Annotated in this window: 40 protein-coding genes and 1 riboswitch; of the genes, 18 read left to right on the top strand and 22 right to left on the bottom strand. The window is 72.8% G+C overall.

All coding sequences use genetic code 11. The annotated features are described in order from the left end of the window. Positions 1-6 precede the first annotated feature (6 nt). On the bottom strand, positions 7-9,579 hold the full coding sequence (locus tag ACZ4FV_RS06700; RefSeq protein ID WP_465322045.1) for a type I polyketide synthase: 9,573 nt from the start codon (positions 9,577-9,579) through the stop codon (positions 7-9). Between the two features lie 213 nt (positions 9,580-9,792). Further along, positions 9,793-12,762 (bottom strand): helix-turn-helix transcriptional regulator, encoded by a 2,970-nt coding sequence (locus ACZ4FV_RS06695; protein WP_465322043.1) that lies wholly within the window; start codon positions 12,760-12,762, stop codon positions 9,793-9,795. A 786-nt stretch (positions 12,763-13,548) separates the two neighbouring features. Between ACZ4FV_RS06695 and ACZ4FV_RS06690 the strand changes: the two genes are divergently transcribed. Genes ACZ4FV_RS06690 through ACZ4FV_RS06675 form a run of 4 tightly spaced genes read left to right on the top strand, consistent with a single transcriptional unit; the run spans position 13,549 to position 18,776 of the window. After that, on the top strand, positions 13,549-15,213 hold the full coding sequence (locus ACZ4FV_RS06690; RefSeq protein WP_395859423.1) for an ABC transporter substrate-binding protein: 1,665 nt from the start codon (positions 13,549-13,551) through the stop codon (positions 15,211-15,213). Continuing rightward, entirely contained in the window at positions 15,210-16,181 is a 972-nt protein-coding gene (locus tag ACZ4FV_RS06685; protein WP_465322041.1) for an ABC transporter permease, read from the top strand. Before ACZ4FV_RS06690 ends, ACZ4FV_RS06685 begins: the two co-directional genes overlap by 4 nt. 4 nt (positions 16,182-16,185) lie before the next feature. Beyond that, positions 16,186-17,046, top strand: coding sequence for an ABC transporter permease (locus tag ACZ4FV_RS06680; protein ID WP_395859425.1), 861 nt, complete (start codon positions 16,186-16,188; stop codon positions 17,044-17,046). Then, entirely contained in the window at positions 17,043-18,776 is a 1,734-nt protein-coding gene (locus tag ACZ4FV_RS06675; protein WP_402237640.1) for a dipeptide ABC transporter ATP-binding protein, read from the top strand. Before ACZ4FV_RS06680 ends, ACZ4FV_RS06675 begins: the two co-directional genes overlap by 4 nt. Here ACZ4FV_RS06675 and ACZ4FV_RS06670 read toward each other — a convergent pair. Continuing rightward, the gene (locus tag ACZ4FV_RS06670; protein WP_402237642.1) at positions 18,754-19,539 is read right to left on the bottom strand and encodes a TetR/AcrR family transcriptional regulator; all 786 of its coding nucleotides are present in this window, start codon (positions 19,537-19,539) and stop codon (positions 18,754-18,756) included. The two genes, ACZ4FV_RS06675 and ACZ4FV_RS06670, sit on opposite strands and share 23 nt — an antisense overlap. Positions 19,540-19,619: 80 nt before the next feature. On the opposite strand from ACZ4FV_RS06670, the gene ACZ4FV_RS06665 reads away from it, so the two are divergent. The 4 genes from ACZ4FV_RS06665 to ACZ4FV_RS06650 all read left to right on the top strand — a co-directional run bounded on the left by ACZ4FV_RS06665 (position 19,620) and on the right by ACZ4FV_RS06650 (position 25,235). Next, entirely contained in the window at positions 19,620-21,155 is a 1,536-nt protein-coding gene (locus tag ACZ4FV_RS06665) for an MDR family MFS transporter (protein ID WP_465322039.1), read from the top strand. Between the two features lie 186 nt (positions 21,156-21,341). Then, positions 21,342-22,997, top strand: a complete 1,656-nt coding sequence (locus ACZ4FV_RS06660; RefSeq protein WP_465322037.1) for a hypothetical protein — start codon at positions 21,342-21,344, stop codon at positions 22,995-22,997. 158 nt (positions 22,998-23,155) lie between these two features. Next, positions 23,156-23,554, top strand: a complete 399-nt coding sequence (locus ACZ4FV_RS06655) for a GNAT family N-acetyltransferase (RefSeq protein WP_465322035.1) — start codon at positions 23,156-23,158, stop codon at positions 23,552-23,554. Between the two features lie 163 nt (positions 23,555-23,717). Next, on the top strand, positions 23,718-25,235 hold the full coding sequence (locus tag ACZ4FV_RS06650) for a CYTH and CHAD domain-containing protein (RefSeq protein ID WP_395859431.1): 1,518 nt from the start codon (positions 23,718-23,720) through the stop codon (positions 25,233-25,235). 342 nt (positions 25,236-25,577) lie between these two features. On the opposite strand, the gene ACZ4FV_RS06645 is transcribed toward ACZ4FV_RS06650, so the two are convergent. Continuing rightward, positions 25,578-25,808 carry a hypothetical protein gene (locus ACZ4FV_RS06645; protein ID WP_395859435.1) on the bottom strand — a complete coding sequence of 77 codons (231 nt, stop codon included), beginning with the start codon at positions 25,806-25,808 and terminating at the stop codon, positions 25,578-25,580. A 305-nt stretch (positions 25,809-26,113) separates the two neighbouring features. Between ACZ4FV_RS06645 and ACZ4FV_RS06640 the strand changes: the two genes are divergently transcribed. After that, positions 26,114-26,509: a DUF427 domain-containing protein gene (locus ACZ4FV_RS06640; RefSeq protein ID WP_402237651.1), complete on the top strand. Its 396-nt coding sequence runs from the start codon at positions 26,114-26,116 to the stop codon at positions 26,507-26,509. Positions 26,510-26,566: 57 nt separating this feature from the next. Here ACZ4FV_RS06640 and ACZ4FV_RS06635 read toward each other — a convergent pair whose 3' ends face one another. The 9 genes from ACZ4FV_RS06635 to ACZ4FV_RS06595 form a co-directional block, all read right to left on the bottom strand. Further along, positions 26,567-27,700 carry a glycoside hydrolase family 19 protein gene (locus ACZ4FV_RS06635; RefSeq protein WP_395859437.1) on the bottom strand — a complete coding sequence of 378 codons (1,134 nt, stop codon included), beginning with the start codon at positions 27,698-27,700 and terminating at the stop codon, positions 26,567-26,569. Between the two features lie 270 nt (positions 27,701-27,970). Then, positions 27,971-28,984, bottom strand: a complete 1,014-nt coding sequence (gene dmpG / locus ACZ4FV_RS06630) for a 4-hydroxy-2-oxovalerate aldolase (protein ID WP_395859438.1) — start codon at positions 28,982-28,984, stop codon at positions 27,971-27,973. Next, positions 28,981-29,898, bottom strand: a complete 918-nt coding sequence (locus tag ACZ4FV_RS06625; RefSeq protein ID WP_402237655.1) for an acetaldehyde dehydrogenase (acetylating) — start codon at positions 29,896-29,898, stop codon at positions 28,981-28,983. The genes dmpG and ACZ4FV_RS06625 overlap by 4 nt, the downstream gene beginning before the upstream one ends. Further along, on the bottom strand, positions 29,895-30,959 hold the full coding sequence (locus tag ACZ4FV_RS06620) for an amidohydrolase family protein (protein WP_395859440.1): 1,065 nt from the start codon (positions 30,957-30,959) through the stop codon (positions 29,895-29,897). Before ACZ4FV_RS06620 ends, ACZ4FV_RS06625 begins: the two co-directional genes overlap by 4 nt. A gap of 56 nt (positions 30,960-31,015) precedes the next feature. After that, positions 31,016-31,630 carry a 3-hydroxyanthranilate 3,4-dioxygenase gene (locus ACZ4FV_RS06615; RefSeq protein WP_395859441.1) on the bottom strand — a complete coding sequence of 205 codons (615 nt, stop codon included), beginning with the start codon at positions 31,628-31,630 and terminating at the stop codon, positions 31,016-31,018. 145 nt (positions 31,631-31,775) lie between these two features. Continuing rightward, positions 31,776-32,297 (bottom strand): RidA family protein, encoded by a 522-nt coding sequence (locus ACZ4FV_RS06610; protein WP_465322032.1) that lies wholly within the window; start codon positions 32,295-32,297, stop codon positions 31,776-31,778. Continuing rightward, positions 32,294-33,136, bottom strand: a complete 843-nt coding sequence (locus tag ACZ4FV_RS06605) for a 2-keto-4-pentenoate hydratase (RefSeq protein WP_465322030.1) — start codon at positions 33,134-33,136, stop codon at positions 32,294-32,296. Before ACZ4FV_RS06605 ends, ACZ4FV_RS06610 begins: the two co-directional genes overlap by 4 nt. Next, the gene (locus tag ACZ4FV_RS06600; RefSeq protein WP_395859444.1) at positions 33,136-33,948 is read right to left on the bottom strand and encodes a 2-keto-4-pentenoate hydratase; all 813 of its coding nucleotides are present in this window, start codon (positions 33,946-33,948) and stop codon (positions 33,136-33,138) included. The genes ACZ4FV_RS06605 and ACZ4FV_RS06600 overlap by 1 nt, the downstream gene beginning before the upstream one ends. Before the next feature lie 34 nt (positions 33,949-33,982). Continuing rightward, the gene (locus ACZ4FV_RS06595) at positions 33,983-35,446 is read right to left on the bottom strand and encodes a 2-hydroxymuconic semialdehyde dehydrogenase (protein WP_402237660.1); all 1,464 of its coding nucleotides are present in this window, start codon (positions 35,444-35,446) and stop codon (positions 33,983-33,985) included. A gap of 249 nt (positions 35,447-35,695) precedes the next feature. Here ACZ4FV_RS06595 and ACZ4FV_RS06590 point away from each other — a divergent pair, with 249 nt between their 5' ends. Continuing rightward, positions 35,696-36,616, top strand: a complete 921-nt coding sequence (locus ACZ4FV_RS06590; RefSeq protein WP_465322028.1) for an alpha/beta fold hydrolase — start codon at positions 35,696-35,698, stop codon at positions 36,614-36,616. On the opposite strand, the gene ACZ4FV_RS06585 is transcribed toward ACZ4FV_RS06590, so the two are convergent. Next, the gene (locus tag ACZ4FV_RS06585; protein ID WP_402237664.1) at positions 36,617-36,766 is read right to left on the bottom strand and encodes a hypothetical protein; all 150 of its coding nucleotides are present in this window, start codon (positions 36,764-36,766) and stop codon (positions 36,617-36,619) included. Positions 36,767-36,883: 117 nt separating this feature from the next. Here ACZ4FV_RS06585 and ACZ4FV_RS06580 point away from each other — a divergent pair, with 117 nt between their 5' ends. Both ACZ4FV_RS06580 and ACZ4FV_RS06575 read left to right on the top strand, forming a co-directional pair. Next, positions 36,884-38,035, top strand: a complete 1,152-nt coding sequence (locus ACZ4FV_RS06580) for a cytochrome P450 family protein (protein ID WP_465322026.1) — start codon at positions 36,884-36,886, stop codon at positions 38,033-38,035. Between the two features lie 306 nt (positions 38,036-38,341). Next, on the top strand, positions 38,342-38,626 hold the full coding sequence (locus ACZ4FV_RS06575) for a hypothetical protein (protein WP_402237670.1): 285 nt from the start codon (positions 38,342-38,344) through the stop codon (positions 38,624-38,626). A 131-nt stretch (positions 38,627-38,757) separates the two neighbouring features. On the opposite strand, the gene ACZ4FV_RS06570 is transcribed toward ACZ4FV_RS06575, so the two are convergent. After that, the gene (locus ACZ4FV_RS06570; protein ID WP_402237672.1) at positions 38,758-39,453 is read right to left on the bottom strand and encodes a TetR/AcrR family transcriptional regulator; all 696 of its coding nucleotides are present in this window, start codon (positions 39,451-39,453) and stop codon (positions 38,758-38,760) included. Between the two features lie 82 nt (positions 39,454-39,535). On the opposite strand from ACZ4FV_RS06570, the gene ACZ4FV_RS06565 reads away from it, so the two are divergent. Further along, positions 39,536-41,110 carry an MFS transporter gene (locus ACZ4FV_RS06565; protein ID WP_402237675.1) on the top strand — a complete coding sequence of 525 codons (1,575 nt, stop codon included), beginning with the start codon at positions 39,536-39,538 and terminating at the stop codon, positions 41,108-41,110. Positions 41,111-41,132: 22 nt separating this feature from the next. On the opposite strand, the gene ACZ4FV_RS06560 is transcribed toward ACZ4FV_RS06565, so the two are convergent. Next, positions 41,133-41,714 (bottom strand): hypothetical protein, encoded by a 582-nt coding sequence (locus tag ACZ4FV_RS06560; protein WP_402237678.1) that lies wholly within the window; start codon positions 41,712-41,714, stop codon positions 41,133-41,135. Positions 41,715-41,988: 274 nt separating this feature from the next. Here ACZ4FV_RS06560 and ACZ4FV_RS06555 point away from each other — a divergent pair, with 274 nt between their 5' ends. Continuing rightward, entirely contained in the window at positions 41,989-42,759 is a 771-nt protein-coding gene (locus ACZ4FV_RS06555) for a polysaccharide deacetylase family protein (protein ID WP_402237679.1), read from the top strand. A 690-nt stretch (positions 42,760-43,449) separates the two neighbouring features. Here the strand turns inward: ACZ4FV_RS06555 and ACZ4FV_RS06550 are convergent. After that, the gene (locus ACZ4FV_RS06550; protein ID WP_395859453.1) at positions 43,450-43,959 is read right to left on the bottom strand and encodes a Fur family transcriptional regulator; all 510 of its coding nucleotides are present in this window, start codon (positions 43,957-43,959) and stop codon (positions 43,450-43,452) included. Positions 43,960-44,053: 94 nt separating this feature from the next. Here ACZ4FV_RS06550 and cobG point away from each other — a divergent pair, with 94 nt between their 5' ends. The 3 genes from cobG to ACZ4FV_RS06535 all read left to right on the top strand — a co-directional run bounded on the left by cobG (position 44,054) and on the right by ACZ4FV_RS06535 (position 47,742). Beyond that, positions 44,054-45,385 (top strand): precorrin-3B synthase, encoded by a 1,332-nt coding sequence (cobG, locus tag ACZ4FV_RS06545; protein WP_465322023.1) that lies wholly within the window; start codon positions 44,054-44,056, stop codon positions 45,383-45,385. A 112-nt stretch (positions 45,386-45,497) separates the two neighbouring features. After that, positions 45,498-46,127, top strand: a complete 630-nt coding sequence (locus ACZ4FV_RS06540; RefSeq protein ID WP_402237684.1) for a precorrin-8X methylmutase — start codon at positions 45,498-45,500, stop codon at positions 46,125-46,127. Positions 46,128-46,197: 70 nt separating this feature from the next. Continuing rightward, a complete protein-coding gene (locus ACZ4FV_RS06535; protein ID WP_402237686.1) occupies positions 46,198-47,742 on the top strand; it encodes a precorrin-2 C(20)-methyltransferase in 1,545 nt (514 codons plus the stop codon). Between the two features lie 128 nt (positions 47,743-47,870). Here ACZ4FV_RS06535 and ACZ4FV_RS06530 read toward each other — a convergent pair whose 3' ends face one another. Beyond that, on the bottom strand, positions 47,871-48,758 hold the full coding sequence (locus tag ACZ4FV_RS06530) for a cobalt-precorrin-6A reductase (RefSeq protein ID WP_465322071.1): 888 nt from the start codon (positions 48,756-48,758) through the stop codon (positions 47,871-47,873). Between the two features lie 44 nt (positions 48,759-48,802). Here ACZ4FV_RS06530 and ACZ4FV_RS06525 point away from each other — a divergent pair, with 44 nt between their 5' ends. Next, entirely contained in the window at positions 48,803-50,014 is a 1,212-nt protein-coding gene (locus ACZ4FV_RS06525) for a cobalt-precorrin-5B (C(1))-methyltransferase (protein WP_402237687.1), read from the top strand. 44 nt (positions 50,015-50,058) lie between these two features. Here the strand turns inward: ACZ4FV_RS06525 and cobM are convergent, their stop codons facing one another. The 4 genes from cobM to ACZ4FV_RS06505 form a co-directional block, all read right to left on the bottom strand. After that, the gene (gene cobM / locus ACZ4FV_RS06520; RefSeq protein ID WP_395859459.1) at positions 50,059-50,820 is read right to left on the bottom strand and encodes a precorrin-4 C(11)-methyltransferase; all 762 of its coding nucleotides are present in this window, start codon (positions 50,818-50,820) and stop codon (positions 50,059-50,061) included. A gap of 4 nt (positions 50,821-50,824) precedes the next feature. Beyond that, a complete protein-coding gene (gene cbiE / locus ACZ4FV_RS06515) occupies positions 50,825-52,318 on the bottom strand; it encodes a precorrin-6y C5,15-methyltransferase (decarboxylating) subunit CbiE (protein WP_395859460.1) in 1,494 nt (497 codons plus the stop codon). Further along, positions 52,311-55,958 carry a cobaltochelatase subunit CobN gene (cobN, locus tag ACZ4FV_RS06510; RefSeq protein ID WP_395859461.1) on the bottom strand — a complete coding sequence of 1,216 codons (3,648 nt, stop codon included), beginning with the start codon at positions 55,956-55,958 and terminating at the stop codon, positions 52,311-52,313. The genes cbiE and cobN overlap by 8 nt, the downstream gene beginning before the upstream one ends. 212 nt (positions 55,959-56,170) lie before the next feature. Further along, a riboswitch (cobalamin riboswitch) is annotated at positions 56,171-56,269 on the bottom strand. Between the two features lie 137 nt (positions 56,270-56,406). Further along, positions 56,407-57,534 (bottom strand): threonine aldolase family protein, encoded by a 1,128-nt coding sequence (locus ACZ4FV_RS06505; protein WP_402237690.1) that lies wholly within the window; start codon positions 57,532-57,534, stop codon positions 56,407-56,409. Between the last annotated feature and the right edge of the window lie 137 nt (positions 57,535-57,671).

Below are 57,671 nucleotides of genomic sequence, written 5' to 3'. Positions count from 1 at the left end.
GCCGGGTCAGGAGATGCCGAGTTCGTTGTCGATGAAGTCGAAGAGCTCGTCGTCGCCGGCCGCGCCGAGTTGTTCGATCAGCGCCGCCGTCGGATCCCCGGGTACCTCGGCGCCCAGCCGGCCCAGCAGTGCGTACAGGCGCGCCACCGCGCCGGTCCGGAAGTCCTCGTCCGGGGCCTCGCCGTCGGCCAGCAGCCCGGTCAACGAGACCTGCCAGCGATCGAGTTCGGCGAGCAGCGAGCCGGTGCCCTGGTGCGGGGTGGCGGCGAACAGCCGCTCCCGCAGGTGTTCGGCCAGCGCGATCGGGGTCGGGTGGTCGAAGATCAGCGTGGACGGCAGTTCCAGGCCGGTGCCCGCATTGATCCGGTTGCGCAGCTCGATCGCGCCGAGCGAGTCGAACTCGGCCTCCAAAAAGCCGCGTTCGGGCTTGATCGCGGCCGGTCCGTCGTGCCCGAGAATGGCCGCGGCGGTGAGCCGGACGAACGTCAGCAACTCGCGGCGCTGTTCGTCGGCCGGGCGGCCCGCGAGCCGCTCCCGGATCCCCGTGCCGGCCCGACGGCCCGTGCCGGTGCGGGACGAGGCGCCGCGTTGCGCGGGCACTCGGCCGGGGCCGGCCGCGCGGATCAGGCCGGCCAGGAGCGCGGTCGCCGCGTCGGGACGCAGCGCGCCGGTGTCGATCCGGGCCGCGACCGGTGCCGGCAGGGGTGTGTCCAGCGCACGGTCGAGCAGGTCCAGGCCGGTTTCGCTGCTCATCGGGGCCAGGCCACTGCCCGCCATCCGGCGGCGGTCCACCTCGGTCAGGTGCGCGGCCAGACCGCCCGCCTCGGCCCAGTGCCCCCACCCGATCGAGGTCGCGGGCAGGCCGTGACCGTGTCGGTGGTGGGCGAGCGCGTCCAGGAAGGTGTTGGCGGCGGCATAGGCGGACTGGCCGGGGTTGCCCAGGACGCCCACGGCCGAGGAGTACAGCACGAACGCGGACAGGTCCAGGTCGGCGGTGAGCGTGTGCAGGTGCCACGCGGCGTCCACCTTGGGCCGCAGCACGGCGTGCAGTCGCCCGGGGTCGGTGCCGGTGAGCGCGCCGTCGGCGACCACGCCGGCGGTGTGCACGACGGCGGTGAGCGGGTGTGCGGTCGGAATGGCGGCGAGCAGTTCGGCGAGCGCGCTCGGGTCGGCCACGTCGCACGCCGCGATCTCGACCTCGGCGCCCAGCGCGCGCAGTTCGGCGCGCAGTGCGTCGGCTCCGGGCGCGGCCGGGCCGGTGCGGCCGACCAGCAGCACGTGTCGGGCGCCGTGTCGGGTGATCAGCCGGCGGGCGGCCAGGGCGCCCAGCGCGCCGGTGCCGCCGGTGATCAGCACCGTGCCGGTCGGGTCGAGGCCGGCGGGTGCGGGCGCGATGGTCAGGACCAGTTTGCCGGTGTGTCGGGCCTGGCTCAGGTGCCGCAGCGCGCGTACGCCGTGCCGGATGTCCCACGCGGTGACCGGCAGCGGGGTGAGCGTGCCGGCCGCGAACAGCGGGGCCAGCACGCGCAGCATCCGGCCGATCCGCTCGGGCTCCAGGGTCAGCAGGTCGAACGCGCGGTAGTCGACCCCCGGGTGGGCGGCGGCCACCGCGTCGGGTTCGCGCGGGTCGGTCTTGCCCATCTCGACGAACCGGCCGCCGGGCGCGAGCAGCCGCAGTGAGGCGTCGGTGAACTCGCGGGCGAGCGAGTTGAGTACGACGTCGACGCCGCGCCCGCCGGTGACGGCGCGGAACCGGCCCTCGAAGTCGAGGGTGCGCGAGGACGCGATGCTCTCGTCGGTCAGGCCCTGGGCGCGCAGCGTGGGCCACTTGGCCGGGCTCGCGGTGCCCAGGACGTCGGCGCCCAGGTGTCGGGCGAGCTGCACGGCGGCGGTGCCGACCCCGCCGGTGGCGGCGTGCACCAGGACGGATTCGCCCGGGCGCAGGCCGGCCAGTTCGACCAGGCCGTGGTACGCGGTCAGGAACGCCACCGGGACGGTCGCCGCCCGTGCGTAGGTCCAGCCCGCCGGGATCGGGGTGAGCAGTCGGTGGTCGACCACGGCGTGCGAGCCCAGGATGCCGGGCAGCAGGCCCATCACCCGGTCGCCGACCGCGAGTTCGCTCACTCCCGGGCCGACCTCCAGGACCCGGCCGGCGCCCTCCGCGCCGATCCGGGCGGCGCCGGGGTATCCGCCCAGTGCGATCAGCACGTCGCGGAAGTTCAGTCCGGCCGCGCGCACCGCGATCCGCACCTGGCCGACCGCCAACGGCAGGGCGGCCTCGGGCGCGGGCAGCAGCGCGATGTTGTCGATGCTGCCGGGTTCGGTGACGTCCAGTCGCCACGGTGCGTCGAGGGCGGGCGGTTCCAGTGCGTCGTCGGGGCGTACCGGGGCCAGTCGCGGGGCCAGGATCGCGCCGCCGCGCAGCGCGAGTTGCGGCTCGCCGCCGGCCAGTGCCGAGGCCACCGCGGCGGCCGAGTCGGGGTGCGCGTCCAGGTCCAGGATCCGCAGCCGGCCCGGGTGTTCGCCGGCCGCGGCCCGGATCAGGCCCCACAGGCCGGAAGCGCTCAGGTCGCGGACGTCCTCGCCGGCGTGCGTGGCCACCGCCTCGCGGGTGACCAGGACGAGTTCGATGTCCGCGAAGCACGGGTCGCCCAGCCATTCGCGGAGCAGGGTGACCGCCCGTTCGGTGACCGCGTGGGTGGCGACGGCGGTGCCCAGTGCGGGGCTCGGCGGGTCGAAGGCCACCAGCACCCGCGTGGGCGGGCTCGCTCCGGCGGCGAGCGCGGCGCGCAGTCCGGCGAGGTCGCGGTGCACCTCGGGCGACGCGGGGCGCATGCCCGATCCGAGTGGGTCCGCGTCGCCGTCCGCGAGCACCACCCAGGTGCCCTGGTCGGCGGCGACCGTGTCGCCCGGCACCGGCACCCAGTGCACGTGGTACCAGGAATCCGGCGTGGTGGTCGGGCGGGCGGCGAAGCGGTCGGCCGGGATCGCGCGCAGGGTCAGCCGGTCGATCGAGACCACGGGCGTGCCGTCGGCGTCGGTGGCGGTCAGCGCGACGGCGTCGGGGCCCAGCGGCGCGATCCGCACCCGCAGTTCGCGGGCGCCGGCGGCGTACGCCCTGATCCCGGCCCACGCGAACGGCAGCCGGGTGGGCGCGTTCGGGTCGGATCCGGGCAACAGCGCGACGACGGCGTGCAGCGCGGCGTCCAGCAGTGCGGGGTGCACCGGGTGGCCGAACTCCTCGGCCGGGTCCGGCAGCACGACCTCGGCGAGCAGCTCCTCGCCGTGGCGCCACGCGGCGGTCAGGCCCCGGAAGACCGGGCCGTAGTGGTAGCCCAGGTCGGCGAGCCGCTCGTACAGGTCCTCGACGTCCACGGCGACCGCGCCCGGCGGCGGCCACGCGCCCTCGTCCCGGCCGGGCGCGGCGGTCTCGGCCGGGGTCAAGCGTCCGGCGGCGTGCCGGGTCCAGTCCTGGGCGTCGGCGGCGCGCGAGTGCACGGTGACCGCTCGGGTGCCGTCCGTCTCCTGGGCGCCCACCGCGAGTTCGATCCGTACGGTGCCGTCCTCGGGCAGGACCAGGGGTGCGGCCAGCACGAGTTCGCCGATTCCGCCGGCGCCGGCACGTTCGGCGGCGTGCAGCGCGAGGTCGACGAACGCGGTGCCGGGCAGCAGGACCGTGTCGTGCACGGCGTGGTCCGCGAGCCACGGCCGGCTCCGGGTGGAGAGTACGCCGGTCCAGACCAGGCCCGAACCGTCCGCGCGCTCGAAGCCCGCGCCGAGGAGGGGGTGTTCGCTGGGGTCGAGCCCGGCCGAGGTCGGGTCGGCGGCGGGTGGCGCGTCCAGCCAGTGCCGGCGGCGCTGGAAGGCGTACGTGGGCAGGTCGACGCGGCGCACGGCGCGGCCGGCCCAGACCGGGGCCCAGTCGACACCGACGCCTGCCACGTGCAGTCGGGCCAAGGCCCGGGTGTAGGTGAGCGCTTCGGGGCGGTCGGCGCGCAGTGCGGCGAGCACGAGCGGCGCGGGGTCGTCCAGGCTCGCGAGGGTGAGCGCGGTGAGCACGGCGTCGGGGCCCAGTTCCAGGTAGGTGGTGGTGCCCAGTTCGGCGAGTCTGCGCACGCCGTCGCGGAAGCGGACCGCCTCGCGGATGTGCCGGACCCAGTAGTTCGGGTCGGCCAGTTCGGCGGCGTCCGCCACATCGCCGGTCAGGTTGGAGACGATCGGGATGCGCGGCGGGGAGAAGCTCAGGCTTGCCGCGACCGCGCGGAACTCGTCGAGTACGGCGTCCATGTGCGGCGAGTGGAAGGCGTGGCTGACCTGGAGCCGCTTGGTCTTGCGGCCGCCCGCGCGCCACCGCGCGGCCAAAGCGTCGACGATGTCCGCCGTACCCGAGATCACCACGGAGTCGGGGCTGTTGACGGCCGCGACGCCCACGTGCGCCTCGTGGCCGGCGACCAGTTCGGCGACCTCCTCCTCGGTGCCCTGGAGCGCGATCATCGCGCCGGTCGCGGGCAGTTCGCCCATCAGCCGGCCGCGGGCCACCACCAGCGTCGCGGCGTCGGCCAGCGTGAGCACGCCGGCGATGTGCGCGGCGGTCAGTTCGCCGATCGAGTGGCCGATCAGGTGATCGGCGCGGATCCCGCGCGATTCGGCGAGTCGATACAGCGCGGTCTCCACCGCGAACAGCGCGGGCTGGGTGTACTCGGTCGCGTGCAGCAGCGCGGCCTCGGGGCTGTCCGGCGCGGCGAACAGCAGGGCGCGCAGGGGGCGTTCCAGGGAGGCGTCCAGGTGCTCCAGCGCCTCGTCCAGGGCTCGCGCGAACACCGGTTCCACCGCGTACAGTTCGCGGCCCATGCCGACGCGCTGGCTGCCCTGTCCGCTGAACAGGACGGCGAGCGAACCGGTCGGTCCGGCCTCGCCGCGGATCAGGTCGGCCGCGTCGACGCCGTCGATGAGCGCGTCCAGGCCGCGCAGCAGGTGCTCCCGGCCGGTCCCGGTGATCACCGCGCGGTGCGCGAAGGTGCCTCGGCCGTCGGCCAGCGCGAAGCCGAGGTCGCCGGGCGCGACGTCGGGGTGGTCGGCGACGTGCTCGCGCAGTCGGGCCGCCTGGGCGCGCAGCGCGTCCTCGCTCGCGGCGGACAACAACCACGGGCCGGCCTGGTCGGTGCCGGGCGGGACCGAGGTCTCCGCGGCCTGTTCCAGGATGACGTGCGCGTTGGTGCCGCTGATCCCGAACGAGGACACCGCCGCGCGGCGCGGGCGGTCGGTCCGGGGCCAGGCGGTCCGCGCCGCGAGCACCTCGACGCCGCCTCGGGACCAGTCCACGTGCGGGGACGGCGCGTCCAGGTGCAGGGTGCGCGGGAGTTCGCCGTGCCGCATCGCCTCGATCAGCGCGATCACGCCGGTCACCCCGGCGGCGGCCTGGGTGTGTCCCAGGTTGGACTTGACCGAACCGAGCAGGAGCGGGCGATCGGCGGGCCGGTCGGCACCGTAGGTGGCCAGCAGCGCCTCGGCCTCGATCGGGTCGCCGAGCGTGGTGCCGGTCCCGTGCGCCTCGACCGCGTCGATCTCGGTCGGGTTCAGACGCGCGTCGGCCAGCGCCTGGCGGATCACCCGCTGCTGGGCGGGTCCGTTGGGCGCGGTCAGGCCGTTGGAGGCGCCGTCCTGGTTGACCGCGCTGCCGCGCACCACGGCGAGCACGGGGTGGCCCAGTCGGCGGGCGTCGGACAGCCGCTCCAGCAGCACCAGGGCGACGCCCTCGGCCCACGCGGTGCCGTCGGCGGCGGCGGAGAACGGCTTGCAGCGGCCGTCGGGGGCGAGCCCGTGTTGCCGGCTGAACTCGGTGAACATGCCGGGCGTGGACATCACGGTGACGCCGCCGGCCAGCGCGAGCGTGCATTCGCCGGCGCGCAGCGCGCGGGTCGCCAGGTGCAGCGCGACCAGGGAGGAGGAGCACGCGGTGTCGATGGTCAGGGCGGGGCCCTCCAGGCCCAGGGTGTAGGCCAGCCGGCCGGAGGCGACGCTGCTCAGGCTGCCGGTGAGCAGGTGGCCGCCGTAGCCTTCGGGCGCCTCGTGCAGCCGCGGGCCGTAGTCCTGCGGCATGGCGCCGACGAAGACGCCCGCCCGGGTGCCGCGCAGCGCGGTCGGCGCGATGCCGGCCCGCTCGACCACCTCCCACGCGGTCTCCAGGAGCAGCCGCTGCTGCGGGTCCATCGCGGCCGCCTCGCGCGGGCTGATCCCGAAGAAGCCGGGGTCGAACGCGTCGGCGTCGTAGAGGAATCCGCCCGCGCGCACCGAGGAGGTGCCGGGACGGGCGAGTTCGGGGTCGTAGAGCGCGTCCAGGTCCCAGCCGCGGTTGCTCGGGAACGGGCCGATCGCGTCGGTCTCGGCCGCGAGCAGGTCCCACAGCGCCTCGGGGGTGTCCGCACCGCCGGGCCAGCGGCCGCCGGTCGCGACGACGACGATCGGGTCGTCCTCGTGCGCGACCGGCGCCGGGCCGGCCCCGGACCGCGCGGCACCGGCGGGCACGGTGCCGGCCGTGCGATCCGCGAGGTGACGGGCGACGGCCCGGGGGGTCGGGTGGTCGAAGGTCAGCGACGCGGACAGCCGGGTCCCGCTCGCGGCGGCCAGCCGATCGCGGAACTCCAGTGCGCCGACCGAGTCGAAACCGAGGTCCTTGAAGGTGCGGTCCGGGTCGACCGCGCCGGGTCCGGCGTGTCCGAGCACGACGGCGGCGGTGGCGCGGACCAGGATCAGCGGGTCGGGTCCGGCGGGAAGGGCCGGCTCCGGGTGTGCCGCCGGCTCCGGGTGTACGGCGGGCTGCGCGGGCTCGGCCGGGCGCGCGGGCTCGGCCGGGCGCGACGCGGCGTCGGGAGCGGGCGACGTGTTGTCGGGAGCGGGCGATTCGGGTTCGGGGATCCAGTGCGAGGTGCGCCGGAACGCGTATGTGGGCAGTTCGGCGCGGCGGGCCGCGGCCGGCAGCGCGGCGGTCCAGTCCACCGGGGTGCCGTGTACGTACGCCTGGGCCAGCGAGGTCAGCAGTCGGCGCGGCCCGCCGTCGCCGCGGCGCAGCGTGCCCACCGTCAGCGCCTCCGGTCCGGCCGCCTGGTCCGCGTCCAGGATCTGGCGAAGTCCCATGGTCAGCACGGGATGCGGACTGGCCTCGACGAAGGTGCGCCGGCCGTCGGCGAGCGCGGCGCGGGCCGCGTCCTGGAAGCGCACCGTGCCGCGCAGGTTGCGGTACCAGTAGTCGGCGTCCAGTTCGGCGGTGTCCAGCGGACCGCCGGTGACCGTGGAGTAGAACACGATCGGGCTCGACACCGGCCTGATTCCGTCGAGTTCGCGGGCCAGGTCGGCGCGCAACGGCTCGACGTGCGGCGAATGCGACGCGTAGTCGACCGGGATCGCCCGTACGTCCACGCCCGCCTGGGTGTACTCGGCCAGCAGCGCGTCGAGCGCGGCCCGGTCGCCGGAGACCACGGTGGACGCGGGCCCGTTGATCGCCGCGATGCCGAGCCGGTCGGCCCGGTCGCCGAGCGCGGCCCGCACCTCGTCGGCCGGACGCGGGATGGAAGCCATGCCGCCGCCGGGCGCCAGACCGGTCAACAGTCGGCTGCGCCGCGCCACCAGGCGGGCCGCGTCCGCCAGGGTGAGCGCGCCGGCGATGTGCGCGGCGGCGATCTCCCCCTGCGAGTGGCCGATCACCGCGTCGGGTCGAACCCCGAACGCCTCCCACAGCCGGGCCAGCGAGACCATCACGGCGAACAGCACGGGCTGTACGACGTCCACCCGATCGAGCGAGGCGGCGCCCGGCACGTCCCGCAACACGTCGTGCGGCGACCAGTCCACGTGTGGCGCGAGCGCGTCCGCGCAGGCGTCCAGGTGAGCGGCGAACACCGGTGAGGCGTGCAGCAGTTCGGTGGCCATGCCGACCCACTGCGAACCCTGGCCGGGGAAGACGAACACGGTCGAGGTGTGCGGGCGGGCGGTGCCGGTCACGGCTCCCGCGGTCGGCAGCGACTGGGCCAACGCCGCCGTGGCGTCGGTGAGTTCGGCCAGGTCCGCGCCCAGCAGCACGGCCCGCTGCTCGAACGCGGTGCGGCCCGCCGTGAGGGTCAGCGCGACGTCCTGCGGCACGGTGTGCTCGGTCAGCGCCGCGCGCAGCCGGCCGGCCTGCTCGCGCAGCGCCTCGGGGTCGCGGGCGGACAGCGGCCACGGCAGCACCGCGGGTGGGTCGAACACCCGGGTTCCGGGCAGCTCCCGGGCGTGCGTGGCGGGCGGCTCGCCCAGCACCACGTGGCAGTTCGTCCCGCCCATCCCGAACGAGCTGACCCCGGCGAACAGCGGCCGGTCCGGGTGCGGCCAGGGGCCGGGCGCGGTCTGCACCCGCAGGCCGGTCTCGTCCAGGTCGATCGCCGGGTTGGCGGTGGCGTGGTTCAGGCTCGCGGGCAGGGTGCGGTGCCGGATGCCCAGCACGGTCTTGACCAGTCCGACGATCCCGGACGCGCCTTCGAGGTGGCCGATGTTGGTCTTCACCGAGCCGACCGCGACCCGGTCGGCGCCGGTGCGGCCCGCGCCGTAGGCCGAGCCCAGCGCGGCGGCCTCGATCGGGTCGCCGACCCGGGTGCCGGTGCCGTGCAGTTCGACGTACTGGATCCGCTCGGGGGCCACGCCCGCGGCGTCGGCCGCCCGAAGCAACACGTCCGCCTGCGCCCCGGCGTCGGGCACGGTGAGTCCGTCGGTGTCGCCGTCGCTGCCGACCGCACTGCCGTGGATCACCGCGTGGATCGGGTCGCCGTCGGCCAGCGCCCGCTCCAGCGGCTTGAGCAGCACCACCGCGCCGCCCTCGCCGCGCACGAAACCGTTGGCCCGCGCGTCGAAGGTGAACGAGCGGTGGTCGGGCGAGAGTCCGCCGAACCGTTCCGCGCCCACGGTGCTCTCGGGCGCGAGGTTCAGGTGCACGCCGCCGGCGAACGCGACGCTCGACTCGCCGCGGCGCAGGCTCTCGCAGGCCAGGTGGATCGCGACCAGGGACGAGGACTGCGCGGTGTCGACGGTCAGGCTCGGGCCGTTCAGGTCCAGGGCCCAGGACAGCCGGTTGGCGATCAGGCCGCGGGCGACGCCGGTGAAGGTGTGCCTGGTGATCGCGTCGGTGCCGTACCGGTGCACCACGGTGGACCAGTCGGCCGCGATCGCGCCGACGAACACGCCGGCTCGGGTACCGGCCAGGGATCCGGGCGGGAGGCCGGCGTCCTCGGCGGCCTCCCACCCGAGTTCGAGGACCAGTCGCTGGTGCGGGTCCATCGCGTCGGCCTCGCGCGGCGAGATCCCGAAGAACGCCGCGTCGAAGGTGTCGACCCGGTCCAGGTAGCCGCCCGGACGCAGTTCGGCGCCGCGGCGGCGCTCGGCGCCGGCTTCCCCGACGGCGTCGACGCCCTCGCGCAGGAGTCGCCAGAACGCGGCGGGGTCGGCGGCGCCCGGCAGCCGGCACGCCATCCCGATGACGGCGATCGCGTTGCCGTGCCGGTCACGCTTGCTGGTGGTGTTCTCGCGGCTCATCATCGCGGAGTGGTCGCCCCTCATCCCGAACGGTCCGGTCCCGAACGGCGACGACTGCGCCGAACGGTCTCAAGATTCGTCCGGTGGACCCCACCCGAATAACCCCTGTCGATCCCCTACCGACCCCATAGGGGAGCAGTCGTGCACAGGACTCGCGAAACGGCCCCCGACCGGGTCTTCCGGGGGCGCCGCCCGACCCGCGCGGCGTCCCCGGTCCCACCCCCGGTCAGGGGCCGTTCAGCCCGCGATCTCCTCTTCCAACCACGGCGGCAGATCCAGTCGGCGGGCCACCCCGAGCTTGCGATAGACCCTGGTCAGGTGCTGTTCGACGGTGCTGACCGTGATGAACAATCGGCGTGAGATCTCCCGGTTGGTCTGCCCCTGCGCGGCCAGTGCGGCCACCCGGCGCTCGGCGTCGCTCAGGCCCGCACCGGGCTGTTCGTCCACACCGGCGGACGCGCCGACCATCGGGGTGGGCTCCGAGGCGCGGGCCCGGCCCGCCTCGACGACGCGCCCCGACTCGGCGACCCGACCGGCCTCGCCTACCCGCCCGGCCTCGCCGATCCGGCCCGCCTCACCGATCCGGGCCGGTTCCCGGATCGGCGCCGGCTGCGGCACGTGCGGTATCGCGCCGTCCCGATCGGGCACCGCGGCCAGCCGCTCGGTGCGCGGCAGCGGGCGCGGCGGCTCGCCCTGGCACGCCTCGGACAACTGCTGCGCCCGTCGCGCGGCGCGCCGGGCCCGTCCGAAGTCGCCCAGCTCGCGGTAGGCGTTACCGAGTCGGGCGAACGCCAGCGACAACTCGAAGCGGTCGCCGCAGGCCTGGAGTTCGCGGATCGACTCCCACAGCAGGGCGGGTCTGCGGCGCAGTTCGACCACCTCCGCCTGCACGCCCAGGGCCAACCCCCGGGTGCGCGAGGGCTCGTCCGACAGCCGGTCGAACTGCTCCGCGAGCAACTCGCGGGCCGCCTCGTGATCGCCCAGTCGCACATGCGCGCGGGCCGCCTCGACCCGCCACGGCACCAGCCCGGGCAGGTCGATCCGCCACGCCATCATCAACTCGCCGCACGACATGAAGTCGTGCAGGGCCGCGTCCGGGCGGCCGGTGGCCAGGTTGTACCGCCCACACGCGTGCAGGTAGTGCAGCCCCGCCGGGGTGTGGAACATCGCTCCCGGCACCGGGAGTTCCAGATGCCGGGCGGCCTGCTCGTGGTCACCGCGGGCGACCGCGGCGGTGATCCGCGCGGCGAGTGGGACGCCCACCGCGACGCCCCAGCCCTCGGGCACGATCCGGGTCAGCGCCGTCTTCGCGCTCTCCTCGGCCCCGAGCAGGTCGCCCTGGCGGACCGCGATCTCGCCGAACACGGCGGCCATCAGCGCGTGCGCGATCGGGCTGCGCCGCGCCGCCGCCTGGTCGATCAGCGCGGCGCACCACTCCTGTGCCTCGGCGGCACGATCGGCGTACACCAGCGCGGTCAGCGTGGAGGTGAGCGATTCCATCGTGCCGTCGTCCAGCCGTGAGCCGCGCAGGATGCGCTCGGCGCGATCGCACACCTGGTCGCCGCTCAGCCGCCCGGCCAGCACGGCGGTGAGCAGGTCCAGTCCCTCGATCCGGCCGATGGTCGCGGGCAGCGGGGACACCTCGGGCTCGGATACTCCCGCGTCCACGGCGGGATACCAGTACTTGAGCCAGACCCGGGCGGCGCGGACCTCGGCGGCGGTGGCCCACTCGGCCTCCTCGCCGGGCGCGCACGAGTGCCGGCCGGCCTCGACCACGGCCTTGGCCTCGTCGAGTCGGCCGTACCAGGCCAGATAGCGCACGCACACCAGCGCGTCCCGGCCGGTGAGTCGGCCGTCGCGGACCGCGGTGGCCAGCCACGGCACGTGTCGTGCCGCGGCGGCCGGGTTGACCAGCCACTCCAGACCGATCAGGAACGCCTTGATGGACACCCGGGTGCACTCGTCCGGCGCGATCCGCTCGGCCAGCTTGAGGTAGTCGACGGCCAGCCGCAGATCACCCTCGGCGACCACCGCCTCGGCCGCCTCGCGCAGCGTGCGCACCGCCCACGGCGCCCGGAACTCCCCGGCGCCGGCGAGGTGTTTGGCGACCGACTCGGAGGGGGCGCCGTCGATGTGCAGCAGCGTGGCCGCCCGGCCGTGCCCGCGCTCGCGCTCCGGACGGGTCATGGTGTCCAGCACCGCAAGGCGGGCCCGGTCTTCGCGGAATCGACCGCACGCCACCAGTCCCGCGTCGTTGAGCGTGCGGGCCGCGCGGGTGGCCGTGGCGGGTTCGAGTTCGAGCAGTTCGGCCAGACCCTCGGTGGTCTCCGATTCGCCGAGCAGGGCAAGTCCGCGCGCGACGTCCACGGTGGCCGGGTCGAGCCGGTACAGGCAGCCGACCACGGCCCGGCAGTACGCGTCCGCGACGGTGGGCCGCAGTGGGCGTCGGGAGGGGTCCGAGCGGGCGCCGGGGCCCGTGTCCTCCAGTAAGGCACGGATCAACAGCGGGTTGCCGCCGCTGAGTTCAAGCACGTCGGCGGACAGCCGGGCGGCCGCGGCCGGGCCCAGCGAGTGGGCCAGCAGCTCGGTGACCGAGGCGCGGCCTAGCAGGCCCAGGCGGATCCGCTGATGGTGCGGCTGGCGTTCGACCTCCGCCGAGAACGCGGCGAACGCGGCCGAGGGCGCGGCGGCGTGATCGCGCTCGCCGAGCAGCACCAGGACCGACGCGCCGCGGATCCGCCGGATCAGGTGGGCCAGGAACTGGAGCGACACCGGGTCGGCGTGCTGGATGTCGTCGACCACGATCACGACGGGCCGGGTCTGCGCCAACGTCAGGAGCACGGCGCTGAGTTCGTGCACGGCACGCACCGTGGTCGGGGTCGGCGCGTCGGTGCCGCCGAACGCGGCGGTGTACGCGCCGTCGTCCAGGAGTCGGTCGATCCGGCTCGCGTCCACGTCGGCCGGCGGCGCCGCCAGGACCAGTTGGCGGACCACACCGAGCGGGAAGTCCTGTTCCATCGGGGTGCCGACGGCGCGCAGGAAGAGCGCGTCGTCGGACGCGGGCCGATCACCGAACGCGTGCAGGAGCGCGGTCTTGCCGACCGCCACGGGCCCGCAGACGGTGATCACACCGCCGACGCCGGTCGCGCAGCGGGCCCGGGCGGTATCCAGTCGGCTGAGTTCCTCGGTTCGACCCACGAAAAACACGTGCCACTCCCCCGGCGGAAATCTCTGCGTTTCCGCATGTTGAATTCGCTATTGACGCTGAATTAATATTTCCGCACGCCCGGGCCGAAACGAGGCAGGATATCCATGCCTCGAACGACTGCGGCACGCGTGATTTCGGAGTCCGGGGTGCCGGAGCCGTCGGGCACGTCGATGGGCCCGAGGGGACCAGGGAAACGGAGAGGGATCGACCCGGTCCTGGTCGGATGTACGGGTACTCGGATGTACGGGTACGACATCCGCCCGCCACCTGCCGGGCGGCGCGGGCATCAACCCGACGAACGATCCCTGCGACGAAGGACTCGACGACACAGCCCGCTGGACATGCGCGCGAGGTCGACGTCGAGGCGGGACACCAGGGCGAGTCGCGAAGCGCTCGCACCACGGGTCCCCTGCACGGCCATCTCCGAAGAAGAAGTAGTAAAGCTCCGAGTCGGTGATCCGGACTTTCGCTTCATAGCTGAACGGCAGTCTAGAAATCCGCCCGCGTCGCGTCAACACGAAGGCATCGCGAAAGAAAGCCGACACACGGACACGCCGTTCGCCCCCTTATGACCCGGGCGAGACGCACAAATGGAGCACCGCCGGACAAGTCACGCCGGGCTCTCGATCGCACCCGTTTCCGTCCCCGCACCCGCAAGGGTCGGTAGGGGTCCGTTAGGGGTGCTGGGGGTCGCGGCGGCGCCACTAGCGTCCTGGTGTGCCGGCGGCGGTCGCTCCGCCCTGCGCCTCTTCGCACGATCCCCCGACTCTCGACAGGACTCGACCATGCGCGTATTCCGACCACGTCTACCCGGAATCGTCGGTGCGGCACTCGCCGCCGCGTTGGTCCTGTCCGCCTGTACCGCGAACACCAGGACCGACAAGGCGGCGGCGGAGCCGGCCGCGGGTCCGCCGGTCAAGGGCGGATCCGCGACGGTGGCGATCAACACCGAGCCGACCTGCTTCGACATCCACGTCAGCCCCCAGGACATCACCGCCTCGATCCAGCGCAATGTCTTCGACTCGCTGGTCTCCGAAGACGAGCAGGGCAACTTCCAGCCCTGGTTGGCCACTTCCTGGGAGGTCGCGCCGGACCTGACCAGCTACACGTTCAAGCTGCGCACCGACGTGAAGTTCACCGACGGCACCGCGTTCGACGCGAACGCGGTCAAGGTCAACTTCGACCGCATCGCGGCCAAGACCACCAAGTCGCAGTACGCGGCAAGCCTGCTCGGCCCCTACACCGGCGCCGAGGTGCTCGACCCGGCGACCGTCAAGGTCACCTTCAACAAGCCGTTCGCACCCTTCCTCCAGGCCGCGAGCACCGCCTACCTCGGCTTCTACTCGCCACAGGCGTTGACCGCGGCGGGCGACAAACTGTGCGCGGGCGGAGCCCAGTTGGTGGGCACCGGCCCGTTCAAGTTCGCCGCGCACACCAAGGCCCAGAGCCTGACGCTGGAGAACAACCCGGCGTACAACTGGGCGCCGGCCGGATCCAAGCACCAGGGCCCCGCCTACCTGGACAAGCTCACCTTCCGCTTCCTGCCCGAGGACTCGGTCCGGGTGGGCGCCTTCGCCGGCGGTCAGGTGGACATCGCCGGTTCGATCCCGCCGATCAACGTCAAGAGCCTGGAGGCGCGTGCGGACGTGCGCGTACTGCGGCACGACTTCGCGGGCGCGGTGTACAGCCTGTTCCTGAACACCACGCGGGCACCGTTCGACGACGAGCGGGTGCGCAAGGCGGTGCAGCGCGGGATCAACATCGGACCGAACATCCAATCGATCTACTTCGACCAGTACCGGCGCGCGTGGGGCCCGCTGGGACCGGCCACGCCGGCCTACGACAAGTCGTTGGAGAACACCTGGCCCTACGACCCGGCGCTCGCGGGCCGACTGCTGGACGAGGCCGGGTGGAGCGCGCGCGACGGGGACGGCTATCGCACCCGGGACGGCAAGCGGTTGACCGTGCAGTGGCCGACCGCGCCCGCCGCCGTGCGTGAGCAGCGCGACATCCTGGCCCAGGCCGTGCAGTCGGACCTGAAGAAGATCGGTGTGGAGGTCCAGCGCCCGGCCCTGGACCTGGGCGCGTTCACCACGAACGCGTACGCGGGCAAGTACGACCTGCTCGACATGAGTTGGGCCCGGTTCGAACCGGACGTGCTGCGGCTGTACTTCAACTCGGCGAACCTGCCCAGCACCGGCGGACAGAACGCGGCCTGGCTGAGCAACCCGCAGATCGACGAATGGACCAACGCCGCGGCGGCCACCCTGGATCGGCCCACCCGCGACCAGCTCTACGCCAAGACCCAGGGCTGGGTGATCGAACACGCCGCGGTGGTCCCGCTCTACTCGGCCACCACCCTGTTCGCGACCGGCAAGCAGATCAACGGGCTGCGGTTGGACCCGAACGCGTGGCCGCTGTTCCACGACGTGTGGACCTCACGGCGATGACCTCCGCCGCGGCCTCGGCCGCCCCCACCGCCCGCCTGCCGCGCGTGTTGCGCGCGGTCGGCGGGCGCCTGGTGGCGATCGCGACGGTCCTGCTCGGCGCCGCGACGCTGGCTTTCGCCGGGCTCAAGCTGCTGCCGGGCGATCCGGTGGCCACGCTGCTGGGACCGCAGACCACCGCGTCCCTGGCCGTACGCGCGCAGATCCGCGCCGACTACGGCTTCGACGACCCGCTGGCCAGCCAATACCTGCACTATCTGCGGGAGTTGCTGCACGGCCGACTGGGCGAGTCCTATCAGCTCCAGCAGCCGGTGTCCGCGCTGATCGGCGAGCAGTTCGGCTCGACCTTCGAACTGGCGCTGTCCGCGCTCGTGTTGGCCGTGGTGATCGCCGTGGTGTCGGCGCTGGCCACCGCCGGGCGGCGGTCCGCGCTGCGGTCGGCCTTGGGCGCGTGGGAGTTGGTCGCGGTGTCCACACCCTCGTTCTGGCTGGGCATCGTGCTGCTGACGGTGTTCTCGTTCCGGTTGCAGTGGTTTCCGGTGGCCGGCACCGAGGGCGTGCAGACGCTGGTGCTGCCCGCCGTGACGCTCGCCCTGCCGATCGCGGGGGTGCTCGCGCAGGTGCTCCGGGAGAGCCTGGACAAGGCACTGGGCGAGCCGTTTGTGGTCACCGCGCGGGCGCGCGGGCTGAGCGCGACCGCGGTCCGGGTCCGGCACGCCTTCCGGCACGCGGCGATTCCGCTGCTGACCCTGTCCGGCTGGCTGATCGGAACCCTGCTCGGCGGCACGGTGCTGGTCGAGAAGGTCTTCGCCCGACCCGGGATCGGCGCGCTGACCCTGCAATCGGTGAACACCAAGGACATGCCGGTGGTGATGGGCGTCGTGCTGCTCGCCGCCCTGGTGTTCGTGCTGATCTCGCAACTCACCGACGTGCTCTACGCCGTCATCGACCCACGGCTGCGGAAGGGCTGAGCGGATGAGCCAGACACTGGCGGCCGGCAAACGGCGGGTGCGGATCCGGCGCGGCGACACACCGCGGCCGAGCGTCGTGGTCGCGCTCGCCGTTCTGCTCCTGTTCGCGCTGATCGGCCTCGCGCCCGGGCTGTTCACCGGCACCTCGCCGATCGAAACCGATCCGCTCGCCGCCCTCGAGGGACCGAGCGCGGAGCACTGGTTCGGCACCGACCAACTCGGTCGCGACGTGTTCGCCCGGGTCCTGCACGGCGCCCGCCCCTCCCTCCTGCTGGGCCTGGGGGCCACCGTGTTCGCACTGGTCGGCGGGACCGTCTGGGGGCTGCTCTCGGCGCTGGGCGGGCGGGCCGCCGACCAGGTGGGCATGCGCCTGGCCGACATCATGTTGTCGCTACCCGAACTGCTGCTCGCGCTGTTCGTGGTCACCCTGCTCGGCCGGGGCACCGTGGACGTGATGGTCGCGGTGGCGATCGCGGCGATGCCCGGTTACGCGCGTCTGGTGCGCGCCGAGGCCCTGGTGGTGCGCCGCTCGGGCTACGTCGAGGCGGCGGCGGGCCTGGGCCTGCGTCGACCGGTGCTGATCGTGCGGCACGTGTTGCCCAACGCGATCGGGCCGCTCCTGGTGCTGGGCACGGTCGGCTTCGGCACGTCGCTGATCTACGCCTCCGGGCTCAGCTTCCTGGGCCTGGGCGCTCAGCCGCCCTCGCCCGAGTGGGGCGCGATGCTGTCCGAGGGGCGCGGCTTCCTGGAGACCGCGTGGTGGATCGGGGTGTTCCCCGGCGCGGCGGTCACCTGCGCGGTGATCGCGGTGAACGTGGCCGGCCGGCATGCCCGTACCCGATTCGCCGGAGGGATTCCCCGATGACCACCACCCCCGCGACCGATCCGCTGCTCGTCGTGGACGGACTCGACGTCGCCTTCCCCGGCCGTGAACCCGTGGTGCGCGACGTGTCGTTCACCCTGGCACGGGGAGAATGCCTGGCCGTGGTCGGCGAATCCGGGTCCGGCAAGAGCGTCACCGCGCGCACTCTGGTCGGGCTCACCGGCGGCGGCGCCCGGGTGAGCGCCCGTCGCCTCGACTTCGCCGGCACCGACCTGAGCCGACTGTCCGAGTCGCGCTGGCGAACGATCCGGGGCCGCCGGATCGGCCTGGTCCTCCAGGACGCGCTGGTCTCGCTCGACCCGCTTCGCACGGTCGGCGCGGAGGTCGCCGAGACGCTGCGTACCCACGCCGTGGTGCCCCGCGATCGGATCGGCGCCCGGACGCTCGAACTCCTGGGCGACGTCGGCATCCCGGACCCCGCCCGCCGAGCCCGGCAGTACCCGCACCAGCTCTCCGGCGGGCTGCGCCAGCGCGGCCTGATCGCCTCCGCGCTGGCCGGCGGCCCCGAACTGCTCCTCGCGGACGAGCCGACCACCGCGCTCGACGTCACGGTGCAGGCCCAGGTGCTCGGCCTGCTGGGCCGGCTCAAGGAACAGGGCACGGCCGTACTGCTGATCAGCCACGACCTGGCCGCGGTGGCCCGGATGGCCGACCGCATCGCGGTGATGTACGCGGGCGAGATCGTCGAACAGGGGCCGGCCGAACGGGTCTTGTCCGAGCCCGAGCACTCCTACACCCGGGCGCTGCTCGCGGCGGTGCCGTCGGTGCACGCGAAGGGAACCCGCCTGTCCGCGCCGGTGGGTTCGGCCCGGGTGGCGGTACCGGCCGCGCCGCCCGTGGGCGAGGTGTTGTTGGAGGTGGCCGGGATCGGCAAACGCTTCCGCGGGCCGGACGGGACCCGGCACGACGCGGTCCGGGACGTGTCGTTCGAGCTGCGGGCGGGCGAAACGCTCGGCGTGGTGGGCGAGTCCGGATCCGGCAAGACCACGGCCGCGCGGATCGTGCTGGGCTGGGAACGGCCCGACACGGGATCCGTGCGCTTTCGCGACGCGCCGTGGAGCGAGCTTCCCGAGTCCGCGCGGCGTGCCTCGCGCGGTCGGATCCAGGCGGTACAGCAGGACCCCCTCGGCTCGTTCGACCCCCGCTACCCGGTCGCCCGGATCCTCGGCGAGGCGGTCGCCGCCGCGGGGCTCCCGGGCGGCCGGCTGCGGCCCACCCGCGCCGCGCATCGCGCCCGGGTGGCCGAACTCCTCGAACTGGTCGGCCTGTCCACGGACCTGTTGGATCGCAGGCCACGCGACATGTCCGGCGGTCAACGCCAACGTGTGGCCATAGCACGGGCGTTGGCGCCCTCACCGGACCTGATCGTGTGCGATGAGCCGGTGTCCGCGCTGGACGTGTCCATCCAGGCCCAGATTCTCGACCTGCTCGCCGATCTACGCGCCGAGTTGGGCCTGGCGCTGCTGTTCATCTCGCACGACCTGGGGGTGATCCGGCACGTCAGCGATCGCATCCTGGTGATGAAGGACGGACGGGTGGTGGAAAGCGGCGACGCCGAGCGGGTGTTCACCCGGCCGCAGGCGCCCTACACGCGCGAGTTGCTCGCGGCCGTACCGCGCCCGGTGGCGGCGGCCGACGACAACCCGCTCCCCGCACCGAGGCATCCGGCGGAGCGCGACGGTCGGGTGCTCAGCGCCGGGGGCGCGTCGTGACCGGGGCGGCGCCCGCGCGCGGCCCGAACGCGCGCAGGAACGTGGTCACCCCGGCGGTGACCGCGCGGTCCAGGGCCGCGTCGTCCACCGGCCGGGTGCCCAACGCGGTGAGTGTGGGCAGGTCCCCGGAGATCAGCGCCAGGAACTGGTTCGCGGCGGTGACCGGGTCGTCGATGTCCAGGTGTCCGCCGTGCGCGAGCCGGGCGAGTCGGCCCGCCAACGCGTCGATGATCCGTACCGTGCCGCCCTCGCGGATGGTGTCGTACAGGTCCGGGAAGCGCGCGGCCTCGGCGTACACCAGCCGCTGCAGCGCCCAGCCCTTCTCGCCGGCCTGACACTGCACGACGCGATGGGCGATGGCGGTCAGCCGCGGATGCAGGTCCTCGGCGTCGGTGGGAAACGCCTCCAGGGCGGCCAGGATCCGGCCGCTGGACTCGATCGCGGCCTCCACCACGACGGTGCGGAAGAGGTTCTCCTTGCCGCCGAGGTGGTTGTAGATGGTCGGCTTGGACACGCCCGCCTCGGCCGCGATCGCGTCGATCCCGGCCAGCGTGTAGCCCTCACGGGTGAACACCGCCTCGGCGGCGGCCAGGATCGCCCGGCGCTTGTCGATCCGCCCGCGCGTGGTGGCGTGCGCGGCCGGCGGCACCGGTTCGGCCGCCTCGGTCGGCGCCGTTTCCGCGCTCGCGCGGGCCGCCCCGCCGGCCCGCGTCGCCGTACCGCCGGTCGTTCGCGTCGTCGACCTCTTCGTTCCCTCGACCATGTTGCGACGTTACCAGACGTGCTGTTAATTTTTACTCGCGAGTTTAGTTAACTGATCTCATCGGTAACTTGGAGGCGTTCATGGCCACCGCACCCCCCGACCCCGAGACCAAGATCGACGGGCCACTCCTGCGCCTGATGCTGGTGATGCTGCTCGGCGGCGTGATGGGCATCCTGGACACCACGATCGTCAACGTCGGCATCGAGACCCTCGGCGACCGCTTCGACGCACCACTCAAGACCATCGAATGGGTGGCCACCGGCTACCTGTTGGCCCTCGCCGCGACCGTGCCACTGGCCGGCTGGGCGGCCGCCCGCTACGGCGGCAAGACCGTATGGCTGACCGGGCTGACCGTCTTCCTCGCCGGTTCGGCGCTGTCCGCGATCGCCTGGAACGCGGAGAGCCTGATCGCCTTCCGGGTGCTCCAGGGCATCGGCGTCGGCGCACTGGAGCCGACCCTGCTGACCATGCTCGCCCTGGCCGCCGGCCCCAAGCGGGCCGGAAAGATGATCGGCATCGTCGGCGCCGTGGTCACCCTGGGCCCGATCCTGGGACCGGTTCTCGGCGGCGTACTGCTCGAACACGCCAACTGGCGCTGGATGTTCATCATCAACCTGCCGATCGGTGTGCTCGCGCTGGCGCTGGCCTATCGGCAGATCCCGGCCGATCCGCCGCGCGAGGGCGAGCCGCCGCCGTTGGACGCGCGCGGCATCGCGCTGCTGTGCCCGGGGTTCGCGGCGGTCGTGTACGGCCTCTCCCAGGCCGCCGGCGACAGCGGCTTCGGCGCGCCGCAGGTGATCGCGGCACTGATCGCGGGCGCGGCCCTGATCGTCGGCTACGTACTGCACGCGCTGCGCGCGGAGCACCCGCTGATCGACGTCCGGCTGTTCCGAATCCGCGGCTTCGCGGGCGGCATCGGCGCGGTGTTCCTGACCGGGATCCTGTTGTTCTCCCTGCTGTTCCTGATCCCGCTGTACTACCAGGTCGCGCGCGACCGGGGCGTGATGGCGGCGGGCCTGCTGCTGGTACCGCAGGGAGTCGGCGTGTGGATCGGCATGCCGATCGCGGGGCAACTCTTCGACAAGATCGGTGCCCGCGCGCTGATCCCGTTCGGCGGCGTACTGGCCGCGCTGGGCATCCTGGGCTTCAGTACCGCCGACGCCGGCACCAACACCGTGATCCTGGTCGGATATTCGCTGGTGACCGGTGCGGGCCTGGGCTTCGTCGGCGCGCCCGCGATGTCCTCCGTGTTCGGCTCGGTGGCCCCGGAATCGGTGCCCAGCGCGACGGCGGCCGTCTACCTCAGCAACCAGATCGGCGGCACGCTCGGCATCGCGATCGCCGCGCTGGTCCTGCAGAACCGCACCGAGAGCCACGCCGTGGTGCCCGCGTTCCAGGGCACCTTCGGCTATTTGATCGCGATCGCGCTGGTCGTCGGGGCGGTCGGGCTGGTGCTGCGGTGCGCGGCGGCCGGAGCTTCGGGCGGGGACGTGGACGGGGCTTCGGACGAGACTTCGGACGAGACTTCGACCGGGGACGCGAAGGCGGTGGCCGAGACGGAGGCGGGTTCCAAGGACGGCGTGGCTGCGGCCGGACCGGCGCGGCTGGAGGTCTGACGCCCGGCGTGGTCCCGGTCCGTGCCCCGTCTCGGCGGCGCGCGGACCGGGGCCGCCGGGTCTCGGCGGCTCGACGTCTCCTCCCGCGTTCGAAAATTCCGCGCACGAGGCGTGAGGATGCGCCGGTCGCGGTGTCCCAAGGAGGCAGGATCCGGCGGGGAGCCGGGCCACCTCGGGGGGATACACATGGGGGACACCGATCGCGACGGCGAACGACCGGACGGTTCGGTTCCGGTTGATCTACGCAAGGACCTTCCGCTCGCGCGACAAGCACCCGAAGCTGCGTCCGCGGCTGCGTCGGCGACCGCGACCAAGACCGCGCCCGCGCCCGCGCCGAAGCCGACCGGTTCCCCCGCGGAGCCGACCGGCCTGATCTACGACCTGATCCGCTGGCCGATCCGGATCGTCGCGGTGCTCGTGCTGTTGCCGACCCGGCTGGCGTGGGAACTGCTCAAGGTCGTCGGCCGAGGCGCCCGGAACCGGGTCCTGCACCCGGCCGGCCGGTTTCTGGCGGCGCTCGGGCGCGCCGCCAAGGCGGGAGTTCGGAACTGGTTCCTGATCCCGATGGTGCGGGCGATCGTGGCCATCGGGCGCGGGCTCCATACCTGGGTGTGGGGCCTGATCGTGGTCCCGCTCGCGAAAGGCGTGCGGGCCGGTGTGTTCGCGGTGGGTCGCGGGCTGCGGTGGCTGGCCGTCGACCTGCTGTGGCGCGGGCTGCGGCTGTTCGTTCGGTACGCGATGGTGGTGCCGCTGCGCTGGGCCCGGACCGCACTGCTGCGTCCGCTGGGTTCCGGGCTGGTCGCGCTGATCCGGTTGCTGATCCGCGCCCTCCGCCTGCTCGGCGTCGCGATCGGCCGCGCCGGGTACGTGCTTCTCGTGTTGCCCGCCCGGTGGGGTTGGCGCGCCGGCCGGGTGGCCGGTCGCGGCCTCGGGCGGTGGTTGCACTACCTCCTGATCGTGCCGCTGAAGTGGCTGTCGCGCGGCGTGTTGGCCGGCGCGCGATTCGGCCGACGTGGTCTGGTCGTGCTCGGGCGGGGTGTCGGCTTCCTGCTCCGGCACGTCGTGCTGACGCCGGCCGGGTGGGTGTGGCGCGGACTGCTCGCCGGAGCCGACCTGGTCGGGCGTGGCCTGGTCCTGAGCGCCCGGTTCGTCGGACGCGTGTCGTACCTCGGCCTCGTCCCGATCCGCTGGGCCGGCCGAGGCACGCTGCGCGGGCTGCGGCTCGTCGGGCGCGGGATCGCGGCCGTCGGGCGCGGCATCGGGATCGTCTTCGAAGTGGTCGTCGCACGATCGGTGGTCTGGGCCTGGCGCCGGGTCGTCCGCCTCGTCCGCGCCCTCGGCCGGGTGTTGTACGTCCTGGTCGTGCCGCCGGCGCGCTGGGCCGGCCGCGGGACCCTGGTGCTCGCCCGGATGATCGGCCGCGCGCTGCGCTTCCTGATCGTGCTGCCCGTGCGCTGGGCCGGCCGGGAGACGGTGCTGCTTGCCCGGGCGGCCGGCCGAGGACTGCGCTTCGCGGCGGTGCGACCGGCGTTGTGGATCGGACGGCGGACGGCGCTCCTGGTCGGCGCGAGCGCTCGGGCGGTGCGCGTCCTGATCGGGCGACCACTGGTGTGGGCGAGGACGGCGGTGGTGGCCCCCACCACTCGCGCGATCGCCGACGGTTGGCGCGCGACGCTCGGCCCGATCGGCGCGATCTCGCGCACCGTCTGGGCCCAATCCCGGCAGGCCGGCCGCGACGTACGCCGCGCGCTGTCGTTCGCCGGGAAGTCGTCCGCCGAATCACCGGGCAAGTCGCCGTCGCCGGGGAAGTCGCCGTCGCCGGGGAAGTCGTCCGGCGAGTAGGCGGGCAGAGCCGACCCGCGTCAAACCGTGCCATTCCTCCCGAAGCCACCCTCTCTCCGCCCCAACCATGGGATGTCCATTGCCCGCCACGGCTTCTGGAACGGGTCCGAATCTCGTTGAATGTCGTCGTGGATACGAATGTGGCGACTATTCGGCGTGTGACGACGGTGGCGGACGTGATCGCGGCCGGGGACCTCTTCGACGACCCGGTACGCCCGGACTGGGCGGCCCGCTTCCTGGGCGAGGCGGGGCATCACATCCTGCTGGCCTACGTGGGCGCCACCCCGGTCGGGATGGTCACCGGTGTCGAGACGACGCACCCGGACAAGGGCACCGAGATGTTCCTGTACGAACTGGCCGTCGCCGACGACCACCAGCGCCACGGCATCGGCCGCGCGCTCACCGAGGCCCTGGCCGAGTTGGCCCGCAAACGCGGCTGCTACGGCATGTGGGTGCTCACCGACCGCGACAACGAGGCCGCCGTCGCGACCTACCGCTCCGCCGCCGCCGACACCGAGTCCGACCACGTCATGTTCGCCTGGACGTTCGAGGACTGAACCCGCGCGGATCACCCGTGTCGGGCCGGCGGAATCGGGCACAGGTATCCGCGAGCCCGGTCGGCGAACTCCGGTCCGGGACCTGTCGACCATCCGCCCCCGAGGATCCCTCGCCCACCCGGATCGAGGCCCTCGCGACGCCCCGAGGAAGCAGGTGCGTGCCATGGCAGAAGTCGTGCGTGAGGTCGAGCGCAAGTATGTCGCGCCGGACGGGGTGGGCGTGCCGGACTTCGCCGGGATGCCGGACGGGGTGCGGGTCGAGGTCGGCGAGACCGTCGAGCTGGACGCGATGTACTTCGACACGCCCGGCCTGGCGCTGGCCGCGCGCGGGATCACGCTGCGGCGGCGGACCGGCGGCGCCGATGCCGGGTGGCACCTGAAGTTGCCCGCCGGAGTGGACACGCGGGACGAGGTACGGGTACCGCTCGGCGCCTCCGAGCGGGTGCTGCCGGCCGAACTCGCGGTGCGCATCCGGGCGTACACGCGCGGGACCGAGCCGGTGCCGGTGGTGCGGTTGCGGACCGTGCGCGAGGTGCGCGTCGCCCGCGCGGGCGGGCCCACGCTGGCCGAGATCGCGCGCGACGCGGTCACCGCCGACGTACTCGTCGGGCCGAGCCCCGGCAGCACGTCCTGGTCCGAGGTCGAGGTCGAACTGGTGGACGGCGAACCCGCGTTGTTGGACGCGCTGGATCGGCGACTGGCCAAGGGCGGTTGGCGCCGCGCGGCGGCCCCCTCCAAGCTCGGGCACGCGCTGGCCGAGGCGGGCCTGCGGCCGGAACGCCGGGTCGCGAAGCCGCGCGCGGACAGCGCCGGCGCGGTGGCGCTGGACTACGTTCGGGAACAGGTCGACACGCTGCTCGCGTACGACCCCCGGGTCCGCCTCGACGAGCCGGATTCAGTGCACAAGATGCGGGTCGCCACGCGGCGGCTGCGCAGCGCCTTCCGGGTCTTCTCGCGGGTGCTGGACGAGCGGGTGACCGGGATCCTGGGCGCGGAACTCAAATGGCTCGCGGCGGAGTTGGGTCGGGTTCGGGATCAGGAGGTGCTCGCCGAGCGACTGCGCGAGCGGATCGCCGCGCTGCCCGCCGAGGCGGTGCTCGGTCCGGTCGAGGCCCGCTTGACCGCCTGGGACACGCGCGGGCGTACCGAGGCCCGGGTTCGCGTCCTCGCCGAACTCGACGGCGCCCGCTACTTCGCCCTGCTGGACGCCCTGGACGCCCTGATCGCGAGGCCACCGTTCACCGTGAAGGCGGGCCAACCGGCACGCCGCCCGGTCGCGGCGGCCCTGCTCCGAAGCGATCGGCGGATCTCCCGGCGTGCCCGGGTCGCGCTGCGCTCGCCCACCGGCCGGGCCCGCGACACCGCACTACACGAGGTGCGCAAGGCCGCGAAACGGGTCCGCTACGCCGGCGAGGCCACCCGCCCGGCACTGGGCAAGCCCGCCAAGCGGCTCACCAAGCGAGCCAAGGGATTGCAGAGCCTGCTCGGCACGCACCAGGACAGTGTGCAGACCCGCAAGGCGCTGCGCCGGCTGGCCATCGCGGCACACGGCGCGGGAGAGAGCTCCTTCACGTGGGGCCTGCTGTACGGCCAGGAGATCGCCCTGGCCCAGCGGGTCGAGGCCGAGTTCCCGGCCCACTGGGCCGACTTCGCCCGCCCGCGGCTGCGCCGGGGTCTGTAGCCCGCTCCCCACCCCCGTTGCCCGTGTCCTCCCCGCTTCCCGTGTCCTCCCCGCTTCCCGTGTCCTCTCGCTTCTCCGCTCTCCCCGCTTTCGGATCCAGGGGTGGGCATGGACAACCGATCAAAACGAGCTCGTCATGGCCTTCGCCCTGGTCCCGCCCAGCACCGCGATCTCCTCCGACCGCCGCCTGGTCGCCTTCCGCGCCAAGGACTCCTCCCGGTCCGCTGCCCCGATCGTGACGACCCCGGCCTGACCGTCACCGTCATCGCGTGGTGTGACGAGGAATGAGGCGGTGCCCCCCACTCGGGGCACCGCCTCATTCCTCGGCCCTACCGAGTGCCGCTAGTGCACCCAGAGCGACCAGAGGGTGCCGCCGTTGTTGAGACAGAGGTACACCGGGCCGTGGGCCGGTGCGGCCGCGCGGCCGGCCGCGTCGCAGGAGGCCTGCGACGGGTAGTAGCCGTAGAAGATGAAGCTGCCGCCCGGGGCCGGGTCCGCCATCGCGGGCTGCGCGGCAGCCCCCACGCCCAACAACGCCGCAGCCAACGCGACACCCGCCATAGCCTTGCGCATGTGCTCGACTCCAATTCTCGCCCCGAGGGCAACTCGGTTCGCTGGAACGGTATTTGGTCCCTGCTGCGCTGCCGGCGCGCACGCGGAAAACGCTAGCCGGTGCCTTCACCTCGAGCAATAGGTCTATACCAATTGAATCGATCCACACGTTACTCACACATTCGCCGGACGCTTTCGCGGCCATCCGGCGCCGAAGCACCGCGCCGGATACCGCCCACGGCCCACGATGCCGCCGGAATGGTTCGCCCGTCGCGGCGGTTGACCGAGGGAAGACCGCAGCACCGAGTTCCGCGGAGGAGATTCGCATGCCGATACCCGCACAGGGCCACCTCGTGACGACCGTGCACAGTACGCAGACGGTGACCGTCGAGATCGACGGCGAGGTGGTCGCACGATCCACCCGTCCGGTGGTGCTCTACGAGACCGGACTGCCGATCCGGTACTACCTCCCGCCGGACGACGTCGAGTTGACCCGCTTCAAGCCCACCGACACGCACACCACGTGTCCGTTCAAGGGCGAGGCCTCGTATTGGACCTACCTGGGCAACGGCGACACCGGCCCGCGCGCGGACGTGGCCTGGGCCTACCCCGAGCCGATCGACTCGGTCCCCGACATCGCCGGCCGGCTGTGCTTCTACGACACGGTGGCCACGGTCACGGTGGAGGGGGAACCGCCGGCACCGCCGGCGCCGTCGGCCTGACCCGCGATGCCGGACGCGCGGGGCCGGCCGCCGGATCGGCCCGCCCCGCGCCCGGACTCAGCAGCTCAGGTTGTTCCCGGGCGTGGTTCCCAGGATCGACACGAACGACTGGTAGCTGTTGATCCGGCTCTGTACCTGCGCCGGGTTGCCGCCGTTGCATTCCAACGCGCCGTTGATGCTGCGGATGGTCTCGCCGAAGCCCGCCCCGTTGACCATCGCGTTGTGCGGGGTCATCGTGCCGGGGCCGTTCTGGGTGTTCCAGTACCAGAGGCCGGTCTTCCAGGCCACGGCCGGATCGTTCTGGACCAGGTAGGGGTTGTTCAGCAGGTTGATGCCCAGGGCGTCACCCGCCGCCTTGTAGTTGAAGTTCCAGCTCAACTGGATCGGACCGCGCCCGTAGTAGGCGGCCTGACCGGCCGGGCAGCCGTACGGCTGGTTGGCGTCGCAGTAGTGCGGGTAGTTCGCGGTGTTCTGCTCGACGATGTGGACCAGGCCACCCGTCTCGTGGTTGACGTTGGCCAGGAAGGCCGCCGCCTCCTGCTTCTTGACCGTGTCGCTGCCGGTCTTGGCGAAGCCCGGGTAGGCGCTCAGCGCGGCGGTCAGGCCGGCGTACGTGTAGAACGGGTTCCGGTTCGGGAACATCTGGTTGAACTGCGCCTCGCTCACCACGAAGTCGCCCGGATTGCCGCCGTTGCCGCCCGTGCTGCCACCGGTGGTCGTACCGCCGGTGGTGGATCCGTTGCAGGTGAACGGCTCCCAGAACCAGGTGCTGATCACCGGGTCGTAGCCGGGGTTCGCGTTCTTCGCCCGGTAGAGGTTGCCGTTCGTGTAGCGCACGATGGCGCCGACCGCGTAGTTCGTGCCCGCCGCCCAGTTCGGGTACGTACAGGTGCCGCCCCCGCCGGTCGACCCACCCGTCGAGCCGCCGGTGGTCGGGTCGCCACCGCCGCCGCACGAACCCTGGTCCGCCCAGACGTCCGTCGTTCCGGGCACCTCACCCTGGGTCCACCACTTGGCGCCCCAGTTGTGGCCGTTGTACGAGGCGGTCGCACCGCCCGTGTAGACGGCCGACGAACTCCATCCGGTCGCGCAACCGGCCGCGGAGGCGGTCGAGGCGAACGGCAGGGCCGCTGCCAACGCCCCCACCACCGCGATGGCCAACAGGAATGCCACGATCCGTTTTCTCGCCATGGAAGCCCACTCCCTCGCGCGGGGGACACCGCGCTTGATCGACGGGAAGTACCATTACGCGTACGTCAACTGTCGTACCTGGACCGGCGCTTGCCTCGATCGAGGCCCCTGGACGAGATGTTGCGGGGCTCACTCAATACGAATGGTCTATACCAGTCAAGGTCTGCGCGGCATTCGTCTCACGCTCTGGGCGCCGTCCATGCGCCGGCGAAGACGACGGGAGCCGGCCCCGCCCCTCGGCGAAACCGGCTCCCGTCGTCGCCCATCGGGCTACTTCGCCGCGTTGACCAGGTCCAGCGCGATGTCGACGATCATGTCCTCCTGGCCGCCGACCATGCCGCGCCGACCGACCTCGACCAGGATGTCCCGGGTGTCCAGGCCGTAGCGGTCGGCAGCGTCCTCCGCGTGCCGCAGGAAGCTGCTGTACACGCCCGCATAGCCGAGGGTGAGGGTCTCCCGGTCGACCTGGACCGGCCGGTCCTGCAGCGGGCGGACGATGTCGTCGGCCGCGTCCATGAGCCGGAACACCGCACAGCCGTGCCGCCACCCCATCAGATCGGCGACCGCGACGAACGCCTCCAACGGGCAGTTGCCCGCACCCGCGCCCATCCCGGCCAGCGAGGCGTCCACCCGACGCACGCCGTGCTCCACCGCGACCACCGAATTGGCGACGCCCAGACCGAGGTTGTGGTGCGCGTGGATGCCGATCTCGGTCTCCGGCGCCAACACCTCGCGGTACGCCCGCACCCGATCGCGCACGCCGTCCATGGTGAGCCGGCCGCCGGAGTCGGTGACGTACACGCACTGCGCGCCGTAGGACTCCATCAGCTTCGCCTGGCGCGCCAGTTCGTCCGCGGGCGCGAGGTGACTCATCATCAGGAAGCCCGCGACGTCCATGCCCAGCTCGCGGGCCGCCGCGATGTGCTGGGCGGAGATGTCCGCCTCGGTGCAGTGCGTGGCCACCCGGACCGAGCGAACTCCCAGGTCGTGGGCCCGGCGCAGCTCGGCCAGCGTACCGATGCCCGGCAGCAGCAGGGTGGTCAGCTTGGCCCGGGTGACCACCTCGGCCGCCGCCGCGATCCACTCGTCGTCGGAGTGCGCGCCCGGCCCGTAGTTGACGCTCGACCCGGCCAGCCCGTCGCCGTGCGCGACCTCGATCGCGTCCACGCCGGCCGCGTCCAGCGCGGCGGCGATCTCCCGGACCTGGTCGGTGGTGTACCGGTGCCGGATGGCGTGCATGCCGTCCCGCAGGGTCACGTCCTGGACGTAGATCTCGTGCGTCATCGGGTGGCCGACCTCTCTGCCGCGCGCAGCGCGGCGGACGTCATGATGTCCAGGTTCCCGGCGTACGCCGGCAGGTAGTGCGCCGCGCCCTCGACTTCGAGGAAGACCGAGACCAACTTGCCGCTGCCGCCCGCCAGTCGGGCGAGCGGATCGTTCGCCGTGATCGGGCGGAACTGCACGTCCTGCTTGAGCCGGTAGCCCGGGACGTAGGAGGCGACCTCGGCGACCATGGTCAGGATCGACGCGGTCACCGCCGCCTCGTCGGCGTCCGCGCCGATCACGCAGTACACCGTGTCGCGCATGATCATCGGTGGTTCGGCCGGGTTCAGCACGATGATCGCCTTGCCCTCGGCCGCGCCGCCGACCTGTTCCAGGGCACGCGACGTGGTCTCGGTGAACTCGTCGATGTTGGCGCGAGTGCCGGGACCGGCCGAACGCGAGGAGATGGACGCGACGATCTCCGCGTAGGCCACCGGCGCGGTTCGGGACACCGCGGCGACGATCGGCACGGTGGCCTGGCCGCCGCAGGTGACCATGTTCAGGTTGGCCGCGTCCGGATGCTCGTCCAGGTTGACCGCCGGGATCACGTACGGGCCGAGCGCGGCCGGCGTCAGGTCGATCAGCCGCTTCCCGTACGGCGCGAGCACCTTGGCGTTGTGCCGGTGCGCACCCGCCGAGGTCGCGTCGAACACGATTTCGATGTCCGCGAAGTCGGGCATGGCGAGCAGGCCCTCGACGCCCTCGTGCGTGGTCGGTACGCCGAATCGGGCCGCCCGGGCCAGGCCGTCCGACGCGGGGTCGATGCCCACCATCGCGGCGAGTTCGAGCGTGCTCGACACCCGCAGAATCTTGATCATCAGGTCGGTGCCGATATTGCCCGACCCGATGATGGCGACCTTGGTCCGGTCGGTCATCGCTTGAGTCCCTTCGTGGGTTCCGCCAACTGTCGCGGCGCGTACCGCTCGCCCGTGCCGGGTCGCTCACCGAGTCCGAAGAAGCGCGCCGCGTTGCCGCCGAGGATCATCCGCCTTTGCTCCGCGGTCAGTTCGGGGCAGGCCCGGATCACGCCGCCGGGGTCCGACTCGCCCAGCGGGAACGGGAAATCGGTGCCGAGCATGACCCGATCCGGCCCCATCACCTCGACCAGCAACCGCAACGCGCGCGGGTCGAACACGGCCGAGTCGACGTGGAAGCGCCGTACGTACTCGGACGGCGGCCTGGGCGAATCGGCCCGGACCAGATCCCGGTTGTGCCACGCGTTGTCGGCCCGGCCGAGCAGGAAGGCGAAGCTGCCGCCGCCGTGGCAGAAGCACAGCCGCAGTGACTCGGGCAACTTCTCGAACGCGCCCTGGAGGATCATCCCGAGGATGCTCAACTGGGTCTCCGCGGGCATCCCGACCAGCCACGGCAACATGTGGCCGCGCATGCGCTCGCCGCCGAGCATGTCCCACGGGTGCACGAGCACCGGGATCTCCTCGGCGGCACAGTGCGCGAGGAACTCCACGATCCCGTCGTCGCCGAGGTACCGGTCGCCGACGTGGTTGCCGATGTGCACGCCGCGATGCCCGGCCGCCGCGGCCCGGGACGCGGTCTCGCATGCCGCGCCGATGTCCTGGAGCGGGACCTGACACAGCGGCAGCAGTCGCTCCGGGTCGAGCGAGCAGTAGTCGAGGATGCGTTCGTTGACCAGGTCGCACCACTCGACCGCGCGCGCGGTCTCGGCCGCGTAGCCGAACATCAGCGGCGTCGAGGAGATCGCCTGGACGTCCACGCCGAGCGTGTCCATGTCCGCCAGCCGGCGTTCGGGGTCCCACAGCGGCGCGATCACCGGGCGGTACTCGTCCTCGCCGCTCATCATCATCCCGGTGCCGTCACCGTGGACCCGCAGCCACGGCTCGCCCGCGCCCGTCAGGATGCGGCTCTCGGCCCGCGAGATCCTCGGGAAGACGTGCGAATGGACGTCGATGACAGTCACGGAACCTCCGTGGTTTCACCGCCGGGCTCGGCCGGCGGTCGGGGCAGGGGTGCAGATCAGGCGGCGGGTCCGGGCCCGGTCCGGGGGGTCCCGGCGGTGTCGGAGCGGGGCACGGTTCGCGGACGCATCGCGTCCGGCCAGTGCCGGCCCGGGTGGATCGCGCCGCAGTGCGGGCAGGTGCGGTCGCCGTCGTAGAAGGCCTCGAACAGCGGCGGCAGGTCTTCGACGATCGACCCGAGTTGCACCGTCGAGCGGTTCACCAGCCGGTGACACTCGACGCAGTACCACTCGAAGGCGTCGATCAGACCCTGCGCCCGGCTGAATTCGACCACCAGTCCGATGCTGCCCGCCTCGGGCCGCTGCGGCGAGTGCCGCACGTGCGGCGGCAGCAGGAAGACGTCGCCCTCGTTGATCTGGATGTCGACCGGCGGCTTGCCCTCCTCCTCCATCACCCGGAGCACCATGTTGCCCTGGAGCTGGTAGAAGAACTCCTCGATCGGGTCGTCGTGGAAGTCGGTGCGCTGGTTGGGCCCGCCGACCACGGTGACCACCAGGTCGGCCTCGGTCCAGATCTGGATGTTGCCGACCGGCGGCTTCAGCAGCTCCCGGTGCTCGTCGATCCACCGGGCGAAGTTGAACGGCAGGCCATTGGTCGGCTTGGGCAGACTCATCGCTCGCGGTCCCTTTCTCTCACGGTCCGTTCGCGTTCTCGCGCGGTCGGTTCGGGTGCTCGCACTTCGGTTGTCGCGCGGTCGGTTCGGGCGCTCGCGCGGTTCGGTTCTCGCGCGGTTCGGTTCGGGTTCTCGCGCGATCGCCTCAGGGCTCGCCGACGACGGCGGGGTCCGGCGTGGAGCGGTCCCGCGTGGAGCGGTCCCGCGTGGAGCGGTCCCGCGTGGAGCGGTCCCGCGTGGAGCGGTCCGGCCTCGGCAGGTACGCGACACAGGAGATCTCGATCAGCAGATGCGGATGCGGGAGCTGGTGGACCGCGACGGTGGTGCGCGTGGGGCCGCTCTCGTCGAAGTACTCGGCGTAGACCTCGTTGTAGCCGCCGAAGTCGTTCATGCTGACCAGGTACGTGGTGAGCGAGACCGCGTCGGCCAGACCACCGCCCGCGGCGGCCAACAGGTCGGCGATGTTCTCGATCACCGCCCGGGTCTGCGCCCGGATGTCCAGATCGGTGGTGCCCATCGCGTCCGCGCTCGCGCCGACGAAGGTGCCGTCGGGTCGCCGGGAGCTGGTGCCGGACACGTAGACGAAGTCACCGGCCCGCTTGACGTGCGGGAACCGGCCGCGCGGGGCGGCCTTGCCGGCGACCAGGATGCCGTCGTCGGCGCTCATCGTGTGGTCACCTCCGCGCGGCCGAGGCCGGCCGCGGACACGCGCACGTGCGCGCCCTTGGGCAGCGGCATCGCGGCGGTGGCAGCCCCCGCGAGCACGACCCATCCGGGCCGGAGTTCGAGACCGGCCTCGGCGGCCAGTCGGGCTGCCGCAATCAGCGAGCGCAACGGGTTGCCCAGGATCGCCGCCGAGGACCCGGTCGCCACGACGCGTCCGTCGATCTCGACGAGCAGGCCCAGGTTGCTCAGGTCGAGTCCGGTCGGGTCGTGCCAGGGACCGAAGCCGAAGCCGGCCGCGGACGCGTTGTCCGCGATCACGTCGGGCAGCGTGAACTTGAAGTCCGCGTAGCGCGAGTCCAGCACCTCGTAGGCGACCGCGACACCGGCGATCGCGCGGACCGCCTCGGCCGGGGTGATCGTGCCGGACAGCGGGCTGCCGATCAGGAACGCGATCTCCGGCTCGATCCGGGGGTGGATCAGCTCGCCCAGGTCGAGCACACCACCCTCCTCGACCTGCATCGCGTCGGTGAGCAGCCCCCAGATCACGTCGTCGACGCCCATCTGGACCATCTTGGCGCGGCTGGTGAACCCCATCTTGACGCCGATCAGCGCCTCGCCCCGGGCCACCCGACGGTCGATCACGGCGCGCTGGACCCGATACGCGGTGTCCAGGTCGAGATCGGTGGTGTCGGTGAGCCGGGCGACGGTACGCCGGCCTCGTCCGGCCTCGTCCAAAGTGGCGGCGAGGGCGGCCACGAGTCGGGCGCCGGTGGCTTCGCCGTCACCCACGTGCGGGGCGCCCGCGGTGCTCTCGGTCGCGCCGTCGGCGGTGTCGGTCATCAGTTCTCCTCGGGGTTCGTCGCCGCGAACGCGACACGTACGTCGCCGAGCCCGTCGATCCGGGCCTCCAACACGTCTCCCGGGGCCACCGCCACCATCGGGCCCAGCGCGCCGGTGAGCACGGTGTCCCCGGCGCGCAGCGGTCGGCCGAGCCGGACGAGGATGTCCGCGAGCCAGATCGCCGCGTTCAGCGGGTGGCCCAGGCAGGCCGCGCCGACGCCGGTGGAGACCGGCTCGCCGCGCCGCTCCAGGACCATGCCCGCGAGCCGCAGGTCCGAGTCGCCGAGCGCCACCGGCCGGTTGCCGAGCACGTACATCCCGGAGGAGGCGTTGTCCGCGACGGTGTCCGCGATGCCGATGTCCCAGTCGCGCACTCGGCTGCCGCACACCTCGATCGCGGGCAGCACGAACGCGGTGGCCCGGATCAGGTCGGCGACGGTGTGCCGCTCGTGCGTCAGGTCGGCCTCCAGTACGAGCGCAACCTCGGCCTCGGCCCTGGGCTGGAGCACCGCACCGACCGGTATCTCGGCGCCGTCCGGCACCGCCATGTCCGCGTACAGCATGCCGAAGTCCGGTTCGTGCACCCCGAGCTGGCTCTGCACGGCGGCGGAGGTCAGGCCGATCTTGCGCCCGACCAGCCGGCGGCCCTCGGCGAGCCGGCCGACGGTCAGCCGCTCCTGGACCGCGTACGCGTCCTCGACGCCGGTGATCAGGTCGCGCACCGGCGCACACGGGACGCCGGACCTCTCCGCGTCGAGCAGCCGCGCGGCGGCCGCGTCGATGGCGTTCGTCGTTGTCTCAGTCACTGTCACTCTCGTTCCCGGCGGCGGTCGGATCCTGATTCGGTCAGATCTTGATGCAGATGTTCACCGGTTCGGAGAAGAAGTCCAACGAGTACTCGCCGCCCTCCCGGCCGATCCCGGATGCCTTGATCCCGCCGAACGGGGTGCGCAGGTCCCGCAGATTCCAGCAGTTGACCCACACGATCCCGGCCTCGACGCGCGGGGCGACCCGGTGCGCGCGGGAAAGGTCACGCGTCCAGACGGTCGCGGCCAGGCCGTACGGGCTGTCGTTGGCGAGTTCGATCGCCTCGTCCTCGGTGTCGAACGGCAGCACATGGCAGATCGGCCCGAAGACCTCCTCCCGTACCGTGCGCGCGCTCTGCGGCAGGCCGGTCAGCACCGTCGGTTCCACGTGGAACCCCCGGTCCCGCTCGTCACCGAAGCTCGGTACGCCGCCGCCCGCGACGACCGTGGCCCCCTCCTCGACGGCGAGCCGGTAGTAGGACAGCACCTTGTCCCGGTGCGCCGCCGAGATCATCGGACCGTAGTCGGTCAACGCCCCCGCTCGGGAGCCGAGTTCGGCCACGAACGCGGCGAAGATCGAGCGCTCGACGTAGATCCGCTCGGTGCACAGGCAGATCTGGCCGGAGTGGGTGAAGGCGGAGCGTACGGTGCCCGCCACCGCTTCCTCGAAGTCCGCGTCGGCGAACACGATCGCCGGGTTCTTGCCGCCGAGTTCGAAGGACACCGGGGTGATGTGCTCGGCCGCCTTGCGCATGATCGCGCTGCCGGTGGCCGATTCGCCGGTGAACGCGATGGCGTCGACACCCGCGTGCTCGGTGAGGAACTCCCCCGCCGCACCCGCGCCGTGACCGTGGATCAGGTTGAACACGCCGACCGGCAGCCCGGCTTCGTGGATCACCTCGGCGAGCAGCGTCGCGGTGCACGGCGTCTCCTCGGACGGCTTGGCCACCACGGTGTTCCCGGCCGCGAGCGCGGGGGCGACCTTCCAGGTCAGCAGCAGGAGCGGGAGGTTCCACGGCGAGATGATCGCGACCACGCCCAGCGGACGGCGCACGGTGTAGTTGAGCGCCTGGCCGGTGCCGCCGCTCCATCCGGGCACGGCGGTCGAGTGGGCCCGCTCGGGCCGCCCGTACAACAGGTCGGCGTAGGCGCGGAAGTTGCCGATCGCCCGGGGGATGTCCACGGTGGCGGCGAGCTCGCGCGGCTTGCCGGTGTCCGCGACCTCGGCGGCCACGAACTCCTCGAACCGGGCCGCGATGCCGTCCGCGATCCGCCGCATCGCCTCGGCCCGAAGCTCGACGGACGTCGACCCCCACTGCGAGAGCGCGCTGCGAGCGGCGGCGACGGCGGCGTCGACGATCGCCCGATCGGCCTCGGGAACATCGCCCACGACGGCCCCGTCCACCGGGTTCACCAGCGGGAATCTCTCGCCGCCCGCCCGGCTGAACTCTCCCGCCAGATAGTGCGCGGGCAGCACACCCGTCCCGGCCACCGACCGTCCCATCGCCCAATCCCTTCGCCGCAAGCCCCGACGCAGCGAGCTTCCCCCGACCACGACATGCCCGTCCAATACTCTTTGGACCGTGATGCATATCGATTTCGGTATGCCACTCGCCGCCATCGACCCGCTGATGCGACCGCTCGATCGAACCTCCTCGATCGCATGATCAAACTAATGCTTGAAGATAGCTTGACTCATTAGTTCGATGACCGATAGAACTACGACATCAAGCCGTCGCCGGAGGTAGAGATCATGGGCATCACCGCTGTTCCGCAGGTCACGCACCGTTTCGTGGAGGTCGACGGGGTTCGGGTCTTCTACCGGGAGACCGGGCCGGTGGGTGCGCCCGCGTTGCTTCTGCTGCACGGCTTTCCCTCGGCCTCGCACCAGTTCCGACGGCTGATGGACGTGCTGGGCAACGACTTCCGGTTGATCGCGCCGGACTACCCCGGCTTCGGGCACACCGAGGCACCGGCGGGCTTCACCTACTCGTTCGAACGGCTGGCCGATGTGGTCGAGGGCTTCGTGGACGCGCTCGGGCTGGATCGGTACGTGCTGTACACCTTCGACTTCGGCGGTCCGGTCGGGTTGCGGCTGGCCGAGCGGCGGCCGGCGGCGGTCGCCGGGTTGATCGTGCAGAACGCGAACGCCTACGCCGAGGGCCTGTCGGAGATGGCCCGCGACTTCATCGCACTCACCCCCGAGGTGGAGGGCGCCCGGGAGAAGGCCGCCGAGTTGCTGGTGCTGCCGGTGACCCGGAGCCAGTACGAGGGCGGCACCGCCGACCCCACCCTGGTGGCGCCCGACGGCTGGACCCTGGACCAGCACTTCCTGGACCAGCCGGGCCGCAAGGAGGCCCAGGTCGACCTGGCGCTTAACTACCACACCAACGTCGCGCTGTACCCGAAGTGGCAGGCATGGCTGGCCGAACACCGCCCGGCGACGCTGATCGTCTGGGGCCGCAACGACATCTTCTTCCCGGCGACCGGCGCACACGCCTACCTCGCCGACCTCCCCGACGCCGAGCTGCACATCCTGGACACCGGGCACTTCGCCCTCGAGGACAAGCTGCCGGAAATCGCCCCACTGATCGCGGACTTCCTGCCCAGGGCCTGGGATGGGAAGGCCCGGGCCGGGGACCGGAAGGAGAGCATCGGATCGGTGTCCCGCTGATCACGCCCGCCTCGGGTCCGCGTGTCGATCTCCCGGATCGGCGCCGTGCGCGGCGCGAGCCGGGAGCAGGGGCCCGAGCCGGAGCAGGGTGGCGGCGAGTGCGAGGACGTCCGCGACGGCGGTGACGGCACGCGACAGCGTCCATGCCACCTCCGGATCGGGCGTCGTCGCGGGGCTCGTGGTTGGCGGGCGAGGTGGCGCCTCGCTAGGTTGGCCAAGCACGTTGTCGCCGATCGAAAGCGGTTCTCGGTGGATGTCGCTCGCGCCATGGCCCACGATCCGCACGGCGTCTTCGCCCGAATGCGCGAGGCCGGACCCGTGCACGCGATCGTCGCGCCGGACGGCAGCCCCGCATGGTTGGTCACGCGGTACGCGGATGTCCAGGCGGCTCTGGGCGACCCGAGGTTGTCGTTGCACAAAGGGCATGCCAAGCCCGGCGGTTACAAGGGATTCGAACTCCCGCCCGCACTGGACGCCAACCTGCTCAACATGGACCCGCCCGACCACACCAGACTGCGCCGCCTCGCCGGCCAGGCCTTCACCCCGCGCCACACCGCCGACCTGCGCCCCCGGCTCGAACGCACCGTCGAGTCCTTGGCCGACGATCTCGCCGGCCGCGAACGGGTTGACTTGGTCAAGGACTTCGCGTCGCCCTTCGCGGTCGACGTGATCTCCGAACTGCTCGGCGTGCCGACAAAGTCCCGGTCCGACTTCCGCACCTGGACCAATGCCGTACTGGGCGCGGACGCCACCCGGGAGGGCATCCGCGCGACGGTGCGCGAGATGTACGCGTTCTTCGTCGCGCTGCTCGCCGCCAAGCGCGCCGAGCCCGGTCCCGACCTGCTGTCCGCGCTGATCGCCGCGCGGGACGCCGAGGATCGGCTGAGTGAGGACGAACTGACCTCCTTGGCCTTTCTGTTGCTCTTCGCGGGCTACGAGAACTCGGCCAACCTGATGGCCGGCGCGCTGCACGCGACGATCGAGGACGAGGCGCTGCGCGACGCGCTGCTCGCCGACCCGGAGGCGGTTCCGGTCCTGGTCGAGGAGGTCGCCCGGCACATGTCGCCGGCGCTGCTCGCGATCCGCCGCTTCCCGCTGGAGGACATCGAACTCGGCGGCGTCACCATCCCGGCCGGCGACACCGTCTTCCTGTCGATCGCCTCGGCCAACCGCGACCCGCGTCGCTACGCCCGTCCGGACCGGATCCAGTTGGACCGCCCCGATCCGGCCCGCCACCTGAGCTTCGGCCAGGGCATCCACTACTGCATCGGCGCACCGCTGGCCCGCCTGGAGGCCGAACTCGCGGTCCGCACCATCCTGACCCGCTTCCCGAAGACCCGACGGCACGCGCCGGTCTCGTGGCAGCCGTCGGTCCGCGTGCGCGGCCTGAGCACGCTCCCGGTCGAACTCGGCGACTGACCCGGACGACTTGTGTCGCCCCGCGCCGGCGTCGGGGATTCCCGGGGCCGCTGTCCGGGCGTTTCCGGGAGTCGCGGCGGGAGGGTGCCGCCGCGGCGGAACCGCGAAAGGGGTCGTCCGGCGTCCGTTGGGTCATGCCACTGTCGGCGAACTGTCACAACTCTGTGAGAACTCTGTGGGCCGGCCGGATTGTCCGGTGACGGCGCGTCCGAAAGGGACCACAGTGGAAGCCGCACGACAGGGGATCGACGGTGCGACCTCACGACCGTCGAAGGGTGGCGTGCCATGGATGGGGAGTCGGAGCAGATGTCTGTTCGTCGAGCGGTTTCCGCGCAGGCGCACCACCACGGCGTACTCGGCCGGGAGACCGACGGCGGCGCCCTCGGGCGGGCCCGAGCCGGCCGGCCGTCGGGCGTGCGCTGGTGGACTCGGCGCACCACGCAGGGCGCCGCGATGATCGCGCTGATGGTCGTGGCGCTGGTGGTCGGGCCTTCGCTGGGCGTACTGCCGTCGCTGTCCGAGCGGGTGGACGGGGTCAGCCGGATCACGAACGTGGTCCACGACTCGGACGCCCCGGTACACAAGCGCTGACCGAGCGGCTCGCTCGCCTCCCGCTCCGCCCTCTCCCGAGGGCCGGCCTCTGCGATCGGGTGGGGCCGGCGGGCCCGGGTCGGTTCGGTGCCCGCCCGACACCGTTTTCGTGCGGGCCGCCCGACATCGCTTCAGTGCCGTACCGACTCGATCACCCGACGCAGGCCGACCTCCAATAGCCGCGGGTCGTCCCAGTCGCGGGTGACGTGGTCGAACAACATCCCCTGGAGCAGCGCCAGCATGATGTGCCCGTCCAGGCGCGCGTCGGTGGAGCCCAGCGACAACGCGATCAGTTCCGCGAAGGCTCGGAACTCGGCCTGACAGCGGATCATCGCCTCGCGGATCAACGGCTCGCGCGCGCCCGCGAGTTCCAGCTCCAGACGGGCCAACTGCACGCTGCGTTCGCCGTCCCACCACTCGCGCATGTACACGGCCAGTTGCGGATAGTCGATCTCGATCGGCCGGACCGCCGTCATCCGCATCAGTTCGTGCGTGATCTCCCCGGCGAACCTCTTGTCCCGTTCGGCCATCCGCTCGATCACCGCCAGGATGAGCTGATCGCGGGTCTTGAAGTAGTACGTGACCGAGCCGTTGGGCAGCCCCGCCTCCTCTTGTACCGCGCGATGGGTGAGCCCGCGCAGCCCGTGAGTGGCCAGCACCCGAATCGACGCGTCCAGCATCAGCGTGCGGCGGTCGACGCGCGCCGAGCCGGCGGGCGGATCGGGTGTGGCGGGTACGCCGGCCGGGGCCACCCGGACTGCCGGGGCCGATGTGGCGGAGGGGGCAGAGGCGTCGGGCGTGCCGGCGGGATCGTTCACGTGGGGCATGTGTCCATTATCCCTGCGCTTGACGCTTGTAGAAATATTCTCTACAACTATAGAACTTACTTCTACGAACGTAGGAACAGCGATGGCTTCCTCAGGGATACCCGCCACCGAGTCCGCGGTCGGGGCCGACGCGGACGCGGCCACCGAACCCGCCGAATCCGCCGGGGCCGCCGGGCGCTCGCGATCCGCGGGCCCCGGCTCGACCCGCTCCGCCCGCCCGGTGAATCCGAAGCTCGTTCTGCTGCTCGTGTGTGTCGCGCAGTTCGTGCTGCTCGTCGACGACACGATCGTCAACGTCGCGCTGCCCACCATCGGCGACGATCTCGACTTCACCGAGAGTTCGCTGTCCTGGGTCACCAACGCCTATTTCCTGACCTTCGGCGGCTTCCTGCTGATCGGCGGCGGTCTGGCCGACCTGCTCGGCCGACGGCGCCTGTTCGGGATCAGCCTGGTGATGTTCGTGCTGGCGTCGGCGGTCTGCGGCATCGCGCCGAACTCCGCGGTGCTGATCGGAGCCCGCGCCGCACAGGGCATCGCCGGCGCGCTGTTGTCCCCCGCCGCGCTGGCCATCCTGCTGGCGACCTTCCGGGAACCGGCCGAGCGAGCCCGTGCGCTGGGCACCTGGGCCGCACTCACCGGGCTCGGCGCGGCCACCGGCCTGTTGCTCGGCGGCGCGCTCGTCGAGTGGACCCACTGGCGCTGGATCTTCCTGATCAACCTGCCGGTGGGCGCGCTCACGCTGCTCGCGCTGCCCAAGGTGATCGGCCCGGACGACCGGGAAGCGGTCCGTCGCGTACCGGACTTCGCCGGTGCCGCGATCGGCACCGCCGCCGTGCTGACGCTCGTGTACACCGTGGTCGAGACCGACACCCACCCGTGGAGCTCGACCCGGACCCTGCTCGGACTGGGCATCGCGGCCGTCCTCGCGATCGGCTTCGCGGTACGCCAACGCTACGCGGCCGAACCGCTGCTGCCCCGAGCCCTGTTGCGGATGCGGCACCTGGTACTCGCGGACGTCCTGGTGCTGGTCGCGGCAGGCGGTCTGTTCGCGATGTTCTTCTTCCTCACCCTGTACATGCAGCGAATCCAGGGCTGGTCGCCGATGGAGACCGGCCTGTCCTTCCTGCCGTTCAGCGTCGGCATGGGACTCGGGGCGGCGGTGTCCACCAAACTGATCGCCAACCGCGGCCCGTTGCTTCCGGTGAGCGTGGGCCCGGCGGTCGCCGCCGGCGGCATGTGGCTGATGAGCCGCCTGGACGCGCACAGTTCGTACACCGGTCACCTGATGCCCGCGCTGGTGGTCACCGGCCTGGGCCTGGGCGTCGCGTTCGTCGCGATCATCCACACCGCGACCGGCGGAGCCGGCGAGGGCGAAGGCGGCGTCGCCTCGGCGATGGTGACGACGTGTCAGCAGATCGGCGCGGCGATCGGCATCGCGGTCCTGGTCACGGTCGCGACCAACCACACCAAGGATCGGGTGAAGTCCGGCGTCGTGCAGCAGGACGCCGTGGTGGACGGATTCAGCCGGGCATTCGAGATCCAGGCGGGCCTGATGGGCGCGGCAGCCCTCCTGGGCATCGTGGTCGGCGTGGCCACCGCCCGCCACCACGCGGCCCGGAAGGAAGCGGGGCCGGATCCTCTCTCGGGCTTGACGTAGGAGAACCCGGGGCGGCCGGGTTCTATTCGGCGCCACCTCGGGCGGGTTCGCCGAGGTGGCGCCGGCGGTACGACCACGTCACCGCCGCCAGGAGCGGCGCCCACCACACCAGCGGCTGGTACAGCACGCCGAGCAGGTCGCCTCCGGAATCGGTCATGTCGTCGTGCGGAACGGCCCACCAGAACAGGAACTGGGTCCACAGCAGGGCCAGGATCACCACACCGGTGTAGGCGACGCGCGTCACGAGCACCGGATTCATCCGCCGCCCGCCGACGAACGGGACCCAGCGGGGTGGGCGTTCGCCCCAGGGCCGGACCAGTCCGAGGGTGAGCAGGGCGGCCAGTTCGGTGCTCAGGCTGAGGAAGACCACCCACGGCCCGCCCCACCCGGTCATGTTCATGTTCGCGTAGCCCTGCTCGGTGTATCCACCGTGGTTGCCGAAGACGAGCGCGAACCGCCAGATCGCGGAGGGCAACGGGGTCAGCGCCGCGACATGCGCGGCCACGATCGCCCAGCGCGGGGCGGGTGGCACTTCAACGGCGGAGCCCGGTACGGGAGCAGGTGCGGGTGTGCTGGTGGCGCCGGTCTCCGGAGGTGTGATCATGTGCGGAATTCTGGCATCGGGTGCGATGTCACCACCTCGGCGTACGGACCTGCCTTTCGGTCGATCGCGGGGATGAGGGCGGAGCGTCGGGTACGGCCCGCGAGGGATCGACGGCCCGGCGGTCGAGACCGGATTTGTTCGAGGCGGTCGGGTTCAGTCGCGTTCGGCCCGCCGCACCGTGCTCGAGTCCTGGGGCTCGAATTCGGAACTCCGGCGCGCGGGACGACGATCCACCGACCCCCGATCCGCCGATCCGGTGAACTCCCGTCGCGTCGTGCGTGTCCTCGTGAACGCGGTCTCGGACATGTGCAAGACACTCGGCATGGACACCACTTCCGCCACGTCGCGCCGTACGTTGCTGATGGGCGCCGCCGCCACCCTCGGTCTTCTCACCGTCGCCACACCGTCCGCCGTCGCCACCGACGGACAACCCTCCCCACGCCCCGCCTTCGTCTCGGAACCGGTCCGCTTCGTCGACGCCGGGCCCGGACGCATCGCGGTCACCTTCGACGACGGACCGCACCCCGAGTACACGCCGCGGGTACTGCGGGTACTGCAGAAATATCGGGTGCCCGCGACGTTCTGCGTCGTGGGCTCGGAGGTCGAACGACACCCCGGACTGCTCCGCGCGATCCATGACGGCGGCCACGCGATCGCCGGCCACTCGTGGTCCCACGCCGACCTCCGGCAACTGCAGCCGGCCGCCGTGATGGAGGAAGTGGAGCGCAATCTGACCACAATCGATCAAGTCCTGCCGGGACTTCGGATCGAGTGGTTCCGCGCCCCGTACGGCCGCTGGTCGGCGGAGGTGATGGGCGCGCTGCGCGCCAACGGCCTGCGCCCCCTCGGCTGGTCCGTCGATCCCCGCGACTGGGAACAGCCCGGCACGAACGAGATCGTCCGCCGAATCCTGGCCGACACCACAACCGGCTCGATCATCGTCAACCACGACGCGGGCGGCGACCGCTCCCAAACGGTGGCCGCCCTGAGCCTATGGCTTCCCCGCCTCCTGGCAGCCGGCTACCGCTTCGTCCTCCCAACCTGACCCGCCCCCACCACACATCCCACCCCGAGAAACCCGACACAAGCCCAAGCCCCGGGCCGGCAACGCACGTAACCCGACGCAGCCGACACCGGCACGCCGGACGTGCGTCAACGCAGCCCGGGTCGGCACCACAGCCAAGCAGCGGACCGGGGTCGCGCGCGATCGAACCGCGAGCGCCCCGGCAGCGCACCACGTCCGCGCGGCCACGCAACGCGCCGACGCGGCGGGCGGCGGCGGACGACCGGCCCAGCCGCCGAGTCGCAGGTCGCCGCGGCGACGAGCATGGGCGGCCGTGGGCGGCGCTGAGCCCGCGCCGTGTGGCGGTCGCTGAGCCCGCGCCGTGTGGCGGTCGCTGAGCCCGCGCCGTGTGGCGATGGGAGTGGCCGGGCGTAGCGGGTCCTGTGCCGGGCGCACGTTGGTGTCGGCGGATTCGGCCCTCGCTTCCTGTACGGGTGTCCGCGTCCGGCCGGGCAGGAGAAGGCCCCGAGACATGCTCGGCCGGTGCCGCACGATCGGGGCGCGACGCCGGACGGTCGGGTGCTGCCGGTGGGCCACGACGGCACGCACATCCTCGGCCGGACCCCGAATCAACGGAACGTGACGCCCGGTGGTCGAGTGACGCCGGTCGATCGGGGCGAAGTGCCGAAGGTACTCGACCGGGTGGGTCGGGTGAGGGTGGTCGGGTGTGGGTCAGGGGCGGGTGGTGTGTCGGCTTCGGTGGGGGGCTTCGAAGGGGGCGGGGGGCTTCGTGCAGGATTCGCAGCGGCCGGTGAGGGCGACGGCTGTCGGGTCGAGGACGAAGCCCTGTGCGGCGGCCAGGCGGGAGGCGACGTCGTCCAGTAGGTCGCCCGGCGCGTGGCTGACCGTGCCGCAGACGCGGCAGCGTACGTGCACGTGTGTGCCGCCGACCAGGTGGCCCGCCAGGTGGTAGGTGGCCGCGTCGTGGCGCAGCCGGGTGAAGGCGACCAGGTCGAGGCGTTCGAGTGCGTCCAGCGCGCGGTAGATGGTGGTCCGGTGCACGCCCGGCGCCGCCCGGGACACGGCGGCGAAGATCGCGTCGGCGCTCAGATGTTCGTCGGCGTCCGCGAGCACCCGAAGCACTGCGGTGCGCGCCACCGTGACCCGCTCGCCGTGCGCGCGGATCTGCCGCACCGCCTCGGACACCGGGTCGGGGGTGGGGTGCTGTACACCGTCGTCCATATGCAACAGTGTCGCATCTGGCCGATCGACAACCCGACATGGGGTGACAGGCCGGGCATACCGATACGAGGCACCGAGGCACGACGAAGGGGCGGTGGGTGCGGTGGTGGTCCGCGAGCGCGACGACGCCTGCCCCGGGGTCGTGGACGCGTCGCCGGCCGACGACGGCCTGATCGCGCGCGTACGCCTCCCGGGCGGTCGGCTCACCCCCGCCCAACTACACGAACTCGCCGAGCTGGCAGCGCGTTTCGGTACCGGTTCGATCGACCTGACGGCACGCGCGAACATCCAACTGCGCGGCCTGGCCGAGGCCGACCTGCCCGCCCTCGCCGAGGCCGTCACCGCGGCCGGCCTGATGCCCTCCCGCAGCCACGACCGGGTGCGCAACATCCTCGCGAGCCCACTGGCCGGCCGCGACCCGAACGCGCTGCTGGACGCGGACGCCGTACTCACCGCCGTCGACCACGCCCTGTGCGCGGCCCCGGATCTGACCGCCCTGTCCGGCCGCTTCCTGATCGGCATCGACGACGGCGGGCTCCCGATCGCCTCCGCCCGGCACGACCTGGACCTGGTCGCGCCGGCCCGCGACACCTTCGCGCTGCACACCGCCGGCCACGACACGGCCTGGCGATTCGCCCCCGCCGACGCACCGGCGGCGATCGTTCACGCGGCCCGCGCGTTCCTGGCCGCCCGCGCCGACACGGGTGCCTGGCATATCCGCGAACTCCCTTCCGGCGCGGCCCGGTTCGCCGCCACCCTCGGGTCCGCCCCCTTCCCGAGTCGTATCCGCGAGCCCGCGGTCGCCGGCCCGAGCCCCGGCGGGCCACGTCGCCACAGCGGCAGCCGGCCACCCATCGGCGTACTCCCGCAGTCCGACGGCCGCTTCGCCGTCGGAGCACTGGTCCCCCTCGGTCGCCTGACGCGACGTCACCTGTCCACCCTCGTCGGCTTGCGGGCCGAACTGCGCATCACCGGCACCAGAGGCGTGGTGATCCGCGACGTGACCGACCCGGCAGCGACCTCGGCCGCTCTCGAAGCAGCCGGCCTGCCATGCGACCCCGCTTCCCCGTGGCGCGGCGTGACCGCGTGCAGCGGCCTGGGCGCCTGCCGCCGGGCCCTGGCCGACGTGCGCACCGAGGCCACCCGTCACGCACTGGGCCACTCCCCCATCGGCGTCGCCCTCGCGGACACCACCCCGATGGACACGGATCGTGCGGCCGCCGATCCCCCCGGGGCTCTCGGCCGCGCCGACACGCACTGGGTCGGCTGTGCCCGCGCATGCGGCAAGCCCGCCGGTGCGACGCTTGTGGTCGCGCGCGAGGACGGCACCTACGAAACCGTCCCGCCCGGCCGAGCGCCCACCCCCGGACCGGTACCCGCACGGGTACCCGCACCGGGCCCACCGGCACCGTCCACCCCGGCATGACGGCCGACGGACTCCCCGCGCGGCAGATTCTTCATCGGGCACGCAGCACCATGCCCCCCACACGCACGACGACCATCACCACCACCCACACCCGGGCAAAGGAGCAGCCGACGTGGACGACGACTGGATCAAGGACGGCGCCGAGATCTATCGGCGTTCGTTCGCGACCATCCGGGCCGAGGCGGACCTGTCCCGCTTCCCCGAGGACGTCTCGCGCGTCGTCGTCCGGATGATCCACGCGTGCGGCATGACCGACCTCCCGCAGGACGTCGGCTTCCACCCCGATGTGGCCCGTGCCGGTGCCGAGGCGCTGCGTGCCGGTGCGCCGATCCTGTGTGACGCGAACATGGTCGCGTCCGGGGTCACGCGCAAGCGGCTGCCCAAGGACAACGACGTGCGCTGCCTGCTCGCCGACCCGCGCACTCCGGTCCTGGCCGCCGAACAGCGCACCACCCGCAGCGCCGCCGCCGTGGACCTGTGGGTCGACGACCTCGCCGGCGCCGTGGTCGCGGTCGGCAACGCGCCGACCGCGCTGTTCCGGCTGCTCGAACTGATCGACCAGGGCGCCCCGCGCCCCGCCGCGATCATCGGGATCCCGGTCGGCTTCATCGGCGCGGCCGAGTCCAAGCAGGCCCTGGCCGACCATCCCGCCGGCATCCCCTATCTCGTCGTACACGGCCGCCGCGGCGGCAGCGCGATGACCGCCGCCGCCCTGAACGCACTGGCGAGCGACCAGGAATAGGCGGCGGGCAACAGCCCGAAGCCGAGAAGTCGCGAAAGAGAATCGCCCCACCCACCCCCAGGAGCACAGCGTGACCACCACCGGCCGCCTGTACGGCATCGGCCTCGGCCCGGGCGACCCCGAGCTGATCACCCTGAAGGCGCATCGCCTGATCACCTCGGCCGACGTGGTCGCCTACCCGGTCAAGAAGGGTGCGCGCGGCGTCGCGATCACCATCGCCGAGCCGTATCTGAGCGACACTCAACTCCGCCTCCCGCTCGAATACCCGGTAACCACCGAGAGCACCGATCACCCGGGCGGGTACGACGGCGCGCTCGCCGACTACTACGACTCGACCGCCGCCGAGATCGCCGCGCACCTGGACGCCGGGCGCGACGTCGCGGTGCTGTGCGAGGGGGACCCGTTCTTCTACGGCTCGTACATGTACTGGCACGAACGCCTCGCCGACCGCTATCAGGTCGAGGTGGTGCCCGGCGTGACCTCGGTCAGCGGCGCGGCGGCCGTGCTGGGCCGGCCGCTCGTGCAGCACGACGAGGTGCTCACCATCCTGCCCGGTACGCTCCCGCCCGACGTGCTCGCGGCCCGGCTGCGGACCGCCGACTCGGCTGCGGTGATCAAGCTCGGCAAGCGGCATTTCCCGGCGGTGCGCGGTGCGTTCGAGCAGGCCGGGCTGGCCGAGCGCACCTGGTACGTGGAGCGCGCGACCACCGATCGGCAGCAGGTGCGGCCGCTCGCCGACGTGGTCCCGGAGGAGGTCCCGTACTTCTCCCTCGTGATCACCCCATCGGCGGCGTCCGGCGGCGAGTTCGCGACCAACCGCACGCCGCGCGCGCCGGAACCGGAGTACGTGCTGCCCGAACCCACCGGCGAGATCGGCTCGATCGACGTGGTCGGCCTGGGGCCGGCCGGTCCGGAATGGCTCACCCCCGACGCGCACGCCGCGCTCGCCGCCGCCGATCACGTGGTCGGCTACGGCCCGTACGTCGACCGCGTGCAACCTCGCCCCGGGCAGAAGCGGCACCGCACTGACAACCGGGTCGAGGCCGAACGCGCGCGCCACGCCATCGCGTTGGCCGAGGCGGGCGGCCGGGTCGCGGTGGTCTCCTCCGGCGACGCGGGCGTGTTCGCGATGGCGTCGGCCGTACTGGAGGCCGCGCACGAAACGGCCACCGAGGTCCCGGTCCGGGTGGTCGCCGGGCTGTCGGCGATGCAGGCGGTGGCGTCCCGCGCGGGTGCGCCGCTGGGCCACGACTTCTGTGTGATCAGCCTGTCCGCGATCCTCAAGCCGTGGGACGTGATCGAGCGTCGGCTGACCGCCGCCGCCGAGGCGGACCTCGCGGTCGCGATCTACAACCCGGCCTCCAAGACCCGGCGGACCCAGGTCGCCGAGGCCCGCGACCTGTTCCTCAAGCACCGCGGCCCGGACACCCCGGTCGTGGTGGGCCGCGACGTCGGCGGCCCGACCGAGTCGGTGCGCGTGGTCCGGCTGGCCGACCTGGACCCGGAGGTGGTGGACATGCGTACGCTGCTGATCATCGGCTCGTCGCAGACCCGCACCTATCCTCGCCCGGACGGCGGCACCGGCGTGTACACGCCGCGGCGCTACCCGGCCTGACGATCGGGCCGACCGTGTTCGCGTACGTCCGTCGGGTCGAGCCGCGCCGTCCGCCGGGCCGGCGGCTCGGCCGGGTCGCCAAGATCGACTCGGGGCCGTCCTGTGTCACAGTGAGTGGCGTGCGCGACTCACCCTTCGGCCGCAGCGGACCGCTCGGCCGGCCCGGCAGGCCCGGCCAGGACCCACCGCGCGGCGGACTCCGCGTCGGTGACCTGTGCCGGTGCGCGCACCCGGGGACGGCGGATCAGCACCACCGGCAGACCCAGCTCGCGGGCGGCGGCGAGTTTGGCCGCCGTCAGGGCACCCCCACTGTCCTTGGTCACGAGCGCGTCGATGCGCCGGTCACGCAGCAGCGCGATCTCGTCGCCGACCGTGAACGGGCCTCGGGACAACAGCACTTCGCACGCGCGCGGCAACGCGCCCGTGGGCGGCTCGACGCTGCGCAGCAGGAACCACAGGTCGTCCAGGTGCGCGTAGGGCGCGGTCTCCAGGCGGCCCGTGGTCAGGAAGACCCGCCGAGCCAGGCCCGGCAGAATCCGCGCGGCCTCGTCGGCGGAGTCGACCGGGTGCCAGCGGTCGCCGGGCACGGCGGTCCAGCCCGGACGTTGCAGGCGCAGCAACGGGACCTCGGCCTCGGCACAGGCCGCGACCGCGTTCGCCGAGATCCGCGCCGCGAACGGGTGAGTGGCGTCGACCACGGCCACCGCGGCCCGCGCCCGCAACCACGCGACCAGGCCGGGCACGCCGCCGAAGCCGCCCACGCGGGTCTCGCCGACCGGCAACACGGGCGCGCTGGTACGCCCGGCCAGCGACGAAACGACACGCAATCCCGGGACGTCCACCAGCCGCGCGGCGAGCACACGCGCCTCGGCGGTGCCTCCCAGCACAAGCACCACACGGCCCCCGTCACCGACGGCGACCGACCCGACCGGATCACCGGAGGCAACCGAGCCGAGCGAGCCGCCCGATCCGATCATCGGCGCGTCGGCGGTACGGGCTTCCGTCGCCCCGCTCACCGTACGCGCCTCTCCCGACCCGCTCACGATTGGCTCCTCCCCCGATGACCCGCCCCGATCAGTTGCGCCGAGGGTGGACCACCGGAGCATGCGCGACCGCCGCCGCGACGGCCGCCTACCAGGCTCTGCTGACCGGCGAGTTTCCCGACCCGGTGACCGTGTGGCTGCCCGGCGGCCAGACGCCCGCGTTCGCCCTCGCCGTCGAAGAGCTCACGACCCAAGACCTCATGCCCCGAGAGCTCACGAGCCAAGAACGAAGAGCCCAGGAACGAACGGCCCAAGACCCCACGAACCAAGACCCCACAACCGAAGCCCCCACCGCGAAGCACCCCCCGCCCCACACCGCCATGGCCGGCGTAGTCAAGGACGCCGGCGACGACCCCGACGTCACCCACGGAGCACTGATCCGGGCCACCGTGCGGCACGCCGCGCCCGGTTCCGGCGTGATCTTCCGCGCGGGTCCGGGCGTCGGCACGGTGACCCTGCCCGGCCTGCCGCTCGCGGTCGGTGAACCGGCCGTCAATCCCGTCCCGCGCAAGCTGATTCGCGAGGCGGTGGCCCGGGTGGCCGCGGCGCACGGCGGCACCGGCGACGTCACGGTCGAACTGTCCGTGGACGACGGCGCCCGGATCGCCGAACAGACCTGGAACCCGCGGCTGGGCATCCTCGGCGGCCTGTCCATCCTGGGCACCACCGGCATCGTGATCCCGTACTCGTGCTCGGCCTGGATCGACTCGATCCGCCGTGGCATCGACGTCGCGCTGGCCACCGGCGAAACGCACGTGCTCGGCGCGACCGGCACCACCTCCGAGCGGGTCGGCGCCGAGGTGTACGGCCTGTCCGGCACCGCACTGCTGGACATGGGCGACTTCGCCGGCGCGCTGCTCAAGTACCTGCGCAGGCACCCGATCCCGCGGCTGACCATCGCCGGTGGCTTCGCCAAACTCTCCAAGCTCGCCGACGGCCATCTCGACCTGCACTCGGGCCGGTCGCAGGTGAACCTGGACGCGCTCGCCGAACGGGCCACGGCGGTCGGCGGGGACGCCGACCTGGCCACCCACATCCGCGCCGCGAACACCGCCCTGCACGCGCTCGAACTGGCCCGCGCGGCGGACGTCCCGCTCGGCGACGCCGTCGCGGAGGCCGCCCGCGACGCCGCCCGAGCCCTGCTGCGCGGCAGCGAACTCCCGATCACCGTCGACGTGATCGCGATCAACCGCACCGGCACCATCGTCGGCCGGGCCGCGCCCGCCTAGCCCCGGGCCCGATCCGGTCGGCGCCCGGTCGCCGCCGGTCCGGCTCACCCGACCGGCCTCGGCTCGGTCCGGTCACGAATCTCGCTGTACAAGTGGCTGTCGCAGAAGCCCGGTTCACCCAGGACGCGGCCGACCATGATGACCGCCACCGCCTTGATGCCGTTGTCCCGCACCAGGGAGACCAGGTCGACGAGTTCGCCGCGCACGATCAACTCGTCCGGACGCGACGCGCGCGCGACCACCGCGACCGGGCAGTCCGCACCGTACAGCGGGGTCAACTCGGCCACCACGCGCTCGACCTGACCCACCGCCAGATGCAGCACCAGCAGCGCGCCGGACCGGCCCAGGGTGGCCAGGTCCTCGCCCGGCGGCATCGCCGTCGCGTTGCCCGCGACCCGGGTCAGGATCACCGTCTGGCCCACCGTGGGCAGCGTCAGTTCGCGGCCCATCGCCGCCGCGGCGGCGGCGAACGCCGGTACGCCCGGGGTGATGTCCCACGGGATGCCGAGCGCGTCGAGGCGGCGCTGCTGCTCCGCCACCGCGCTGAAGAACGAGGTGTCCCCCGACTGGAGCCGGGCCACGTCGTGCCCGGCCGCGTGTGCGGCCCGCAGTTCCTCGACGATCTGATCCAGGTTCAGCTCGGCGGTGTCCACGAGGCGGGCCCCGGGCGGTGCCGCCTCGACCAGTTCGCGCGGCACCAGCGCGCCCGCGTACAGGCACACCGGCGACGCGGCGATGATCCGCAACCCCCGCACCGTGATCAGGTCGGCCGCGCCGGGGCCGGCGCCGATGAAGTGCACGGTCATGGAACTACTCCTCGTTCGCATCGGAAGGCGGCTTGACCGCCACCCACTGGGTGACCGGCATCGCCGGGCGCCACCCGGTGAACCGGCCCACCGGAGCGGACCGGGTGATCTGCACGCGGGTCAATTCCCCGCCGAACACCGCGCGATGCCGCAACAACTCGGCCTCGGTCTCGGCCACCACCGCGTTCGCGACCAGTCGGCCGCCGGGGCGCAGCGCCGCCCAGCAGCGTTCGACCACGCCCGGCACGGTCAGCCCGCCGCCGATGAACACGGCGTCCGGTGCCACGCCCGCGAGTTCGGCGAGCCCCACATCCTCCGCGAGCACCTCCGGAGCCCGGCCGACCACGATCCGCAGCCCCGGCACGCCCAGTGCGACGGCGTTCGACCGGGCCCGTTCGGCGCGGTCCTCGCGGGTCTCGAAGCCGATCGCCCGGCACGTCGGATGCGCGCGCATCCACTCGATCCCGACGCTGCCGCTGCCCGCGCCCACGTCCCACAACACTTCGCCCGGAAGCGGCCCGAGCGCGGCCAACGTCATGGCCCGAATCTCGCGCTTGGTCAACTGCCCGTCGTGCGCGTAGACATCGTCTGGCAGGCCGGGCACCCGGCTTCGTCCGGGGCCGTCCCCACACTCGACGGCGACCACGTTCAGGTCGGCGAACCGCCGTTCGGGGGCCGCCGCGAGCGCGTCCGCGCTGCCCTGCCACGCGGACTCCGCCGGACCGCCCAGGTGCTCCAACACGGTGACCGTACTCGTCCCGAAGCCGCGTTCGCGCAGCAGTACGGCCACCCGTCCCGGCGTCAGTCCATCCGCGCTCAGCACCAGGACGCGTGCCGCACGGGCGAGTTCGACGGCCAGTGTGGCCGGCGGGCGGCCCACCGCGCTGACCACCGGCACACCCTGCACGGACCAGCCCAGCCGTGCGCAGGCCAGCGAGGCCGACGACGGCGCGGGCACAACCGTGACCCGCGCGGCGCCCAACTCGCGGACCAGGGTGGCCCCGACGCCGAAGAACATCGGGTCGCCGCTGGCCAGCACACACACCCGCCGCTGCGCGGCCGACTCGGCCACGAACCGCACCGTGAACGGCGACGGCCACTCGACCCGCTCGGCCCCGGTGTCCGGCACCAGCGCCAGATGCCGTGCACCGCCGACCAGCACCTCGGCCGCGGCCACCGACTCCCGGGCGGCGAAGGAGAGTCCGTCCCAGCCGTCGTCGCCGATCCCGACCACGCACACCGACCCGGCAGGTTCCGGGTCGGGTCCGGCCTCATGGCGCGGCCGCCGCGCGGCGGACGTCTCGACCGGATCGCCCGGCCGGACCGAGCCGGGCAACCAGCCCAGGTCCGCGGGCCCGGTCCCGGCGCCCGCGCCGGACCACGCCATCCCGAGCGCCGGCCCCGGACGCAGCCCCGGAAGCCGGTCCTCACCCGGATCGGTACTCACCTCGGGCGGCGAACCGGCCCTTCCGGGCGCGTCGCCGCCCCGCTCAGGCATCCCCCGCGTCCTCGCCGCCCTCGAGGTCGCCCTCGACATCCAGGTAGACCTCGCGCAGCCCGTCCAGCGTGGCCGCCTCGGGCTTCTCCCACATGCCCCGGTCGGCGGCCTCGAGCAGTCGTTCGGCGATTCCGCGCAGCGCCCACGGGTTGGCGGTGCGCATGAACTCCCGGTTGGTCTCGTCCAGGACGTACTCGCCCGCGAGCTTCTCGTACATCCAGTCCGCCACCACACCGGTCGTGGCGTCGTAGCCGAACAGGTAATCCACCGTGGCGGCCAGTTCGAACGCGCCCTTGTAGCCGTGCTTGCGCATCGCCTCGATCCAGCGCGGGTTGACCACCCGGGCACGGAAGACCCGTGCGGTCTCCTGCTGGAGCGTCCTGGTGCGGACCGCGTCCGGCATCGTCGAGTCGCCGATGTACGCCGCCGGCGCGGTGCCGGTCAGCGCGCGTACCGCCGCGACCATGCCGCCGTGGTACTGGAAGTAGTCGTCCGAGTCGGCGATGTCGTGCTCGCGCGTGTCGGTGTTCTTGGCCGCGACCGCGATCCTGCGGTACGCGTCCTCCATGTCCTCGCGCGCGAACACCCCGTCCAGGCCCCGCCCGTAGGCATAGCCGCCCCAGGTCGCGTACACCTCGGCCAGGTCCGCGTCGTCGCGCCACGTGCGCGCGTCGATCAGCGGCAACAACCCCGCGCCGTACGCGCCGGGCCGGGAGCCGAACACGCGCGTGGTCGCCCGACGCGCGTCGCCGTGTCGGGCGGTGTCGGCGCGCACGTGCGCCCGGACGTAGTTGTCCTCGTCCGGCTCGGCCAACTCCGCGACCAGCCGCACCGCGTCGTCGAGCAGCAGCACCACGTGCGGGAAGGCGTCCCGGAAGAAGCCGGAGATGCGCACCGTCACGTCCACCCGCGGTCGGCCCAGCTCGGCGAGCGGGATCGCCTCGATCCCGGTCACCCGGCGCGACGCGTCGTCCCACAACGGTCGCACGCCCAGCAGCGCCAACACCTCGGCGATATCGTCGCCACTGGTGCGCATCGCGCTGGTGCCCCACACCGAAAGGCCCACCGAACGCGGCCAGTCGCCGTCGTTGTCGGCGCGGTAGCGGTCCAACAGCGAGTCCGCGAGCGCCTGTCCGGTCTCCCAGGCCAACCGGCTCGGGATCGCCTTCGGGTCCACGGTGTAGAAGTTGCGTCCGGTCGGCAGCACGTTGACCAGCCCGCGCAGCGGCGAACCGCTGGGCCCGGCCGCGACGTAGCCGCCCTCCAGCGCGTGCAGTACCGCGCCGATCTCGTCGCCGGTGCGGTCCAGGCGCGGCACGATCTCGGTGGCGGCGAACGCCAACACGTCGGCGACCGCCGCCGATGCGGTGCCCAGCACCTCGTGCGTGACGGCCAGGGCCCGAGCCGGGTCCCACCCGCCCGCCTCCATCGCCGCGACCAGGCGGTGCGCGCGGTCCTCGGCGTCGTCGGTCTCGGTGCGCGAGGCGCCGCCCCCCTCGACCAGGCCGAGCGACTCGCGCAGCCCGGGCAGCGCGGCGGCCTTGCCACCCCACACCTGACGCGCCCGCAGCATCGCGGTGACCAGGTTGATCCGGCCCTCGCCGGTGGGCGCGCTGCCCAGGATGTGCAGGCCCTCGCGGATCTGCGCGTCCTTGACCTCGCACAACCACCCGTCCAGGTGCAGGATCAGGTCGTCGAACTCGGCCTCGTGCGGCCGGTCGGTGATGCCCAGGTCGTGGTCCAGCTTGGTGGCCTGGATCAGCGTCCAGATCTGTGCCTGCAGCGCCGGGCCCTTGGCCGGGTCGAGCGCCTGCACGTTGGCGTACTCGTCGAGCAGTTGCTCCAGGCGGGTCAGGTCGCCGTACGTCTCGGCCCGCGCCATCGGCGGCACCAGGTGGTCCACGATGATCGCGTGCGCGCGCCGCTTGGCCTGCGCGCCCTCGCCCGGGTCGTTCACCAGGAACGGATACACCAGCGGCAGGTCGCCGAGCACCGCGTCCGGACCGCATTCCGCGGACAGGCCCAGGTTCTTGCCCGGCAGCCACTCCAACGTGCCGTGCTTGCCCAGGTGTACGAGCGCGTGCGCGCCGAATCCGCCCGGGCCGGCGGGCGCGTCCAGCCACCAGTAGGCGGCCAGGTAGTGGTGGCTCGGCGGCAGGTCCGGGTCGTGGTAGATGGCCACCGGGTTCTCGCCGAAGCCGCGCGGCGGTTGGATGATCAGGATCACGTTGCCCGCGCGCAGCGCCGCGAGCACGATCTCGCCCTCGGGGTCGCGCGAGTGGTCCACGTACAGCTCGCCGGGCGGCGGGCCCCAGTGCTCCTCGATGTTCGCGCGCAACCCCAGCGGCAACTTCGCGTAGCGCTCGCGGTACTCGGCTGCCGAGATGCGGACCGGGTTGCCTTCGAGCTGACCCTCCGTCAACCACTCCGGGTCCTGGCCGCCCGCCGCGATCAGCGCGTGGATGAGCTTGTCGCCGTCCGGCGGTTCGAGCCCGGGCAGCGCGTCGGCGCCGTCGAGCGCGCCGACGTCGTAGCCGGCCGCGCGCATCGCGCGCAGCAGCGCGACGGCGGAGGCCGGGGTGTCCAGGCCGACCGCGTTGCCGATCCGGGAGTGCTTGGTCGGGTACGCGGACAGCACCATGCCGATTTTGCGCTCGCCGACCGGAATGTGCCGAAGTCGGGCGTGCCGCACCGCGATCCCGGCGACGCGCGCGGCCCGCTCGGGGTCCGCGGCGTAGTGGGTGAGCCCGTCCGGGCTCGTCTCCTTGAACGAGAACGGGACGGTGATCAACCGGCCGTCGAACTCGGGCACCGCGACCTGGGTGGCCGCGTCCAGCGGGGACAGGCCCGCGTCGCCCGCCTCCCATTCGGCCCGGCTGGTGGTCAGGTTCAGCGCTTGGAGGATGGTGATGTCCAGGCCGGCCAGCGCGCCGACGTCCCATTGCTCGTCGTCGCCGCCGGCGGAGACCTCGGCGGGCTTGGCCCCGCCCGCGCCGCCCGCCGCGAGCACGGTCACCAGCAGCGCGTCGAGTTCGCCCAGCGCCGCGAACAACGACTCGTCCGCGCCACGCAGCGACGCGCACCAGATCGGTACCGGCCGGCCGCCCGCGTTCTCGATCGCCGCGCACAGGTCGTCCACGAACGCGGTGTTCCCGGCCAGGTGGTGGGCGCGGTAGTAGAGCACGCCCACGGCGGGGCCGTCGACCTCGCGCGCGCTGCGGTCCAGTCGGCCCCAGGAGGGCACCTCGACGGGCGGCTCGAAGCCGTGCCCGGTGAGCAGCAGCGTGTCGGAGAGGAAGCGGTGCAGTTGGGTCAGGTTGTCCGGGCCGCCCTGGGCGAGGTAGGCGTGGGCCTGCGCGCTCACCCCGGCGGGTACGGTCGCCAGTTCCATCAGCGCGGCGTCGGCGGTGAGTTCGCCGCTGAGCACGACCACCGGGCGCGGACCGGCCAGCAGCGCGTCCAGCCCCGCCTCCCACGCACGCCGCCCGCCGAGCAGGCGCACCACGACCAGGTCGGTGCCGTCCAGGAGCGCGGGCAGGTCGGCGACGTCGACGCGGGCCGGGTTGGCCAGTCGCCAGTCGCCCTCGCTCGCCTTCGCGCTGAGCAGGTCGGTGTCGGATGTCGACAGGAGCAGGATCACCGGGCGCCTCCGCCGATGCCGGCGTGGCGGACCACGGAGTGGATGTCGCGAACGGGAGAGCCGCCGTCGAACGTGCCGCGGAAGCGAGCGGGAATGCCGCTGGAGTGGGTGCCGCAGTCGAAGCTGCGGATGCAAGAACGCCGGCAGGACGAAATCGTCACCTGGAGCGCCTCTCCGGGGTCCTCGCCCCATCGGACTCGGGGTGAGACGCGCAGTTCCTGACTCCCGGTCCCGTCGCCGGCGTCGGATGACGTCGTACGGCGGAGCCGGTCACAGTGGCGGGACCGTCCCGGGATCGCACCGGGTTCCTGCCACGCCCTCCCCGCGCCGGTAGGGCCGGCGCGGGGCCAGCATCGCTCAGTGGCCCGCCTTGACGCAACATGCCCCAATCGGCGTCGGAGCCGGTGGTGACACATGTCACCACCGGCTCCGACGCCGGTTCTCGGGCTCAGCCGTTCTTGCGCACTCGCTCCACGAAGGCACCGAACTCGTCGGCGACCTCGTCCGCACTCCAGTCCAGGGCGGGTTCGGCGACGGTGATCTCGGCGAACGACATCCCCGGCAGGCCCGGCTCGGTCCAGCGGCCGGCCAGCCACACGCCCCGGTCGGCGGCGTACTCGAGACCGATCCGGTTGAGCAGCTCGGCCGGGTACGGCAGCCACATCTGGAACTGGTGCGTGTGCGGGACGGCCGGGAAGACGGTCGCCCCGGACACCCGGGCCAGACCTGCGGCCACGACCTCGGCGTGCGCGACGTAGCCGGGTAGCCGAGGCAGCGTCTCCTCCAGGGCCATGAGCGCGTCCAGTGCCATCGGCCAGGCCTGAAAGGGCCGCCCGCCGTACCGGTGCCGCCACGCGTGCGCCTCCTCGATCAGCTCGGCGCCCCCCGCGAGGGCCGCTCCGGCGTTCGCGCCCAGGCCCTTGTAGTAGGAGACGTAGACCGAGTCGAACAGGTCGACGATCTCGCTCGGCCCGCGGCGAAGGTAGGTGGTGCTCTCCCACAACCGCGCGCCGTCCAGGTGCAGGGCCGCGTCGCGGTCCCGCGCGGCCTGCACGACGGCGATCAGCTCGTCCCACTCGGGCAGCACGAATCCGTGATCGCGCAGCGGAAGTTCGTAGAACAGGGTGCCGAAGCGCTCACCACTGGTGCGGATGTCCTCGGCGGTGATCTGACCGGGGCCCTGGGTGAGCGTCAGGGGTCGAAGTCCGGACAGCACCGACACCGCGTCGCGCTCGTAGGTCAGCGGATGGGCCCTCGGGTGGATACCGACCACGTTCGAACCGGTCGCGCCGGCGTGACAGCGCAGCGCGACCTGCTGGGCCATGGTGCCGGTGGGAAACAGCAGCGCCGCCTCGGTGCCGAGCAGCTCGGCCGTACGCGCCTCCAGCCGGGCGACCACGCCGCCGTCGCCGTACATGTCCGGCCACTCGCCGGGTTCGACCGTCTCCTGCGCGTACGCGGTCAGCCGGGCCAGCCGTTCTGCGACCGTGGTGGGCCGTACCCCGGACAGGATCCGGCCGCATGCGCGGATCGCGCGCAGCCTGCCGACGTGCTCGTCGTTTCCGATGTATCCCATGCACGCATCATCCAACGCGGGCCGCGGGCCCGGACACACGCAAGCGGGGGGGGGGGGGGGGGGGGGGGGGGGGGGGGGGGGGGGGGGGGGGGGGGGGGGGGGGGGGGGGGGGGGGGGGGGGGGGGGGGGGGGGGGGG

The sequence above is a fragment of the Embleya sp. NPDC025285 genome, from assembly GCF_055558835.1.
Note: the sequence above shows the minus strand (reverse complement) of the source record. Positions and strands in the feature narration are given on the sequence as shown.

What these genes read in the sequence shown, in the direction of transcription:
- ACZ4FV_RS06700 (WP_465322045.1), bottom strand. Translation starts at nt 9,579, where the DNA reads ATGAGGGGCGACCACTCCGCGATGATGAGCCGCGAGAACACCACCAGC.
- ACZ4FV_RS06690 (WP_395859423.1), top strand. Translation starts at nt 13,549, where the DNA reads ATGCGCGTATTCCGACCACGTCTACCCGGAATCGTCGGTGCGGCACTC.
- ACZ4FV_RS06685 (WP_465322041.1), top strand. Translation starts at nt 15,210, where the DNA reads ATGACCTCCGCCGCGGCCTCGGCCGCCCCCACCGCCCGCCTGCCGCGC.
- ACZ4FV_RS06680 (WP_395859425.1), top strand. Translation starts at nt 16,186, where the DNA reads ATGAGCCAGACACTGGCGGCCGGCAAACGGCGGGTGCGGATCCGGCGC.
- ACZ4FV_RS06675 (WP_402237640.1), top strand. Translation starts at nt 17,043, where the DNA reads ATGACCACCACCCCCGCGACCGATCCGCTGCTCGTCGTGGACGGACTC.
- ACZ4FV_RS06670 (WP_402237642.1), bottom strand. Translation starts at nt 19,539, where the DNA reads ATGGTCGAGGGAACGAAGAGGTCGACGACGCGAACGACCGGCGGTACG.
- ACZ4FV_RS06665 (WP_465322039.1), top strand. Translation starts at nt 19,620, where the DNA reads ATGGCCACCGCACCCCCCGACCCCGAGACCAAGATCGACGGGCCACTC.
- ACZ4FV_RS06660 (WP_465322037.1), top strand. Translation starts at nt 21,342, where the DNA reads ATGGGGGACACCGATCGCGACGGCGAACGACCGGACGGTTCGGTTCCG.
- ACZ4FV_RS06650 (WP_395859431.1), top strand. Translation starts at nt 23,718, where the DNA reads ATGGCAGAAGTCGTGCGTGAGGTCGAGCGCAAGTATGTCGCGCCGGAC.
- ACZ4FV_RS06645 (WP_395859435.1), bottom strand. Translation starts at nt 25,808, where the DNA reads ATGCGCAAGGCTATGGCGGGTGTCGCGTTGGCTGCGGCGTTGTTGGGC.
- ACZ4FV_RS06640 (WP_402237651.1), top strand. Translation starts at nt 26,114, where the DNA reads ATGCCGATACCCGCACAGGGCCACCTCGTGACGACCGTGCACAGTACG.
- ACZ4FV_RS06635 (WP_395859437.1), bottom strand. Translation starts at nt 27,700, where the DNA reads ATGGCGAGAAAACGGATCGTGGCATTCCTGTTGGCCATCGCGGTGGTG.
- dmpG (WP_395859438.1), bottom strand. Translation starts at nt 28,984, where the DNA reads ATGACGCACGAGATCTACGTCCAGGACGTGACCCTGCGGGACGGCATG.
- ACZ4FV_RS06625 (WP_402237655.1), bottom strand. Translation starts at nt 29,898, where the DNA reads ATGACCGACCGGACCAAGGTCGCCATCATCGGGTCGGGCAATATCGGC.
- ACZ4FV_RS06615 (WP_395859441.1), bottom strand. Translation starts at nt 31,630, where the DNA reads ATGAGTCTGCCCAAGCCGACCAATGGCCTGCCGTTCAACTTCGCCCGG.
- ACZ4FV_RS06610 (WP_465322032.1), bottom strand. Translation starts at nt 32,297, where the DNA reads ATGAGCGCCGACGACGGCATCCTGGTCGCCGGCAAGGCCGCCCCGCGC.
- ACZ4FV_RS06605 (WP_465322030.1), bottom strand. Translation starts at nt 33,136, where the DNA reads ATGACCGACACCGCCGACGGCGCGACCGAGAGCACCGCGGGCGCCCCG.
- ACZ4FV_RS06595 (WP_402237660.1), bottom strand. Translation starts at nt 35,446, where the DNA reads ATGGGACGGTCGGTGGCCGGGACGGGTGTGCTGCCCGCGCACTATCTG.
- ACZ4FV_RS06590 (WP_465322028.1), top strand. Translation starts at nt 35,696, where the DNA reads ATGGGCATCACCGCTGTTCCGCAGGTCACGCACCGTTTCGTGGAGGTC.
- ACZ4FV_RS06580 (WP_465322026.1), top strand. Translation starts at nt 36,884, where the DNA reads ATGGCCCACGATCCGCACGGCGTCTTCGCCCGAATGCGCGAGGCCGGA.
- ACZ4FV_RS06575 (WP_402237670.1), top strand. Translation starts at nt 38,342, where the DNA reads ATGTCTGTTCGTCGAGCGGTTTCCGCGCAGGCGCACCACCACGGCGTA.
- ACZ4FV_RS06570 (WP_402237672.1), bottom strand. Translation starts at nt 39,453, where the DNA reads ATGCCCCACGTGAACGATCCCGCCGGCACGCCCGACGCCTCTGCCCCC.
- ACZ4FV_RS06565 (WP_402237675.1), top strand. Translation starts at nt 39,536, where the DNA reads ATGGCTTCCTCAGGGATACCCGCCACCGAGTCCGCGGTCGGGGCCGAC.
- ACZ4FV_RS06560 (WP_402237678.1), bottom strand. Translation starts at nt 41,714, where the DNA reads ATGATCACACCTCCGGAGACCGGCGCCACCAGCACACCCGCACCTGCT.
- ACZ4FV_RS06550 (WP_395859453.1), bottom strand. Translation starts at nt 43,959, where the DNA reads ATGGACGACGGTGTACAGCACCCCACCCCCGACCCGGTGTCCGAGGCG.
- ACZ4FV_RS06525 (WP_402237687.1), top strand. Translation starts at nt 48,803, where the DNA reads ATGACCCGCCCCGATCAGTTGCGCCGAGGGTGGACCACCGGAGCATGC.
- cobM (WP_395859459.1), bottom strand. Translation starts at nt 50,820, where the DNA reads ATGACCGTGCACTTCATCGGCGCCGGCCCCGGCGCGGCCGACCTGATC.
- cbiE (WP_395859460.1), bottom strand. Translation starts at nt 52,318, where the DNA reads ATGCCTGAGCGGGGCGGCGACGCGCCCGGAAGGGCCGGTTCGCCGCCC.
- ACZ4FV_RS06505 (WP_402237690.1), bottom strand. Translation starts at nt 57,534, where the DNA reads ATGGGATACATCGGAAACGACGAGCACGTCGGCAGGCTGCGCGCGATC.